The organism is Mesorhizobium sp. M0029, assembly GCF_040323735.1.
GTDB lineage: Bacteria > Pseudomonadota > Alphaproteobacteria > Rhizobiales > Rhizobiaceae > Mesorhizobium.
The window spans coordinates 1-57,464 of record NZ_JAMYVF010000023.1 but is presented as its reverse complement, the minus strand read 5'-3'; the positions used below and the strand labels follow the sequence as shown (position 1 = coordinate 57,464).

The 57,464-nt window shown below is 60.1% G+C and carries 54 protein-coding genes and 5 pseudogenes (1 of these 59 running past the window's edge); 41 read left to right on the top strand and 18 right to left on the bottom strand.

Translation table 11 applies throughout. From position 1 onward, the window contains the following. The 5 genes and pseudogenes from NKJ76_RS27945 to NKJ76_RS27925 form a co-directional block, all read right to left on the bottom strand. A protein-coding gene (locus NKJ76_RS27945; protein WP_023750055.1) for a cytochrome P450 crosses the window boundary here: on the bottom strand, positions 1–790 show its 5' portion. Its footprint begins 554 nt before the window's first position; only the first 790 of its 1,344 coding nucleotides appear in the window; its start codon is at positions 788–790; the stop codon falls past the left edge of the window. Continuing rightward, the gene (locus NKJ76_RS27940; protein WP_023750054.1) at positions 790–1,632 is read right to left on the bottom strand and encodes an SDR family oxidoreductase; all 843 of its coding nucleotides are present in this window, start codon (positions 1,630–1,632) and stop codon (positions 790–792) included. The genes NKJ76_RS27945 and NKJ76_RS27940 overlap by 1 nt, the downstream gene beginning before the upstream one ends. Positions 1,633–1,800: 168 nt before the next feature. Continuing rightward, positions 1,801–1,926 (bottom strand): annotated as a pseudogene (locus tag NKJ76_RS27935) (ferredoxin); the annotation flags it as partial. A 1-nt stretch (position 1,927) separates the two neighbouring features. Beyond that, positions 1,928–3,217 carry a cytochrome P450 gene (locus NKJ76_RS27930; RefSeq protein ID WP_023750053.1) on the bottom strand — a complete coding sequence of 430 codons (1,290 nt, stop codon included), beginning with the start codon at positions 3,215–3,217 and terminating at the stop codon, positions 1,928–1,930. A gap of 91 nt (positions 3,218–3,308) precedes the next feature. Further along, positions 3,309–4,511 carry a cytochrome P450 gene (locus NKJ76_RS27925; protein ID WP_023750052.1) on the bottom strand — a complete coding sequence of 401 codons (1,203 nt, stop codon included), beginning with the start codon at positions 4,509–4,511 and terminating at the stop codon, positions 3,309–3,311. Between the two features lie 195 nt (positions 4,512–4,706). On the opposite strand from NKJ76_RS27925, the gene NKJ76_RS27920 reads away from it, so the two are divergent. The 11 genes from NKJ76_RS27920 to NKJ76_RS27870 all read left to right on the top strand — a co-directional run bounded on the left by NKJ76_RS27920 (position 4,707) and on the right by NKJ76_RS27870 (position 16,072). Continuing rightward, a complete protein-coding gene (locus tag NKJ76_RS27920; protein WP_156936468.1) occupies positions 4,707–4,967 on the top strand; it encodes a hypothetical protein in 261 nt (86 codons plus the stop codon). A 1,164-nt stretch (positions 4,968–6,131) separates the two neighbouring features. Beyond that, a complete protein-coding gene (locus NKJ76_RS27915; RefSeq protein ID WP_023698264.1) occupies positions 6,132–6,665 on the top strand; it encodes a peroxiredoxin in 534 nt (177 codons plus the stop codon). A gap of 69 nt (positions 6,666–6,734) precedes the next feature. Next, complete coding sequence (gene rpoN / locus NKJ76_RS27910; protein WP_352538856.1) at positions 6,735–8,171, top strand: RNA polymerase factor sigma-54; 1,437 nt, start codon at positions 6,735–6,737, stop codon at positions 8,169–8,171. A 57-nt stretch (positions 8,172–8,228) separates the two neighbouring features. Continuing rightward, positions 8,229–9,446, top strand: a complete 1,218-nt coding sequence (locus NKJ76_RS27905) for an MFS transporter (protein WP_352538855.1) — start codon at positions 8,229–8,231, stop codon at positions 9,444–9,446. An 89-nt stretch (positions 9,447–9,535) separates the two neighbouring features. Beyond that, positions 9,536–9,769 carry a hypothetical protein gene (locus tag NKJ76_RS27900; RefSeq protein ID WP_023750049.1) on the top strand — a complete coding sequence of 78 codons (234 nt, stop codon included), beginning with the start codon at positions 9,536–9,538 and terminating at the stop codon, positions 9,767–9,769. Between the two features lie 31 nt (positions 9,770–9,800). After that, the gene (locus NKJ76_RS27895) at positions 9,801–10,187 is read left to right on the top strand and encodes a type II toxin-antitoxin system RelE/ParE family toxin (protein ID WP_023750048.1); all 387 of its coding nucleotides are present in this window, start codon (positions 9,801–9,803) and stop codon (positions 10,185–10,187) included. Then, a complete protein-coding gene (locus NKJ76_RS27890) occupies positions 10,171–10,566 on the top strand; it encodes a helix-turn-helix domain-containing protein (protein ID WP_023750047.1) in 396 nt (131 codons plus the stop codon). Before NKJ76_RS27895 ends, NKJ76_RS27890 begins: the two co-directional genes overlap by 17 nt. Before the next feature lie 66 nt (positions 10,567–10,632). After that, positions 10,633–11,976, top strand: coding sequence for a hypothetical protein (locus NKJ76_RS27885; protein WP_352538854.1), 1,344 nt, complete (start codon positions 10,633–10,635; stop codon positions 11,974–11,976). A gap of 91 nt (positions 11,977–12,067) precedes the next feature. After that, a complete protein-coding gene (locus tag NKJ76_RS27880) occupies positions 12,068–12,787 on the top strand; it encodes an RNA polymerase sigma factor (RefSeq protein ID WP_352538853.1) in 720 nt (239 codons plus the stop codon). Then, positions 12,784–14,310, top strand: a complete 1,527-nt coding sequence (locus tag NKJ76_RS27875) for a ParB N-terminal domain-containing protein (RefSeq protein ID WP_023750044.1) — start codon at positions 12,784–12,786, stop codon at positions 14,308–14,310. The genes NKJ76_RS27880 and NKJ76_RS27875 overlap by 4 nt, the downstream gene beginning before the upstream one ends. Beyond that, positions 14,300–16,072, top strand: coding sequence for a DEAD/DEAH box helicase (locus NKJ76_RS27870; RefSeq protein WP_023750043.1), 1,773 nt, complete (start codon positions 14,300–14,302; stop codon positions 16,070–16,072). The genes NKJ76_RS27875 and NKJ76_RS27870 overlap by 11 nt, the downstream gene beginning before the upstream one ends. A gap of 172 nt (positions 16,073–16,244) precedes the next feature. Here NKJ76_RS27870 and NKJ76_RS27865 read toward each other — a convergent pair. Beyond that, positions 16,245–16,472, bottom strand: a pseudogene (locus NKJ76_RS27865) (transposase); the annotation flags it as partial. Here NKJ76_RS27865 and NKJ76_RS32490 point away from each other — a divergent pair. Continuing rightward, on the top strand, positions 16,383–17,141 hold the full coding sequence (locus NKJ76_RS32490) for a hypothetical protein (RefSeq protein WP_023750042.1): 759 nt from the start codon (positions 16,383–16,385) through the stop codon (positions 17,139–17,141). The pseudogene NKJ76_RS27865 and the gene NKJ76_RS32490 overlap by 90 nt on opposite strands. A 172-nt stretch (positions 17,142–17,313) precedes the next feature. Here the strand turns inward: NKJ76_RS32490 and NKJ76_RS27855 are convergent, their stop codons facing one another. The 8 genes from NKJ76_RS27855 to hemP all read right to left on the bottom strand — a co-directional run bounded on the left by NKJ76_RS27855 (position 17,314) and on the right by hemP (position 24,371). Continuing rightward, on the bottom strand, positions 17,314–17,724 hold the full coding sequence (locus NKJ76_RS27855) for an endonuclease III domain-containing protein (protein ID WP_352538875.1): 411 nt from the start codon (positions 17,722–17,724) through the stop codon (positions 17,314–17,316). 85 nt (positions 17,725–17,809) lie between these two features. After that, positions 17,810–19,255: a DNA cytosine methyltransferase gene (locus tag NKJ76_RS27850; protein WP_198022608.1), complete on the bottom strand. Its 1,446-nt coding sequence runs from the start codon at positions 19,253–19,255 to the stop codon at positions 17,810–17,812. Next, on the bottom strand, positions 19,239–19,436 hold the full coding sequence (locus tag NKJ76_RS27845; protein WP_023750039.1) for a hypothetical protein: 198 nt from the start codon (positions 19,434–19,436) through the stop codon (positions 19,239–19,241). The genes NKJ76_RS27850 and NKJ76_RS27845 overlap by 17 nt, the downstream gene beginning before the upstream one ends. 447 nt (positions 19,437–19,883) lie before the next feature. Beyond that, complete coding sequence (locus tag NKJ76_RS27840; RefSeq protein ID WP_023750038.1) at positions 19,884–20,495, bottom strand: nitrogen fixation protein NifQ; 612 nt, start codon at positions 20,493–20,495, stop codon at positions 19,884–19,886. Between the two features lie 332 nt (positions 20,496–20,827). Continuing rightward, positions 20,828–21,019 carry a ferredoxin gene (locus NKJ76_RS27835; protein WP_081725572.1) on the bottom strand — a complete coding sequence of 64 codons (192 nt, stop codon included), beginning with the start codon at positions 21,017–21,019 and terminating at the stop codon, positions 20,828–20,830. Positions 21,020–21,059: 40 nt separating this feature from the next. Then, positions 21,060–22,277 (bottom strand): cytochrome P450, encoded by a 1,218-nt coding sequence (locus NKJ76_RS27830; RefSeq protein WP_023750037.1) that lies wholly within the window; start codon positions 22,275–22,277, stop codon positions 21,060–21,062. A gap of 831 nt (positions 22,278–23,108) precedes the next feature. Beyond that, positions 23,109–24,200, bottom strand: coding sequence for a hemin-degrading factor (locus NKJ76_RS27825; protein WP_023698281.1), 1,092 nt, complete (start codon positions 24,198–24,200; stop codon positions 23,109–23,111). Positions 24,201–24,230: 30 nt separating this feature from the next. After that, positions 24,231–24,371 (bottom strand): hemin uptake protein HemP, encoded by a 141-nt coding sequence (hemP, locus tag NKJ76_RS27820; protein WP_023750036.1) that lies wholly within the window; start codon positions 24,369–24,371, stop codon positions 24,231–24,233. 506 nt (positions 24,372–24,877) lie between these two features. Here hemP and NKJ76_RS27815 point away from each other — a divergent pair. From NKJ76_RS27815 to NKJ76_RS27735, 17 genes are all read left to right on the top strand, one after another. Continuing rightward, positions 24,878–25,198, top strand: coding sequence for a HesB/IscA family protein (locus NKJ76_RS27815; RefSeq protein WP_023698282.1), 321 nt, complete (start codon positions 24,878–24,880; stop codon positions 25,196–25,198). 55 nt (positions 25,199–25,253) lie between these two features. Next, positions 25,254–25,604 (top strand): hypothetical protein, encoded by a 351-nt coding sequence (locus NKJ76_RS27810; RefSeq protein WP_155921674.1) that lies wholly within the window; start codon positions 25,254–25,256, stop codon positions 25,602–25,604. Positions 25,605–25,640: 36 nt separating this feature from the next. Beyond that, a complete protein-coding gene (nifS, locus tag NKJ76_RS27805) occupies positions 25,641–26,807 on the top strand; it encodes a cysteine desulfurase NifS (protein ID WP_023750035.1) in 1,167 nt (388 codons plus the stop codon). A gap of 25 nt (positions 26,808–26,832) precedes the next feature. Further along, positions 26,833–28,041, top strand: coding sequence for a homocitrate synthase (nifV, locus tag NKJ76_RS27800; RefSeq protein ID WP_023750034.1), 1,209 nt, complete (start codon positions 26,833–26,835; stop codon positions 28,039–28,041). Next, entirely contained in the window at positions 28,038–28,418 is a 381-nt protein-coding gene (nifW, locus tag NKJ76_RS27795) for a nitrogenase stabilizing/protective protein NifW (protein ID WP_023687348.1), read from the top strand. The genes nifV and nifW overlap by 4 nt, the downstream gene beginning before the upstream one ends. Positions 28,419–28,603: 185 nt before the next feature. Then, positions 28,604–29,455 carry an electron transfer flavoprotein subunit beta/FixA family protein gene (locus NKJ76_RS27790; protein ID WP_023672212.1) on the top strand — a complete coding sequence of 284 codons (852 nt, stop codon included), beginning with the start codon at positions 28,604–28,606 and terminating at the stop codon, positions 29,453–29,455. Between the two features lie 17 nt (positions 29,456–29,472). Next, positions 29,473–30,582 (top strand): electron transfer flavoprotein subunit alpha/FixB family protein, encoded by a 1,110-nt coding sequence (locus NKJ76_RS27785; protein ID WP_023685019.1) that lies wholly within the window; start codon positions 29,473–29,475, stop codon positions 30,580–30,582. Positions 30,583–30,592: 10 nt separating this feature from the next. Further along, positions 30,593–31,900, top strand: coding sequence for an FAD-binding protein (locus NKJ76_RS27780; RefSeq protein WP_023687350.1), 1,308 nt, complete (start codon positions 30,593–30,595; stop codon positions 31,898–31,900). Between the two features lie 11 nt (positions 31,901–31,911). Continuing rightward, on the top strand, positions 31,912–32,211 hold the full coding sequence (locus NKJ76_RS27775) for a ferredoxin family protein (RefSeq protein WP_023750031.1): 300 nt from the start codon (positions 31,912–31,914) through the stop codon (positions 32,209–32,211). Positions 32,212–32,262: 51 nt separating this feature from the next. Further along, positions 32,263–32,577, top strand: coding sequence for a hypothetical protein (locus tag NKJ76_RS27770; protein ID WP_023672216.1), 315 nt, complete (start codon positions 32,263–32,265; stop codon positions 32,575–32,577). Positions 32,578–32,950: 373 nt separating this feature from the next. Beyond that, entirely contained in the window at positions 32,951–34,429 is a 1,479-nt protein-coding gene (gene nifB / locus NKJ76_RS27765; protein ID WP_023750030.1) for a nitrogenase cofactor biosynthesis protein NifB, read from the top strand. A gap of 31 nt (positions 34,430–34,460) precedes the next feature. Further along, positions 34,461–34,655, top strand: coding sequence for a 4Fe-4S dicluster domain-containing protein (locus tag NKJ76_RS27760; protein WP_023672218.1), 195 nt, complete (start codon positions 34,461–34,463; stop codon positions 34,653–34,655). 98 nt (positions 34,656–34,753) lie between these two features. Further along, entirely contained in the window at positions 34,754–35,074 is a 321-nt protein-coding gene (locus NKJ76_RS27755) for a nitrogen fixation protein NifZ (protein ID WP_023672219.1), read from the top strand. Next, entirely contained in the window at positions 35,071–35,283 is a 213-nt protein-coding gene (nifT, locus tag NKJ76_RS27750; RefSeq protein ID WP_023672220.1) for a putative nitrogen fixation protein NifT, read from the top strand. The genes NKJ76_RS27755 and nifT overlap by 4 nt, the downstream gene beginning before the upstream one ends. Before the next feature lie 32 nt (positions 35,284–35,315). After that, complete coding sequence (locus tag NKJ76_RS27745; RefSeq protein ID WP_023750029.1) at positions 35,316–36,209, top strand: SIR2 family NAD-dependent protein deacylase; 894 nt, start codon at positions 35,316–35,318, stop codon at positions 36,207–36,209. Between the two features lie 85 nt (positions 36,210–36,294). After that, complete coding sequence (locus NKJ76_RS27740) at positions 36,295–38,163, top strand: ABC transporter ATP-binding protein (protein WP_352538852.1); 1,869 nt, start codon at positions 36,295–36,297, stop codon at positions 38,161–38,163. Continuing rightward, on the top strand, positions 38,163–40,055 hold the full coding sequence (locus NKJ76_RS27735) for an ABC transporter ATP-binding protein (RefSeq protein ID WP_023727113.1): 1,893 nt from the start codon (positions 38,163–38,165) through the stop codon (positions 40,053–40,055). The genes NKJ76_RS27740 and NKJ76_RS27735 overlap by 1 nt, the downstream gene beginning before the upstream one ends. Positions 40,056–40,609: 554 nt before the next feature. Here the strand turns inward: NKJ76_RS27735 and NKJ76_RS27730 are convergent. The 3 genes from NKJ76_RS27730 to nifA form a co-directional block, all read right to left on the bottom strand. Next, complete coding sequence (locus NKJ76_RS27730; protein ID WP_031215332.1) at positions 40,610–41,650, bottom strand: LLM class flavin-dependent oxidoreductase; 1,041 nt, start codon at positions 41,648–41,650, stop codon at positions 40,610–40,612. Between the two features lie 88 nt (positions 41,651–41,738). Further along, a complete protein-coding gene (gene hisC / locus NKJ76_RS27725) occupies positions 41,739–42,878 on the bottom strand; it encodes a histidinol-phosphate transaminase (RefSeq protein ID WP_023750026.1) in 1,140 nt (379 codons plus the stop codon). A 234-nt stretch (positions 42,879–43,112) separates the two neighbouring features. Then, a complete protein-coding gene (gene nifA, locus NKJ76_RS27720; RefSeq protein WP_023672228.1) occupies positions 43,113–44,876 on the bottom strand; it encodes a nif-specific transcriptional activator NifA in 1,764 nt (587 codons plus the stop codon). Between the two features lie 1,150 nt (positions 44,877–46,026). Between nifA and NKJ76_RS27715 the strand changes: the two genes are divergently transcribed. From NKJ76_RS27715 to NKJ76_RS32485, 3 genes and pseudogenes are all read left to right on the top strand, one after another. Next, positions 46,027–47,358, top strand: coding sequence for a dicarboxylate/amino acid:cation symporter (locus tag NKJ76_RS27715; protein ID WP_031215335.1), 1,332 nt, complete (start codon positions 46,027–46,029; stop codon positions 47,356–47,358). A 304-nt stretch (positions 47,359–47,662) separates the two neighbouring features. Continuing rightward, entirely contained in the window at positions 47,663–48,694 is a 1,032-nt protein-coding gene (locus NKJ76_RS27710; RefSeq protein WP_023672231.1) for a LacI family DNA-binding transcriptional regulator, read from the top strand. Between the two features lie 290 nt (positions 48,695–48,984). Next, positions 48,985–49,212 (top strand): annotated as a pseudogene (locus NKJ76_RS32485) (IS1634 family transposase); the annotation flags it as partial. Between the two features lie 80 nt (positions 49,213–49,292). On the opposite strand, the gene NKJ76_RS27705 reads toward NKJ76_RS32485, so the two are convergent. After that, the gene (locus NKJ76_RS27705; protein WP_023685028.1) at positions 49,293–50,318 is read right to left on the bottom strand and encodes a LysR family transcriptional regulator; all 1,026 of its coding nucleotides are present in this window, start codon (positions 50,316–50,318) and stop codon (positions 49,293–49,295) included. A 237-nt stretch (positions 50,319–50,555) separates the two neighbouring features. On the opposite strand from NKJ76_RS27705, the gene NKJ76_RS27700 reads away from it, so the two are divergent. The 9 genes and pseudogenes from NKJ76_RS27700 to NKJ76_RS27660 form a co-directional block, all read left to right on the top strand. Further along, positions 50,556–51,149, top strand: coding sequence for a NodA family N-acyltransferase (locus NKJ76_RS27700; protein WP_023694280.1), 594 nt, complete (start codon positions 50,556–50,558; stop codon positions 51,147–51,149). Next, positions 51,146–51,805: a chitooligosaccharide deacetylase NodB gene (gene nodB / locus NKJ76_RS27695; RefSeq protein WP_023672235.1), complete on the top strand. Its 660-nt coding sequence runs from the start codon at positions 51,146–51,148 to the stop codon at positions 51,803–51,805. Before NKJ76_RS27700 ends, nodB begins: the two co-directional genes overlap by 4 nt. Positions 51,806–51,818: 13 nt before the next feature. Then, positions 51,819–53,177, top strand: coding sequence for a chitooligosaccharide synthase NodC (gene nodC / locus NKJ76_RS27690; protein ID WP_023829773.1), 1,359 nt, complete (start codon positions 51,819–51,821; stop codon positions 53,175–53,177). Between the two features lie 13 nt (positions 53,178–53,190). Further along, on the top strand, positions 53,191–53,820 hold the full coding sequence (nodS, locus tag NKJ76_RS27685) for a nodulation methyltransferase NodS (RefSeq protein WP_023672237.1): 630 nt from the start codon (positions 53,191–53,193) through the stop codon (positions 53,818–53,820). Positions 53,821–53,857: 37 nt separating this feature from the next. After that, positions 53,858–54,091 (top strand): annotated as a pseudogene (locus NKJ76_RS27680) (carbamoyltransferase N-terminal domain-containing protein); the annotation flags it as partial. 54 nt (positions 54,092–54,145) lie between these two features. Further along, positions 54,146–55,057 carry a nodulation factor ABC transporter ATP-binding protein NodI gene (nodI, locus tag NKJ76_RS27675; protein ID WP_023685034.1) on the top strand — a complete coding sequence of 304 codons (912 nt, stop codon included), beginning with the start codon at positions 54,146–54,148 and terminating at the stop codon, positions 55,055–55,057. A gap of 3 nt (positions 55,058–55,060) precedes the next feature. Beyond that, complete coding sequence (locus NKJ76_RS27670; protein WP_023672240.1) at positions 55,061–55,849, top strand: ABC transporter permease; 789 nt, start codon at positions 55,061–55,063, stop codon at positions 55,847–55,849. Between the two features lie 64 nt (positions 55,850–55,913). Beyond that, positions 55,914–56,888 carry a LysR family transcriptional regulator gene (locus NKJ76_RS27665; protein ID WP_023835193.1) on the top strand — a complete coding sequence of 325 codons (975 nt, stop codon included), beginning with the start codon at positions 55,914–55,916 and terminating at the stop codon, positions 56,886–56,888. A gap of 398 nt (positions 56,889–57,286) precedes the next feature. After that, a pseudogene (locus NKJ76_RS27660) lies at positions 57,287–57,464 on the top strand (type I secretion system permease/ATPase); the annotation flags it as partial.

Here is a 57,464-nt window from a genome sequence, read left to right as displayed (position 1 = left end):
CAGTGGTGTCGTGACCGGCAAGCAGCAGCAAGCGAATATTGGCGATCAGGACGTCATCGGAGAGCGGACCGTCGCTGCGGTCGAAGGCGCTCACCATGTCGTTGATCAGCCCGGTGCGCGCGGCATGCGCGCGCGCATCGCGGACGAACTGGCGCAACTGCGCGTCGATCCAGTCGCGAGCGGCACGGCCGCGCCGCAAGGGCAGTCCGGGCAGGTCGACTGGTGGCGCGACGATCAACTGCAGCAATTGCCGGTACTTGCGATGCCATCCCGGCAGATCCTGCGCGGGGATTCCCATGAGGCTGAAGATGAGCTTCAGCATCAGGTCGCCGGTCTCGCGCAGGATAGTTACCTCGCCGCGGGCGCGCCACGCCTGCACCCGCGCCTGGATGACCGGCGCGAACAGGTCGCCGATCCCGGCCTGGGTCAGCCCCTTGGGCAAGAACGCTGCCTTGATGGCATCGCGCGCCTGCCGGTGCGCGCCGCCGTCCAGGGCAACCAACGTTCCGCCAAGCAATTCGGGCGCGATCTCTTCGATCAGCGCCGAGGACACGTCCTTGTGCTTGAGCAGAGAGAATGCGTCCGGATCCACACAGGTCATCAGATGTCCGGCAGGGCCGAAATCCAGCCAGAAGTGGCTGCCCAGCGTCCGTTCTGCGCGTTGCAGCAGGCGCGGCAGGTCGCAGACAATGGCGGGAAGATGCCCGACCAGCGGGAAAGCGCCGGGCATGACCGGGATGTCGGATCGCAGCCGGTGCCGACGGTTGAGTGGGTTGAGCAGTATGTCCATCAGCAGCGCGCCGCCGTCGCCGATTCGGTGTCGCCGACAGGGCGCGCGGCGCAGCTGTTGCCGCCGTCGGCGTATGTCGGCACATGCGCCAGCATGCCGCCATCGATGCACACGACCTGGCCGGTGATGAACGCAGCATCGGCGGAGAGCAGGAACGCCACGAGTGCGGCCACGTCCTCGGGGCGGCCGACGCGCTGCAGGAGCTGGTGCCGGCGCAGATGCCGTTGCATGCACTCGTCCAGCTTGGCGAGGAGACGCTCGGTCATGATAAGACCCGGCGCAACCGCGTTGCAGCGGATCTGCGCATGACCGTACTGGGTGGCGAGCGAAGCCGAGAGCATGTTCATCGCCGCCTTCGACGCGCCGTAGGACGTCTGCGCCGTGTCACCGCTGAGCCCTTGGCACGACGACATGTTGACGATCGCGCCACCGCCGCGGGCGATCATCCGTGGGATGGCCTGCCGGCAGCAGAGCAGCGTTCCGCGCAGATTGGTCGCCATGGTCTGGTCCCAGACTGCCAGGTCCAGGTCGAGGATCGCGCAGTCGCGCTGGGTCAGATGCATGGCGCTCGCATTGTTAACCAGCAGGTCGACCCCCCCGAAGTGCCGCTCCGCCGTCTCGAACAGCGCTGCCACCGCCTGCTCATCGGCGATATCCATGGCTATGGGCAGCGCGTGGCCTGCTTCGGCCGCGATCTGCGCGGTGCAGGCGATGGCCGCCGAGCCATCAATGTCGGCCACCACCACTCTGCCGCCCCCGCGCGCGATGGCGAGAGCGCATGCCTTGCCGATGCCGGCGCCGGCGCCGGTCACCACGGCCACCTTGCCTTCAAACCTTGCCATCGTGTCTCCTGAATTGCATTGGTCTTTCGCAGCATGCCGCTCGGCCTGCGCCGGAGAAGGCGCAGGGTCGGCACTGGCGCGCTCGTCATGGCTAGCGTCGCTTTCGATGACCCGAATGGCGGCGACCGGGCACTGGTTGGCCGCAAGCCGCACGGCGGCGTGCAGCGCCTGCGGGACCGTCGCCACGCACACTTCGGCCACCCCGTCCGGTTCGCGCTGGCGAAAGGCGCCCGGCAGCGTCAGCACGCACTGCCCGGTAGTTCCGCACAGATCCTGATCGACCACGACCCGCATCTCAGCCCTCCTGCCGATGCAGCCGCACCGGCAGCGCGCGGAACGTCCTAAGGAACGCGGAGGGCTCCCGGGTCGGCTGCTCGGCCAATGCCAGCGTGGGGAAGCGCGCCTGGATCCGCGGCAGGCTCTCGGCCAACTGCACCCGGGCCAGTTGCGCACCAAGGCAGAAGTGGATGCCGTGGCCGAAGGTGAGCATGATCTTCCCGTCGATCGACATGCCAGGACTGGTGCCGCAGAACCGCACGGGATCGAAGCTCTCGGGATCGGCGAAGGCGTCCGGGTCGCGATTGCCGGCCGCGATCAGAACGCGCACGTCCGCGTTCTTCGGGATCACCACGCCGCCCAGTTCGATGTCGCGCTGGGCGATACGCGGAATGGAGCTGAACATGGCGGGCGCGTCGTAGCGCAGGGCTTCTTCGACGAATGCCTTTACTCCCATGGCATCACCTTTCAGCCAGTGCCGCTGTTCGGGATACGCCAGCATCGCCAGGACAGCATGGCCGATGGCCGCAGCAGTGGTGGCGAAGCCGCCCAGCAGCATGCCCCAGAGCATGCTGATCAATTCCGCATCCGACAGCGTCTCGGCATCGTCGTCGTGTGCGCCGACCAGCATTGACACGATGTCGTGGCGGGAATCGGTGCGCTTGCGCTGTATGAGGTCGCCGAAGTAGGCCTGCACCCTGGCGCTGGCCTCGTCCCCCGCGGCGAGCTGCGGATCGCTGGCGAGCGGGCTCAGGCCTTCCAGAATGGCGCTGATGCCGGTGACGAGCGCGAGAATGTCGTCCGGGGGCATGCCGAACAGTTCGCCGAAAACCAGCATGGGCAAGGCCAGCGCGAATTCCTGATGCAGGTCCACTGCCTCCCCGCGCTCCAGTGCGGGCGCCATGCCATCCAGGCGCGCTGCGACAATGCGAGCGATGGTCGGCCTCAGCTTGTCGATCTGGCCGATGGTGAAATCGCGCGAGATCAGCCGGCGCAGACGCGTATGCGTTGGAGGTTCCTTCATCGCCAAAGTGGTCGCCAGCAGACTTAGCGACAGGCTGGTCGCCGCACGCGGGAAATAGCGCGCCAGTTCACCTGGCGCCGGCCCCCGAAAAGCATCGCCAGTGGCTTTAAGCGCCCAGTAGATGTCGGCGTGGCGGCTCAACAGAAAGAGACCCGACGCCGCGCGATGTACCGGATCGTGCTCGCGTAGCCACCGCATGAATGGGTACGGGTCCTGAATGCACGCTGGCGACGCCAGTTCGGCGAAGGCGTCCCGGCATGCTGCCGTGGTTTCTTGCACGTCCATCTTGGTCACCTGTTGGTTGGCTGATCTGATCGGCGCGCGGCAGTCGCGCGGGCAATTCGAGGACATCGCGATTCCTCGTGGCGTCCGCGCATCACCAGAGCACCGGGAACTCCACGAACCCGCCAGTGATGATCTCCTTGCGCAACTCCAGTTCTTCGGGCGCCACCGCCAGGCGCAGCGCGGGAAAGCGCTGGAAGATCGAACCGAACACCGCTTTGAGTTCCAGCCTGGCCAGCGCCAAGCCGATGCAGCTGTGCGGCCCGTAGGAGAACGCCAGGTGCGGGTTTTCGTCACGTCCGACATCGAAGATTTCCGGGTCGTCGAAATGGCGCGGATCGAAGGACGTCGCCGGCAAGCCGACCAGCACCTTGCTCTCCGCGGAAACATGCACGCCCGCGATGGTCACGTCGGTCCTGGGATAGCGCATGATGCCGTCCCAGCCCGCGCCCGGCGGGTACATGCGCAGGATTTCCTCCACCGCCTTGTCCACCAGGGATGGATCGCCCACCAGGCGTGCGCGCTGTTGCGGATGGCGGAACATGGCCAGCAGGCCGAATTCGATCTGTGCCACGGTGCTCTCGTGCCCCGCCACCAGCATGCCCGCCGCCAGGCCGATCGCCTCTTCCTCGGTCGCCTTGCCCTGGTCCACCGCCGCGAGCAGATCCGTCAGCACGTTGTCGCCCGGATCCTGGCGCTTGTCCCGCATCTTGCCGCGAATGTAGGTGCGGAGTTCTTCCCAGGCCAAGCGCGACGCGCTTCGCGGGCCGCTTTCATGCTGGTGCGTCATCACCTCGTCGGACAGCCCGGCGAAAAAGGCGTGATCCTCGTAGAGCACGCCCATCAGCGCGCCAATGACCATGGCAGGAAGCGGAAAGGAGAGGTGGCGCCGCAGATCGGCGGGCTGGGCCTGGGCCGCCAGCGTCTCAAACAACTGCGCGGCGATCGCCTCGACCTGCTGCGCGAGCTGCTTCACCCTGCCGTTGCTGAAGGCCGGCGCCACGATCGTGCGTAGCCGCGTATGCTCGCCCCCCTCGTGCGAGACCAGCCATCCTGGCGAACCGAGAATCACCGAATCCGGGGTGAATGCGGCCGGCGGCATTCCCGCGGGCCGGAACGCCGCGTCGGTCAACACCGCCTTGGCCTCGTCATAGCCTGTCACCCACCAGCCTTCGTGCCCGGACGGGAAGCGCACGCGGTGGATCGGACCGTTGGCGCGTAGCGCCAACATCTCGGGGGATGGCTCAATGTGATCGACGCGCCACATCGGCAGCGTCGCCAAGGGTTGTTCGGACATGGTGGCACTTCACTCTATAGCGAGGGCGGAAGGTGACCGGCGGGCGCTGCGGCATCGAAGACCTAAGACGGCATATAGATGACGTCGTCCGAAGGCAGACCGATTATCAAGAACGGCTAACGCGTAACTGTCTAGGCACATCGCGCGGCGATATGCAGAACGTTATCCTGCACCTTCGAGGTCAGGATAAGGTCGGTGTGGTGGGCCTTTGAGCCGCCGCCAGCCAAGATTTCCTGCGCAAGGGTCGACAAGAGCGGCGAGCTGTTGGGTAAGGGCGGTTTCGCCCAGGACCCCATGCCCATAGACGCTATCCGACGCGGATTTGACATTTTGCTTTTCTTTCTTCGTTCCATTCGTGCCATCCACGAAATGAAAGTCGGTCGGCGGCTCCCGGCCCGCAACGAAGCGACTTCAAAACTCGTGCCAATTTGGCCAACCGAAGAAAAAAATCTGTGATGCTTTTAGGGGCTTAGCCTGACACGCCAGAGAAGAGCTAGGCGAAATAGGCCGGTGTCGCGGGCCACAAAGGCGACGGAACAGTGTCCGACAGAACGCCTCGGCGACCTTTAGGTCGGGCTTGCGACATTCTGGTCCAGTTTCGAACATAAGAGGGCGGCGAACAGACACGATTGGGGAATTCGATCCTCACGGGGCCAAGGCGCTTGCCCAAGAGCGCCCGCTCATGGTCGCTGCGACAGGCGCATGTTCGCGATAGCCGTGCCGGCGCACCAATGAACGCTAGCGCCACACGTTACGCAATGACTGGAGTGCCCTCCAGGCTCAGGTAATGCATCGGCTCGGCTTCCGGTTCGTCTTTGCCCAGCCGGGGCTGAAGCGCCGAATATCCGCACCATACAGCATCGTTGTTGCCTGTGTGACGAGGCGGTTATAGCGCGCGCCCGATCTTCTAAGACACGGCCTCCTCTATTCCAAATGGCACGCCGCTTGCTGCTCCTGGTTAGAGCACCATCAAATCACGATGAAAGCGACTTGCACCATGCCCGACACGCGAAGCTCCAGACCGTGGCCTGAGGAGACGGTGCCCCTTGCAGCTGAACATCGGGGCATCGTCTCCTCCGGAAGTCCGTTCTGGATGGCCGCTTTGCGCATGGCTGGTCCGATGCCGGCACGCCAACACGGGCAGCGCGCGCAAATGCGGTTTGCCGGTTCTGTTCAGCATGTGAGTGCCGAAAAGCCTTGTCAAATGGTCACCCAAGCCAAGGCCGGCGGGTCACTGCCACATATCCACAACACGCTGAACCAGTCCAGTGACTCGGAGTCCTGTGACGCGGGTGTGTTGCATGAAGACATTTCAGGCCCCCATATGCTTGCGATATTGGCTCCTTCCGGCCGCTATCCTTTTCGAAACGCACGATCGCTAGTGACCGATCCCGCTTCCGGCGCCATAGCCGTGGAAAGCACCGGCTCGACGGTGTCCAGATCGCTCAGATCGATTGCGTTCGGGTGGCCAAGACACCGCCAAGACGTTCCCATGGTCGGGAGGGAAAAAGGAGGTTGCGAGCCGCGAGGCCCTCATTCCGTGCCGGGCATACGAGCCTTTGCCCGGTATTGCGCCAGCCTCTGCCAGAATTCAGCGCAGTCTTCTTTAGGAGCAACTTGATGACAGTTCAAAAGAAAGTTCCCTTCGTCACCTTTCTCACGCGTGTTCACGATAAGTCGGTCGAGGGGCCAAATCCATATCGCTGGGAAGAAAAGACATCTGACGACTACTTTGCCGGCAAGCGGGTCATCCTGTTCTCGCTGCCTGGCGCCTTCACGCCGACCTGCTCGACCTACCAATTGCCCAAGTTCGAAGAGCTCTATGATGAGTTTGAGAAGGAGGGAATTGACGCGATTTACTGCCTCTCAGTCAACGACGCCTTCGTCATGAATGCGTGGGGGAAGTCCTTGGGCCTGAAGCAGGTCGAGCTCATCCCCGATGGCTCAGGCGAGTTCACACGCAAGATGGGCATGCTGGTTGCCAAGGACAATCTCGGATTCGGGATGCGCTCATGGCGCTACGCCGCCCTGATCAACAATGGTGTGGTGGAGCACTGGTTCGAGGAGGAAGGTTTCTCCGACAATTGCGAGGCCGACCCGTATGGCGTCTCATCCCCGCAAAACGTTCTCGAAACGCTGAAAGCCGCCGCATGACCTAGAAAACGTCTCACTGGCGCCATTGCAAGCCCAAAGAGGCTCCTCGACAGGATTATCGCACTTACCATGCAATCTTCAGCAAGCCTGTTTCAGCGCCAGAAGCAATCCATCGTCGCATCGCCTCAACTCATTGAGTCGATTCGCTTGCTGCAACTGGCGCATACCGAACTGCATCAGTTCGTGGAGCGGGAAATCGAGAAGAACCCGCTGTTGGAATCTGCGTCAAACGATGGCGGGCCTTTTGACGATGCTTCGATTTCGGGAGCGGATCAGCCTCTCGGCCCTGGTGCAAACGCCGTTGAAGGGCTGACCGGGACAGGGTCGCCTGAACGGCTCGGGCAATGGAAATCACTTCGCAACACGACCAACAACCCGCCGGGCAATGGCCCTTCCCTCGACGAGTTTGCCACCCTCGCCGAAACATTGCACGACCATGTCGCTCGTCAGATCGCCCTCACTGCGTTCACACCACAGGAGCGGCTGATCGCTGGCCAGCTTGCCGCCGATCTGGAAGACACTGGCTATCTTCGGGCAAACCTTTTGGAGCTGGCCGAGAGCCTAAATGTCCATGAGGCTGTTGTGGAACGGGTTCTCGGAACCTTGCAGCAATTTGATCCACCGGGAGTTTTTGCGCGAAGTCTCAGAGAATGTCTCGAGATTCAGTTGCGCCAGCGAAACCGGCTCGACCCGGCAATGGCAGCTTTGGTTGCCCATCTTGAAATGCTAGCGCGACGCGATTTTGAGGCACTAAAGCAGCATTGCGGCGTCGATGAAGAAGACCTTCTCGACATGATGCATGAGATTCGGGCGCTCGATCCCAAGCCTGGTAACAGATTCGAATCCGGTGCGTCTGAATCAATTATACCCGACGTCTGGGTCACGCCATCGCCGCAAGGCGGGTGGCAGATCGAACTTGATCCCGCCACGCTGCCGAAGCTGCTGATCAACCAAACCTACTATGCCGAAGTCACGCGTCAAACTGCCCAAAATTCGAAAGATCAAGCATTTCTCGACGAATGCTTGCAAAACGCGAACTGGCTAATCCGCAGCCTCGATCAGCGCGCCAAGACGATTGTTAAGGTTGCGGCTGAAATCGTGCGTCAGCAGGATGCCTTTTTAGAACATGGCGTCGCCCACCTGCGGCCTCTCAATCTTAGAACCGTCGCTGACGCGATCGGCGTGCACGAGTCGACGGTAAGCCGGGTGACCTCGAACAAGTACATGCTTACCCCGCGCGGAGTTTTTGAACTGAAGTATTTTTTCACCGTCGCGATCGCGTCCTGCCAAGGCGGCGATGCGCACTCCGCCGAAGCTGTCCGGCATCGGATCAAAGCGATCATTGCCGCAGAATCTCCCGGCGACGTGCTTTCCGACGAGGACATCGCTGTCCGGCTGAAGGAAACCGGCATTGATGTTGCGCGCCGCACCGTCACAAAGTATCGCGAAGCAATGAACATCCCCTCCTCCGTGCAACGCCGCCGGGAAATGCGCTTTTGTTTTTAGATTTGGGTCAAGGCAGCCAACATCACGTTGCATTGCATCAAAGTGGAGACTTCGTTCATGACCCGATCCGCAGCAGGCGTCATGAACGCTGTTCTGCACGACCCAGAAAAGCCCGTCCCACCGTCTGGTCCCGCATGGGGTGCCGTCATTTCGCTTTCCTTGGGCACCTTCGGGCTGGTCACGGCAGAGTTTCTGCCTGTCAGCCTGCTCACGCCCCTCGCGCATGATCTCGGTATCAGCGAGGGAGCGGCTGGACAGGCGATGACGGCGACAGCTATCGTCGGGGCGATCTCGGCGCCGACGGTGGCCATCATCACAAAGCGCCTGGACCGAAGGACCGTCATGTGGACCATGACGCTGCTGCTGATCCTGTCGGACGTTCTGGCGGCCGGCGCGTGGTCGCTGGCGGTTCTCCTGATTGCACGCGTCGTGCTCGGCATAGCGCTCGGAGGCTTCTGGTCCATGTCGGCAGCACTGGCGATGCGGCTCGTTCCAAGCCACCTCCTGCCGCGCGCTATGTCGATCATCCTCACCGGCGTTTCCGTAGCTACCGTCTGCGCAGCTCCAATCGGCGCTTATGTCGGCGATATCTGGGGATGGCGAAGCGCCTTCATGCTCGCCGCAGCCGGCGGCGTCGCTACACTGCTCGTGCAGCTCATAACCATTCCGAGACTGCCTCCCATTGGAGTGACTAGCGTCCGCAGCCTGCTGGATGTGGCAAAGATTCCAATGGTCAAGGTTGCGCTTTTTGTCATCCTGCTGGTCGCTTCCGGCCACTTCGCCGGAATCACCTATATCCGCGCCTTCCTCGAAAAGATCCCCGCGCTTGACGTCGAGACGATCTCGCTTGTGTTGCTTGCTTTTGGCATCGGCGGATTCTTCGGCAATTTGGCCGGCGGGCTTCTGGCCGAGTACAGTCTCAAGGCAGTCGCGGCCCTTGCACCGCTGCTCATAGGGATAGCGGCTGTTTCGCTACTGACGGCGGGAGCATCGGCCTTCGCCTCGGCGATTGCGGTTGGCGCGTGGGGCTTTGCCTTCGGCGCGGTGCCGGTGGGATTACAGACGTGGATGGTGCGGCGGGCCGTTCCCGAGCAGGCCGAAAGCGCCGGTGTGCTGATGGTCGTAGCATTCCAAGTGGCAATCGCAGCCGGCGCGATTTTCGGCGGGCTATTGGTGGAGAATGCGGGGATCACCAGCGCCATTGCCTACAGTGCTGTTGCCACGTTCGTCGCTGCCCTCATAGTTTTCCTGCTCGGCCCGAAACGCGGAACCTAGACCGCCTGACTGTAGAGATCTCAGCAGCGCAGCGGGACGAGAGGTCCAATCGCATGCACGGCGCGGCGCGATCCTCCCCACCATTACGTATGGACCAGCGCAAGCGCCTCGCCGGAACGCTTGCTGGCGGTCATATCCTTCACGACAAGCCGGGATTCTGGGCAAGCGACAGCTACGCGCCGGCCATGCCCGTCAGAACGGCGGTGACGATGCCGCTCGATAGCCCAGGCAGGTCGCGAATTGCCAGTCGTGTCAACGGCGGCCGGATTATCCTCGACCCCGCGCACCTTGTTTCGGCCGCAGACTATCGTTTGGCAGCTTGATGATGTTGACCAGATAGCCTTGGAGCTATATATGACTTGGGAAGTCGTTTTTGGCGATGAGTTCGATGGGGAGTTCGAGGCGTTGCCCCAGACAGTCCAAGATGAGCTATTGGCCTCGGCTAAGCTGCTCGGTGTGTTCGGGCCCCAGCTGGGGCGACCGCATGCGGATACCTTGAATGCCTCGTCCTTCGCGAACATGAAAGAACTTCGCTTCGACGCTGATGATGGTGTCTGGCGGGTTGCGTTCGCATTCGACCGGAAGCGGAAGGCTATCCTGCTCGTCGCCGGCGATAAGTCAGGCGTGAGTGAGAAGCGCTTCTATAAAAGTCTGATCGCCAAGGCGGACAAGCGCTATCAGGGTATCTCGAGCGTTTGGCGGCGGCGAAGAAGGAGAAGAAGTGATGGGACGCAAGCTTGACGACCTAATCGCTGCGCTCCCCGAGGATCGTCGGGAGCGGGTCGACGCGCGTTTCGAAGAGTTAAGGGGAGAAGTCGAGAGTCTCGGTGAGTTGCGGCGTGCGGCTGGAAAGGCCCAAGCCGAAATCGCTTCGGTCCTCAAGATCAAGCAGCCTTCGGTCTCGAAGATCGAGAAACAAGCCGACATGTACTTGTCTACTCTTAAAAGCTATGTCGAGGCGATCGGGGGGCAACTCGACCTCGTCGTTCGCCTTCCCTCGCGCGCGCCCCTCCGTATAGAGCGGCTCGGCGACGTCGTGGCTCCCAAAGGCGTCTCCGTGCGTAGCGTTAAAAGAGCGGCAGGTGGACGTAATCGCACAAAGGCCGCACGCGCCGGCTGACCTCATTCTGTTTCGGCTAAAGACTACCGATGGGGCGAGATGGTCTCGTCGATGCAGGGAGTAGGTATGAGCAACGTCCTAGTTAAGCCAAAGACCGATCTACCCGCCGTCACACTGCCCGACGTGACCCCTCTCTCCTCGCCCATGCTAGCCCAACTTACCGCCGCGTTGGGAGTCCCCCGCAATGTGCTCGCCGAGGACGACCAGATTGCCCATGCGTGGTCCCAGCTCCCACGCCTGATCAAGAAGATCCCTCCGCACCTGCGCGATGAGCGGATCGTCAAAATGTGTGTCGCCGTCGCCAGCGGTCTGTTCGACGCAGCCATCAACTATGTCTGGAACGCGGCCGTGGTGGAACTGCGAGACAAGGTGCGACGGTTCGGCATCAACGTCGTCCCTCAGATCCTCGACGACAAATCCTTCGACGAGGACACGCTCCTCGACCTCAAGGACGCCGAGCTGCTCGACCTCTGCCGTAAGCTCAACCTGATCGGTGACGACGACTTCTTCTTCCTCGACCAGTGCAGGGCCACACGCAACAGTTTCTCTATCGCACACCCAGCTGCGGGGACGGTCGACGAAGACGAGTTCCTGAGCTTCCTAAGCCGCTGCCAGAAGCATGCGCTCTCGAGCGCCCACAACCCTAAGGGGGTGGATACAAAGTCCCTGCTCGCCGCGCTGAAAGCAACGAAGTTCAAGAAGGATCAACGACATGAATGGGAACGCCGTATCCAGGAAACATTCGAGGCCCAGCGCGAGCTGATCTTCGTCATGTTACACGGCATCTACTGTGACCCAGCGTCGGGAGAGGAAGCCCGCCTGAACGCCATCGCAATCTGCGAATCATTTAGTAACGACCTTAGCCCTCGCACCAGGTCGGCGCTGGTGGATCGACACCAGGACTATAAGGCAAAAGGCGACGAAGCCCGTCAGAAGGCTTCGCTGCAGTTCTTCGAGACACTAGGCCAATTGTCGCTGCTGAGCGAAGCCGAGGTCCACAGTATCTTCACATCAGCGAGTAGGAAGCTCTTAAGTGTGCACAATGGCTGGGATAACTTCCACAACGAGCCGCCCTTCGCCGATCGGCTCCTCAAGCTGTCGCGGAAGAACCGCGTTCCGGAAACAGCGCAGGCCACCTTTGTGGAGGCAGTCGTGACGGCAGCGACTGGCAACTCATACGGCGTCTCGAACGCAGCGACGCCTTCCTACAATGAGATGGTCAAGTCGTTCTCGCCAAACGAGGTCAAGCTGATGCTGGATCTACCGAAGGCCTCAACCCTCGTCGCAAGTCGCATCAACTCGAACAGCGGCTGCGAGAAGCGGTTCCGCGCGCTCGTCGCTCTCGTTGATGCAAAGACGGTTCCCACGGCCTCGAAGAGCCTTTACGCAAAATGGGTTCCTAAGCCTTGATTCGCTGCGTTCCCGCTGACCCTGTTTCGCCCCTAGACTACTGTATGTAGGTGACTGGCAACCCGCTGGTTCGCAAAAGGGGACGGCGAGGTTGAACGAGGAAGAACCCCCGGGATCAGATCCCGTCACCAAGGCATCGGCCTTCTTATCCAAAGCCCAGAAGGCAGCCGGGGCGAAGGACGCACTAGGCATGGTCGAGGCGCTGCATGCGAGTGGCTACCTCGCCGGTCTGAAGCGTATGCTTCAGTCCAAATGGTCCAAACTGCCAGCGGCCGATGTCGACGATAGCGTCGCCGAGGCGGTCGAAGGCGCGTATTCCGCTGTCTCGACAGGACGCAGGGTCGGCAGCATAGGTGCCTGGCTCTGGAAGGCGGCTGACAACATCGCGAACGATCGATGGAACCGCGGCCACCTCGATATGCGTGAGATCGATGACGCGTCGGACTGCGCCGGCGAGGTCGAACTGTCCCCCGACGAGCGACGCGAGGCCGACGATCTTGCTGAATACCGCCGGACCGAAGCAGTGCGATTCGCACGCCAACTGCTCAGCGCGGTCGGTCACGGTCAGGTTCGGGACGTGATGGAACTCGTCATCGAGGCTGTCGAGGCAGGCGAACCCGACCTCTCTGCTGAAGTTGTGGCTGACACACTCGGCATCGGCCGGGACGCCGCGCGCGCGCTCATGTCGCGCGGGCTCGACCGCCTCAAGACCGCCGCTCGAACCCATGGGATCGAACTGCCCGGAGAAATCCCGTCCGACTTGGGCGCCAACGACAACGCCGAGAATATCGAAGAGGAAACCTACCAATGAATGACCTCTCCAATGAGTTCCGCGACCTCATCGCTGCAGCAGAGCGCGTCTCTGCCGACATGGGGAACATCGTCCGCGACGTATTGCAGGCTGGCCTCGATCAGCCTCTCGACCGAGACGAGGCTCGCACCCTGCTTGGTCGCGTGCTCACGGTGATGCGCGAACGCGCCGAGGCGCGCGAGGATCGTGTGGTTACAGCACAGATGACGGCGGATATTGACACGCTCATTGACCGCGTCGAGGCAGTGCGTGTCGCACTCCGCCCTCAGAGCCCAGCCGACCAGCCAAGCGTACAGCTTGTCGGGTATAACGGAGTCCAACCGCGACCCATCCGCCCCACGCCTGTGTTCCACGAACGGAGCGTCCCGGTATGGGAGGGCTTCGTCCGCACGCGTGACATCAATCTTTGGGGTGAGAACCAACGTATCGATATCCACCTGAACCAATTCTTCCAAGTCCATGGTCGGACGCCGGAGGCAGACGAGCTGTTGGCGATCATGCTCGGGAAGATGAGTCTGCCAGGGCTCGCTGAGGACGACCAGTTCGAGATTGAAGTGCTGGCACGCAGCATTGCGGCAAACGGCGTCCGCAAACCGCCCATAATCGACCGGGAAGGCAACCTCCTGGACGGCAACCGTCGGATCACGGCTTGTTACTTCATTTTGAACAGCAACGACTTCGACGCTGTCCAGAAGCGACGCGCCGAGTGGGTCCAGGTATGGCAGCTGACAGAACACGCAACCGAGGACGACCGCGAGGCAGTCATCGTGTCGCTCAATTTCGAGCCAGATCACAAGCAGGACTGGCCTCAGTACGTGAAGGCGCGGAAGGTCTACGAACACTGGCAGGCCCTCCTCGCGTTAGAAGGACGCGCCAATCCAGCGCCGGCACGGCAGAAGGATATCCGCCGGGAGATCGCTCGCAAGTTCGCGATCGCCACGGACGAGGTCAGCCGTTATGTCGGGATGATTGAACTCGCATCGGAGTTCGAGGACTACCATGTCACGGAGGGAAAGAAGGACAAATACACCGTCAAGCATAAGGCAGAGAAGTACTTTCAGTACTTCGATGAGCTCGGGAAAGGTCGCCGTAATGGCGTGCTCGCAGCCTTGAACGACGATGAGAGCTTCAAGAGCCTCGTCTACGACCTGCTGTACGACGACAAGTTTAAGAACTGGAACCAGATCCGCGAACTACGCGCCGTCTCCTTAGATGATGAGGCTATGGCGTGTTTCCGTGAAGCCGGAGAGCGCAACCGGAAGGAGGGGCAACAACTAATCGATACGGGGATCGCGCTCTCGAAAGCAAATCGAGAGGTCGAGCGTACGGTCGGAGCCAACAAGCGCGTAGAGGTCTTCACGAAATGGCTCGAGAACGCGCCGGTCAAGATTTTTCGGCCAGGCCCTCCCGATGCGCTCTCCCAGGAGAACCTTCACCGCCTGTATCGAGCACTAAAGCTTGTTGAGAGCTACGTCGTGCCTTCCGATGCGTCGACCTCGAGCGAAGCCCACCATGCGGCATGAACAGTGGGTTGGTCAGACCGCCGCCGATGTACGTGTCGGCGACGGGCTCGATGGTCTGTACTTAACCGGGAGAGACTCCCGAGACGCGTTAGGCCTGTTAGCCACTGTTAAGGCCGCGCTTGGTGGAGGCAACTCGGTGCGGCGCTCTGCGAACGGAGTATTCGTGCCGCACCAGCTTGCCGGTGAACTCGAGCGGACTGACGATCTTATCCTGCGGTGGACTCCGGAGGCACGCCGCTTCGTTGAGAACAGGCGTCGTGCCTCCGAGGTCTTCGACGTAGCGGTGCGTCACGTCCAACGGCTCAAGGCTGAGGGGTCGGGCGCGGCCCGGGCTGAGGTCGAGGACAGCGCGGGTCTCGCCGTTCTCGACGCGCATCAGGTGCTTAATGTCGCGGCCATGACGATCAAGGAGGGGTTCGGGCTCTGCGTTTTCGACGAGCAGGGCGCGGGCAAGACAGTCACCCTTATCTACGCGTTCGACCTTCTGGCCGCGAGGAATGAGGCTGATCGCGTCTTGATCATTGCGCCCAAGAGCATGGTGCCCGAGTGGCCGAAGGACTTCGGGCGGTTTAGGCCAGACCTCTACCGCATAGCAGTGGTCTCAGGGTCTGCACGCGAGAAGCGTCGTGTGTTGCAGGAGGACCCCGAGGTACTGGTCACTAACTTCGAAACTGCCCTGAGCATGGAGGGAGAACTCTCCGCACTGCTCCGCAGCCGTCCAGGCCGGACGGTTCTCGCAGTCGACGAGTCGTTCTTTATCAAGTCCATGGACGCGCGGCGAACCCGCGCCATCCGGCGACTCAGGGAGTGGTGTGGTCGCGCTTACGTGCTGTGCGGGACGCCCGCGCCGAATGCTCCACAGGACCTTGTCCAGCAGTTCAGTCTGGTCGACTTCGGCCTTGCCTTCGATGGTGTCGAAGTCCCTACTGATCGAGCGGAGGCGGCTCCCGTCGTGCAGTCCGTCATCGACAAGCGTGGCCTCTACACTAGACACCTGAAGGCGGAGGTCTTGCCCGATCTCCCAGCGAAAAGCTTTCAGCGCATCTTCGTCCCGCTCGCTCGGCAGCAGCGACGCCTCTACGAGCATACCCTTAACGAGTTGGTCTCCGATATCGAGCAGACCGACGAGAAGGAGTTCGGGCGTCGATACGCCAACTTCCTCGCCCGCAGATCTGCGCTCCTCCAGCTGTGCTCGAACCCCTCTGCGATCGATCCCTCATACAGCGAGACGCCCGCGAAGCTCGAAGCGCTAGACGCCGTGGTCAGCCGGTTGATGTCTGCGAACGAAAAGGTGCTGGTGTGGTCGTTCTATACGCAGTCGATCACAGCCATTGTCGAGCGCTATAAGGCGCATGGAGCCATGCGCTACGACGGGCAGGTTACCGACATCGACACGCGTAGAGAGACGGTCCGCCGCTTCCAGGAGGACAACGAGTCGATGATCTTGGTGGCCAACCCAGCGGCTGCGGGTGCCGGCCTCACGCTACACCGTGCAAGATTTGCAGTGTACGAATCGCTGTCCAACCAAGCCGCGCACTACCTGCAGAGTCTCGACCGCATCCATCGGCGCGGCCAGCAGCGGGACGTTGAGTATCTCATCTTGCTCTGCGACAAGACCCTCGAGATCCAGGAGTATGAGCGGCTCGTGACCAAGGAACTGGCCGCACAGTCGCTCCTCGGAGACGTGGTCACCCCTCCGCCCACCCGGGATACTTTCTTGGAAGAGGCTCGAGCTGCCGCTGACCTCCTGATGAAGGATTGATGATGCGTGTGCCAAGCCACCAGCACGACGCGCTGCGACTGACGGACACGCAGCCTTGAAGAAGTTTCTGCATTCGGCTGGCTCGGTGGCAGATATCGCCGAGAGCTTGGCAGAGTGCGTCGAAGGTTCTGGCCGCTTTCTTTCGCAGCCGCGCCTTGAGTTTTGAGTAGGCCATCTCGATCGGATTGAGATCGGGTGAGTATGGCGGCAGGAACAGGAGCCAAGCGCCCCTTTGGCGAACCAGTTGTGCCGCGCGCTCGTTCTTGTGGAAGCCGACATTGTCGAGAATGAGGATATCGCCGGGTGACAGTTGGGGAGCAAGCTGTGTTTCGAAGTAGTGTTCGAAGAGGCGCCATTCATCGGCGCGTTGACGATCCACGGCGCGACAAGACCGTGGCATCGTAGCCCGGCGATGAAGGTCTGCGTCTGCCATTTGCCGAAGGGCGCATGGGTCCTGAAGCGCTCGCCTTTCGGCGCCCAGCCGGTGCGTTTGGTCAGTTTGGTGTTGGTCGACGTCTCATCGATGAAGATCAGCCGCGCCAAAGCCTTGTTGAAGAAGCGCTTTCGCCGCCCGGTCCACAGCTCACGCGCCTGGCGCACGTCGGCCCGCTGCTGCTCGCTGGCCAGTAGAGTTTTTTTTATGACTGAGCCCAAGGCGATGGAGCAGGCGCCCGACATTGGAGCGGTGCACGCTCACACCACGCACCTCCAATTCGACGCAAAGCTCATCCAGCGTCAGTTCGCTGGTCTCGGCCAATCGCAAACGCACAAACTCGGCATGCGGCTCAAGCTTGCCACTGCCCACATGGCCCTGCCGGCGCGCTTCAAGCGAACTGGTCTGCCGCCGCAAGTTGATCAGATTGTTCACAAAGCGAGGCGAAACGCGGAAATGGCGCGCTGCCTCGCGGTGACCATGCCCCTCATCGACATACGCAACAACACGCTGACGCAACTCAAGCGGTTGAGGCTTGCCCATCGCGGTCTCCCTTCAACCGCAATGAATCACGAACTGAAATCTATGGGAATCCTGAATCCATTAAATCGCGACAGGCTCCTAAATCTAGACTAAGCAACCGTGCCTTTCCCGCGCTTCGCATACACCTGTACGTCCGCCCGGGCAGAAGGGTTGTCGCGGCTCTCCGCATGGGATGGCTTGGTGCGACCAGCAACTTGTCAACCAGCATTGCTTTGGCCGGACATAGTGCCCAAAGGGGACACTCTGGGCACTTGGGACGCATGGGTCAGCACAGCTCTCGACCGTGCTGGAGTACATTTACGTGGTAGTCGTACCGACAGTCCGGCGGCACCGCTGCTTCCAGATTCGCGACGAAAAGCCGGCTCGGCGCATCTCCAACAAGCATCAGTCGGCCGGACACGCGAGCAACGTGCGTATCGACCGGGAGCAGCTCGCGACTGAGGCTGTACATGAGCACGCACTTCGCGGTTTCAGTCCGACGCCGGCCTGCGTCTCTGTCCGTCATCCGTCGGAGCGGTTCGAGTGTGACCTCACCAAAGTCTCGGGCGAGTTGGTTGACGATAGCCACCATACGTGGCGCTTTCTGGTTGGCGAGACCGGCATCTCCGATGAGCGCTTTTAGGACAGTCAGATCCATTTTCAGCAGTTGCGACCAGTTAGGCACAGCTGCCCTCAACCGGTTATAGACACGCTCATAGCTCGGTCCTGTCGTAATCTGGGACAAGAGGATAAAAAAGAGCTCGTCGAGAGCGTCGTCTTTGTTATTCAGCCGCGGCTAGCGGTATCTCGCCTTCAGCAGGCCAGTCTCCCGCCGCGCTTTCTCCGTCACAGTTCGTCGGCTCCTCGTACCGCTCAGGTACCTCCGCAATTGGGGGCAGGCGCATAAGCGCGCGGAGTTCATCTTCGATCTCAGGCGCCGCGTATGCAAGCGCATCTCGCCGCAGCCGGCCTGGTTCTTTGTACCAGCCAGTGATCGTCTCTGTCTCGGTATCGTTGCGCATACGCGGTGGGTTCACGATTGTCCGAGGACGCTTCATGAGCTTTGTCAACAGGTCGAGGTTGAAACACTCGACGTGCCCAAACCGTCCGGCAATCGAAGGCATAGACATGATGTTGCGGAGTGCACGGCCGGCTGCCTCGCCGAGGCCGAGTGGGACAGCGTTACCGACTTGCTCATATTTTTTGCGAACTGGGCCGGCGAATATCCAGTCGTCGGGGAACTCCTGGACACGAGCATACTCACGTACACTCAGCGGACGCAGCTCGTTCGGGTGACAGAGGCTCGTCGCTTTACTATCGGGACGGGTCGTTAGAGCCGGGCTCGGTCGATCCCAGGCAAGGCGGCGGAAGAAGCCAGACCGACCGCCCCATGAGTCGAACGCGCGACCGAGCGCCTCTTTGCGCACCTCATGTGGCAGGTCGCGCCAGTTACCGCCCTCAGGCACCTGTTTCAGGAACTTCTCCCTGGCCGGGGAGAACGTGTAGAATTCTGGAAGCGGATCCGTGAGGCCGCCTACGGCATCCCGTAGAGTGCGCCATCGGGATTTGCCTTCCGCACCGTCCCGCATATGCGTCGGCACCGGCATCTTGAGGGCTTCACCGTCGCGGCTCCCCAGCAACAGGAGACGTTGCCGCGTCTGGGGAGTCCCGTAGTCCGCGGAGTTCAGGATGTCGAAGACAGTGTAGTATTTCAAATCTCGCAGGTGCTCCACGACGACCTGGAATGCCGAACCGAGCTCTTCGTCAGGTGCAAGGGGCGGGTGTCCCGGACCACGCTCGCTCAGCGGCCGGTGCCGGGCGGCTGCCGACAGAAGCCCGCGAACGTTCTCCATGACGAAGAACCGCGGCTGGCTCTCGCGCACCACCCGGACGAAATGCTCGAAGAGCTCCCCGCGAGGATCAGCGAGCGAGCCGCGGGCTCCGGCCGTGCTAAAAACCTGACACGAAGGGCCGCCAGCAACCACAACAGCGTCACCCGGCCTTAGGCCGGCTACCTCTAGGATCTCCTCTGTCGACACGCCCTCGATCGGACGGTCGATCAGCGGCAGATCCGGCCGGTTCTTCCGGATCGTTGCTACCGCATAGGGGTTGCACTCCAGAGCCACAGCCACACGGAAGCCAGCCCTCTCCAGGCCAAGGTCCAACCCCATAGCCCCTGAGAAAAGCGAGATGACCGGAAGATCCGGCGCGTCAATTGCGTCGGCCACTCTGCACCTCCAAGCCAAGTTGTAATTGCCCGCGGTTCACGTCCTCGAAGAGTCGGGTGAGGGCGAGTTCGATCACGTAGCGTTTCGTCAGCCGCGGGTGTCGACGGTCGGTGAGATCTAACAAACCCTCATAGATCTTAGGCTCGACCGTGACGGTGAGCCGCGGCTCGTCCTTTGTCATATCGCGTATACCCCGAAGTGCTTCGGCACAAGAATACACCAAGACTCACCAAAGGTCACCAAATATCTGACCCCGGTATGGGGGTCACCAAATATCTGGCCCCGGTACGGCGATTGCGCCGGACAAGGCTCCAGTGATCAGGCCTCATTGTGTGATCGAGGCGAAACTGTGCACCAGCGCGAACACTGACGTCGGTGAACCGCAGCCGCCCAGGCGCAGCAACCGCGAGGCAGGCGGGCAGCAACGGCCCGGGGAACCCAGTTGCTCGGCAGCGATGGTGCGGGTCGCATCCCTGCACCGCCATCATGACGGCGCCCGCCGAAACGAGTATGGCGAGTAATCGGACAGAAGGCACAGCATTCAATCCCCGAAGGTGTCCGCCGACATGGACAAGAGATACATGGCGCGGCGCGAGCGCTGACGCTGTATGACTGACGCAAGCGGCTCTCAATCCTGGGCGTTGTCCTTGGTCCGTGTGAGGCGGCTTTCGCCTTCTTCCGGGCCGAAGCAGCTTTCGAAATCATTGCAGTCCCGGCAACTGGGGGCGCTGCACAGCGAAAAGCCTTCGGCCTCGCAGAGCTTGCGGTAAAGGTATTTTTTCCATTTCATGTTTTGGGTGTTGCCGGCCGCCAGCGTCGGAAAATGCGAGGCGAGCAGGCGGCCGAGGTCGCTTCGACTAAAAAGGCCAAGGTCTTGCCAGAGGTGGTCATTGCGCATGGCACGCCGGGCGATCATCTTGGCGAAGCGGGCGCTTGCCTTGTCGTCGGGCCGGGCATGCGCCAGCAGCAGTCCGCGCAGAAGTTCTTCTTCCAGATCCGGCTCGGGCTCGCTCCCCTCTTCCAAGGCAAACGCGTTGATAGGAAAAGCAGGGAAACAGCGGGACAGGACATCGCGCAACTCGGCGCGCGAGAGTCCGGTTGCCTCCGTCGCCGTCGCCTCGCCGGCCTCGATCTCCTCGAGCGCACGTGAAAGCACACAGGCAAGCACATGCTGGTCGAACCTTCTCTCCAGCTGCGGCCATTGGCCGGTGCTGAGCCGGGCATAATGTTGGGCAAATATGGTGCGTTCTCCTGGTTTCGCCCTATCAAATCATGCAGAGACCCGGCCTGCCGCAACATGGGTCGGGCAGTTCTTCGGTACGGCACTCCGGGTCGCCTCGCGTCGAGTAGTTCGGCAATTCTCGTCTGGTCCATCGGCTCTGGCGCAAATTCTGTGATTCGAAGAGGTTCGCGAACCCCGGCCCTGCCGTTTGCGCCTCACGGGGAACACTGGCGCCGGAATTTGCCCCGCAGAGTTGGACGTGAACCGTGCGGGACAGAGGTCGCGTGCTGAGTGCGGCCACATGGTTCAAGCCGCAAGACTCACGGTTGAATGCCGTCTCATCCAGAGCGTCAGCGAGTGAGTTCCAGCGCACGTTCAGGACAGGATCGCGCGCCTCGTGATGCAGGCAGTTCCTCCCCTTCCGCAACTTCAATGTCACCAGGCAGGATGTAACCGTCATTATCGAGTTTAAAGATGTCCGGCGCTTGCGCCGCGCATCGCGCGTGGCCCTGGCATTTGGCCTTTTGGACGATGATGCGCATGGCGCTGCCTCCATTGTCTGTGCCCGGGCTCGGGGCGGGCCTAAGACCAGTCCAGGATCAAATTTTCGATCCCGAACACATGGCCGCCAGAGGTTATGGGTGCCGTACCCCTCTTGATCCTGAAAGCCGGGATGCGCGCCAGCCACTCCTCCAGGCCAATGACAATCTCCCGCCGGGCAAGGTGTGAGCCAAGGCAACGGTGGGGACCATAGCCAAACGCTGCGTGGCGGTTGTCCTCCCGCTCCAAATCAATCGTGTTGGGGCATTCGAATTCCGCCGGGTCGCGATTGGCAATCATCGTGGCGCAGGAAACATAGTCCCCCTTCCGGATCGGCGCGCCTTCGAAGTCGATATCTTTCGTGGCCACGCGGATCAACTGAATGGGCGGATAGGCCCGCAGCAATTCTTCGGTTGCGAGCGGGATGCGGTCCGGTTCGCTCCGCAGCAATTGCTGATCTTTGCTGTTGCGTGCGAGGTACGCCAAGTCAAAGCCTATAGCTGCTGCGACCGTGTCGAGCCCAGCGACGAAGACAAGCACGCCGATGCCGCGGACTTGGGTGTCCGTCAGCCGGCGGCCCTCGACCTGTGCCTGCACGATAAAGGTCATGAAATCGTCAACCGCCTCGTCGCGGCGCATGGCTGCAAGTTCGTCGATGAATGCCACGATCGTCCGGGCAGCCACAGGTCGTTCCCTATCGTCGCCGTGGAGCAGATCTTTCCCCCAGCCGACGAATGTATCGAGTCGGTCATCAGGCAACCCCAGAAAGCGAAGAAAGGTGCTCACCGCGAAAGGAAAGGCAAAATCCTTCATCACGTCGCAGCTTGTGCCCGACGCGACGATCCTTTCGATCAGCTCGACCGACCGTTCGCGGACAGCCGGTTCCAAAGCCAACACCCGCTTTGGCGAAAGCAGCGGATTGAGCAGTGAGCGAAAGACGCCATGGGCCGGTGGATCGAGCTCAAGCGGGATCGTCGGCCAGTTTTCACCCAGTATGGAGGAGAAGATGCTGCGATGGCTGGAAAAAGTCTCTGCGTCCTGCAGCACCTTCCGCTGGTCCGCGGCACGGGTGATGACCCAGGTACCCCGGCCATCTTGCGTATTGTAGCGGGAGTAAAAGATCGGAGGCCCGTCATGTACGCGAGCGACAGCTGCGTGTGGATCCCCGTTGGGTGTTGGTGGCATCCCTGGCGATGTAAACAGGCTGAAATCCCTCACCATTTCGGGCGGGACATGATCTGGAACGGGGTTTGTCGCCATTTTGTTTCTCTACATTGGCGTTCATGGCTCGATTGAGATTGCACCCGCTGTTCATAAAGTCGATTTCCAGCATGGGCACGTCTCTTGTCGGGCGCCTTCTAGATTCTGTCGCCTGATACAGCCCACCTGCACCCGCGGATGAGATGGGTTGCGAAGTCGATCAGAGGGGCATCACCGCCGCGCTCCGGTCATGAAGCAAAGCGGCCGCTTATCCCCGTTAGGGTTGAGAGACTGGTCAATCACCTCTGCCCTGCTGATCAAATTGTCGAAGCAAGTCGCGTGCCGGATAGGGGTAGCCATGGCGCTGCACCAAGCAATGCCAGCCTGCGCTGGGTCTGCCGCTGATGATCACCTGTCCATCATTCTTGTGACAACGTCCGACAACCGACATCCGTGGTCGGTTTTGTCGAGCCCGCGACATCGGGCTGTTCGGCTTCGCTGTTGCTGCACAGCCTGCCGGTCGACGAGCGAGTAGATCGCCCGCACGGCCCGGATTGAGCAACGACGCGATCCAGCGCAAGGATCGGGTGCGGTCCGAGAAGACCCGACGGCGCTTGCGCGAGTATCAAAAAGGTCAAGCCGCGCTTCGGTTCGGCGCTGATGGCGTATGCGTTTTATCGCAGGCGCTGCAAGGCTTTTTCGGTCAGACGGCGATGCACTCGTGCGCACCGATCCGGCCGGCCACCAGCTTGACTGTATAGATGCGGTCCATTCCGGCGTGCATCACCTGACCATGCGCATGCGCTACGACGGCAGTCCTTTCCGCTCATGGACCTAAATTTGCTCGCGAGCCGCTGTCGGAACGTGGTGCTGAGTCCTATCGCGGTCGGTTCAATCCGAGGACCTGTCGGCAGTCAACACACCCCTGGAGGTCGGACCGGGAACGCGTGGCAGACTCTCGGCCAGAAACCGCCAGTCGCTGCCCTCGCGTTCGCCTTCCTTGCGCGTGCCGAAGAACTGGATGATCATCTTGCCGTCCGCGCCATAAGCTTCAATGGACGTGACGTGACCATCCCTCGTCGGCTTGCGCACGGCCCAGACCTCGCGGATGAGATGGGTCCTAAGATGCAGATGGAAGGTCTCTTCGAGCACATTGATCCGCGGCCCGATCTGCTTGACCGACCTGATCGGGCCGGAATGGATCTGAATGCAACCACGATTGCCGACAAAGCACATGATCGGCATCTCGTCTTCGGCCGCCTGTTGGAACAGGGCGCCGATGGCATCATTGTCGAGTAGCCAGGCGTCATCCTCGTCGGCCATACGCATCGCCTGGCAGCGGCTGAGCTTCAGTGTCTTCAACATATGGTAGAACTGATGCACGTCGCTTAGCCGGCCCCAGTGCTCGCGTAGGTCGTCGACCGTGGTGGCGTGGTCTGGACTCACTGCATTATCGCGCGCCCCGCTCGCCTCGAGCGATATGATCGGCTCCTGGTCGGAAGATACAAGCTCTGCCGTCAGATCCTGATACGCCTGCAGGTTCGAGGCGGGCGTGAGATGAGCTTTGTGCATCGCCTCGCCGGTGGCATCAAAGAATTGCAGGCTGCGGCGGATCTCGGCTCCCTCGCGCTTCTCGACGGCGAAGCCATACGCCCACGCTTTCGGGAAGATGCGCAGGTCGATCTCGTCGCCGAGCAGTATGGCATGCTGGTTGCCGGTGACCACTTTGCCGTAGACGCCAATCTTTTGGTGCACGGCACTTTCGTTGCTGGTGACCGCCATCACCTCGCCGACCGCTTCGAGGCCGGTCAGCAGATCATCGACTCGCGGCTCGATGCGCACCGCGCCGTGACCACAATGCGCCGCGACCAACTCGGCTTCCGAAATGCCCAATCGAGCGGCGAGATCATGCTCCCGGATCTTCGGATTGTCTTTGCACGCCCGCCGGATTTCGTCGGGCGACGGTTTCTCGCGTTGGTCCATGCTTACCCCTGTTTCTACGACGTGTGAGGATCATCTGCCCTGCCCGGGAATCTTCAGCCGATAAGGCGCGCCGAAATGCTCGATCCTGATCTGCTGCTGGCCCATGAACAAGGTGTCGCTGGACAGCGTGCACGGCGTCGCACCCGTGCGAAAACCAGCGAGCAGCCACATGCCGATGGCATGCCATCGAGCCGGTCGGCGGCTACTGGGCGGTGGTGAGCCAGTGTGGATGTTGTCGCAATCGGCCAAGCGGGCATTCGGATGCCATGGGCGGCGCTGCTTTGCCAAACAACGCGTATCTGACCACGGTCCTGACATGTTGGTCCCCTGCTTCGCCCCATCCATCGCGATTGCACCTATCGCATGATTGTGGATCGGCATGCTCTTGCCGTCTGGCCAAACGGAGCTTCAAAAACCGTGCCAATTGCGCCGAGCAAGCTCAGAAGAAGTTCTGTATTTGGTGATGTGAGTTCAACCAAGAACTCAGGCCCAACATCCCTCGTGGCTGACCCGACAAACCCGACAGCACGTGTCGATTGGCCGACACCTTCTCAGCAATGCACTCACAAGAAGCACCAGTGTGAGAGATGCCGCGCTGTGTTGAAACGTTTTTTGGCTTTGGCACGGTGCATGCGACGTGATGGGCAAGCAGGTCCCGGACTGAGGAGAATGGAGCCATGATTACGCTCACCGACAACGCTGTTGCCGCCTTCAAGACTGCTCTTTCCCGCGCCAGCGAGCCGGCGGACGGCTTTCGCATTATGGTCGAGGCCGGCGGCTGCGCCGGCTTCAAATACTTAATGGGCCTGGAGAGCGTGTCGCGCGAGGGCGACGCGATCACTGACACAGATGGGGTCAAGCTGTTCGTGGACGCGGGCTCCCAACCCCATGTAGCCGGCATGACCGTCGACTTCCTCACCGGGCTCCAATCTTCCGGTTTTGTCTTCGATAACCCCAATGCGCGCGAAAAGTGCGGCTGCGGCAAGTCCTTCAGTTAAACGCCCGAAGCGCCTGTGCGGCCGACAGAGTGATTTTGCGGCAGAGGAGACTTATATGGCCGGCACAACAGATGTCCCCGTCCTAAAAAACAAGACAAGGTCAAAGCCGATCTCGGGACCGCCATTCGCTCCCAGTAGGATTCAAAGAACGTCGCCTCCCGAAGCAGCTCGGTTCCTGGTGGCACCCGAGCTGCTTGCGGACAAATCGCGCCGCTGCGCCAAATTCGGCTCATCGGTAGCGTTATCGCGTTCGGGCGTCCTTACCTGCGGGCTGACCTACGGCCACTGCGAACATGTCCATATCGACGGAGATCCGGTTTACGTCAAACACTCCGGGCGCCTGCGCGCGCTGCCAGTTCAAATGATCATCAACGGCATGCGCCAGAGGCTCAACGAGTCGGTCTAGCGCTCGCGTCATTCTGTTTAACTGAGGATCGCACCTATGAAGCCTGTCTACCTCGACAACAACGCAACCACACGGGTCGATCCTGAGGTCGTGCAAGCGATGTTGCCGTTCTTTAGGGATCAATTCGGCAACCCTTCGTCGGCACACGCTCTTGGCGCCTCAGTCAGTGCGGCGGTGAGAAAGGCGCGGAGGCAGTTGCAAGCTCTGATCGGCGCGGAGTTCGAGGATGAGATCACTTTCACCTCGGGTGGGACAGAAAGCGACAATGCAGCGCTTCTTTCAGCGCTCGAGGCGGCGCCCAACCGAACCGAGATCGTGACGTCCGCGGTCGAGCATCCCGCCGTGCTGACGCTCTGCGCGCATCTTGAGAAGACCCGCCGCCTCAAGGTGCACAGGATCCCGGTGGATTGCCGTGGTCGGCTCGATCTCGACGCCTATATGGCCGCCCTCACCCCACAGGTTGCAATCGTGTCAATAATGTGGGCGAACAACGAGACTGGTGTGATCTTCCCCGTGACAAGGCTTTCCGAGTTGGCCAAGGAAGTGGGCGCCCTATTCCATACTGATGCTGTGCAGGCGGTCGGCAAGCTTCCGATGGACCTGAAGTCGACCGCAATCGACATGCTGTCGCTCTCCGGCCACAAGCTGCACGGGCCGAAAGGGATCGGTGCGCTTTTCGTAAAACGTGGCGTCGATTTCCATTCGCTGATCAAGGGGGGTCACCAAGAGCACAACCGGCGTGCTGGCACCGAGAATACGCCCGGCATAGTCGGGCTCGGCACGGCGGCCGAACTCGCCTTGAAATTCATGGACGACGAGACCACACGGGTAAAGTCGCTCCGCGATCGCCTGGAGGGCGGGATCCTCCAGCGCATCCCAAGCACCTGTGTCACTGGTGATCCCTTGCAACGGTTGCCCAACACCGCAAACATCTCCTTCGAACATGTCGAAAGTGATGGAATTCCACTTCTCCTCAGCCGCATTGGCATCGCGTGTTCCTCTGGCTCGGCCTGCACCTCCGGCTCTCTGGAACCAAGCCATGTCCTAAGCGCGATGAAAACGCCACACGCGGCAGTCCGCTTCTCCTTGGCGCGGGACAACAGCGAAGAGGACATCGACCGGGTGCTCGAGGTCATGCCGGGAATCGTGGGGAAGCTGCGCAGCTTTTCCGGTTCTGGGCCGGGTAGTCCGGTCTATGCGTGAGACGCAGAAGAACAGGCTGCCTGTCATGACCGGTCATGTCTCCCTCAACGATACGACCTTGCGCGATGGCGAGCAGGCGCCGGGCGTCGCCTTCACCACGACGGAAAAGCTGGAGATCGCTGAGTCTCTTGCGGCGGCTGGCGTGACAGAGATCGAGATCGGCACGCCGGTCATGGGCGTCGACGAGATGGAAACAATTCGCGCCGTGGTATCGCGGCGTCTTCCGGTTCGGCTCATGGCCTGGTGCCGGATGACGTCGTTGGATCTCGATGCAGCGATCGAGAGCGGCGTCCAAGCGGTCAATTTGTCGCTGCCTGCGTCGGACATCCAACTTGCCGCCAAGCTCGGCCTCGACAAGGCGGGAGCGCTCCAGGTCATCGATCATATGGTCAGGCGCGCCGCCGATGCCGGCTTCTTCGTCGCGGTGGGCTGCGAGGATGCCTCGCGGGCCAATCGGGATCATCTCGCCCGCGTCATCGAGACGGCCGCACGCGCCGGCGCAAGCCGCGTGAGGCTGGCCGACACAGTCGGTGTTCTCGACCCGTTTTCGACCTTCGAACTTGTCGCCCAGCTCGTGGTGCAGTCTCCAATCGACCTTGAATTTCATGCGCACAACGATCTCGGACTTGCTGGCGCCAACACGCTGGCGGCGATCCGCGCAGGCGCGCGCCATGCCTCCGTCACCGTCCTGGGGCTCGGCGAGCGTGCGGGCAATGCCGCGCTGGAGGAGGTGGCCGCCGCAATGGCAGTCTTCGACGGCGCAGACACCGGCATTGAGCTGACCGCATTGCCCGGCCTCGCCGCCCAGGTGGCTTGGGCCGCCCGCCGGCAGACCGCAGCCACTAAGCCGGTCGTCGGCGCCGATGTATTCACCCACGAATCCGGCATTCACGTCGCAGGGCTGCTGAAGGACTCGCGTACTTATCAGGGGCTCGATCCGACTCTCGTGGGCCGCTGCCGGCGGATCGTCATCGGCAAGCATTCCGGCGCCACTGCGATTGCCCATGTGCTGAGCGAAAGCGGTCGCGATCTCGACCCGGATCTGGCAGCCGCGATGGTGGCCCGCGTCCGACGCGAGGCGGCCGAGACCAAATCGACCGTCACTGCAACTCGACTGGTCGAGCTCTACGATGGAATGTGCAGCGAGGCATCCCTCATCGAGCTGTGCGGGTCCAAGTCAGCCGTGCGCGAGCGCACAGAGGCCACAGTTTTGCGACCAGGAAGAATGCAATGAATTGTTCCGCTGACAGCCGCCCCATGGATGTCACCGACATCCTCGCACGACTGAAGCGCTTGTCGGCTGCAGAGGAATTCTTCTCAGTCCTAGGCGTCGCCTATGACCCGAAGGTACTGAATGTCTCGCGGCTCCATATCATGAAGCGTGTGGGCCAATACCTCGCCGAAGAAGATTTCTCCGGTCTGCCCGACCAGGTGATTGCCGCGAGGGTGCGCGCGACGCTCGAACGCGCTTACGAGGACTTTGCGATTTCCTCGCCGCTCACGCATCGGATTTTCAAGGTGCTCAAGGACCACGATCCGAACAAACCTGCCGCGCCGGGTCACACCTTTGTTCCGTTCGACTCGGTACTGAAGCGGTTCGGACGGGAATGATCGGCGACAAGGGTGCGACGCGACAATGTCGAGCAGCCGCCAAATGCGGTCATCACCACAGCGCCGTCAGAAGCAACCAGCCGAAGTTGTAGGAAAGGGGGAGCGCAAGAGACTTGGCACGAATAATGCGGACAAAGGAGATAACCGCAATGCCGGACCCGGACAGGAGCCTAGAGAAACCGCCAATGCACATCGTAATCTGCATCAAGCAGGTGCCGGACTCGGCACAGATAAGGGTCCATCCGGTCACGAACACGATCATGCGCCAGGGTGTTCCGACCATCATCAACCCTTACGACCTGTTCGCCCTCGAAGAAGCGCTCAGACTGCGCGACGCACATGGCGGCGAAGTCACTGTGCTCACCATGGGTCCGCCCATGGCAGAGGACGCGCTGCGCAAGGCGCTCGGTTACGGCGCCGACCGAGCGGTGCTCTTGACCGACCGCTATTTTGCCGGCTCCGACACGCTGGCAACCTCGTTCGCCCTTTCCCAGGCAATCGCGAAGATTGGCGAGACGTTCGGCACGCCAGACCTCGTCTTCACCGGCAAGCAGACGATCGATGGCGACACCGCCCAGGTCGGGCCCGGCATCGCCAAGCGCCTCGGACTCCTGCAACTGACCTATGTCGCGAAGATCCCTTCTGTCGACCTTGCTGCACGCGAGATCAAGGTCGAGCGCCGTTCCGAAGGCGGCACACAGATGCTGAAGAGCAGGCTCCCTTGCCTCATCACCATGCTGGAAGGCACAAACGAGATCCGCCGGGGCTCGATCCAGGACGCCTTGTGCGCCGCGCGCAGCCAGGTCTTGAAATGGAGCGCGGCCGACGCCGGCATTGAGGATCTCACCAAATGCGGCCTGCGCGGTTCACCGACGGTCGTCAAACGTGTTTTCGCCCCTCCTGCTCGAGCTGAAAAGGCGGCACAAATCGACACCGCCGAGAAGGCCTTGCGCGATGTCGCTGACGAACTCATCACCGCAATCTTCACCCGCCAGCCGGCGCTGGAACATGAGCTCGCCTTTAACGGCGGCGCGTGACGGCAAGGAGCAAAACGATGTCGACCGCGAACGGAGAAACCCCTCGCCCTGCCGCCGGCCGCGCCGGCATAAAGAAGGAATTGCCCGCCCATTTCAAGGACTATCGGCACGTTTGGGTTTTCATCGAGCTCGAACGTGGCGAGGTCCATCCGGTATCATTCGAACTGCTCGGCGAAGGCCGCAACTTAGCAGACAAGCTTCAGGTCCAGCTTGCAGGCGTCGTGCTTGGACCGCCGGGAGAGGCCGTCGGGAACGCCGTTGCCGAAGCATTCGCGTATGGCGCTGACCTTGTCTACATCGCCGAGGCGCCCCTGCTCGCCGACTATCGGAATGAACCTTTCACCAAGGCGCTGACGGATCTGGTCGATACCCACAAACCCGAAATCCTTCTTCTCGGTGCCACCACACTGGGCAGGGATCTTGCCGGCTCCGTGGCGACGACCTTGCAGACGGGGCTCACGGCCGACTGCACCGAACTCGATGTGGATACCGACAGTTCGCTCGCCGCCACGCGTCCGACTTTCGGCGGTTCCTTGTTGTGCACGATCTATACGCTCAATTTCCGCCCGCAGATGGCGACCGTGCGGCCGAGGGTCATGCCCATGCCGCAGCGGACGGATAAACCGGTCGGGCGTGTCATCCGGCACAAGCTTTCGCTTGCCGAGGACGAGATCGCTACCAAAGTCCTCGGCTTCCTGCCGGACAATCAGTCGGCGAAGGCAAACCTTGCCTATGCCGACGTCGTGGTTGCGGGAGGCCTTGGTCTTGGCGCGGCGGAGAACCTGCAGCTTGTGAAGAACCTCGCACGAGCAATCGGCGCCGAGCACGGCTGTTCGCGTCCGTTGGTCCAGAAGAGCTGGATGCCAGCTGATCGGCAGATCGGCCAAACTGGCAAGACGATCCGGCCGAAGCTTTACATAGCGGCCGGGATTTCCGGCGCCGTCCAGCATCGGGTTGGCGTGGAGGGGGCGGATCTCATCGTGGCCATCAACACCGACCCGAACGCGCCGATTTTCGATTTCGCTCACCTCGGAATCGTCACCGACGCGATCCGCTTCCTGCCCGCACTGACGGAAGCCTTCACCCGGCGGCTGTCGCCCCACAGTCGCGATAAGCTTTCGAGCTAAGGGGATGGACATGATCGAGGAAAACTTCGACGCCATTGTTGTTGGGGCAGGCATGTCCGGAAACGCAGCTGCTTACACCATGGCCAGCCATGGCCTGAAGGTGCTGCAGTTGGAGCGGGGTGAATACCCGGGCTCCAAGAATGTCCAGGGTGCCATCATGTACGCGAACATGCTGGAGAAGATCATCCCGGATTTCCGGGATGATGCGCCTCTCGAGCGGCATTTGGTTGAACAGCGGCTTTGGGTGATGGACGACACATCCCATACCGGGATTCACTATAGGTCGGACGACTTCAATGAGGCGAAGCCCAACCGATACACGATCATCCGTGCCCAGTTCGATAAATGGTTTTCGCGTAAGGTGCGCGCGGCCGGCGCGACCGTTCTGTGCGAGACGACCGTGACGGAACTCATCCGTGATGCCAAGGACAGGGTGATCGGCGTCCGCACAGACCGGGCGGGCGGGGCCATCTACGCGGACGTGGTCGTTCTCGCAGAAGGTGTCTGCGGACTGCTTGGCACTCGAGCAGGCCTGCGCGAGATGCCAAAGCCGCAAACCGTGGCCCTCGCCGTCAAGGAAATGCATTTCTTGCCCGAAGAGGTCATTGAGCAGCGGTTCGGCGTAAAGGGCGATGAGGGCTGCGTGATCGAGGCGGTGGGCACGACCTCCCGCAGCATGGCCGGGCTCGGCTTCCTCTATACCAACAAGGAGTCCATCTCACTGGGCATTGGCTGCCTCGTCTCCGATTTTGCCGCGATGGTCGAGAGCCCCTACGTTCTCCTTGATGCCTTGAAGAGCCATCCTTCGATCCGGCCGCTGATCGCCGGCTCGGAAGTGAAAGAATATTCCGCACACCTCATTCCCGAAGGCGGCTACAAGGCTATTCCGCAGCTCTTTGGCGATGGTTGGGTCGTGGTCGGCGATGCCGCGCAACTGAACAACGCGATTCACCGCGAGGGTTCGAACCTCGCCATGACCTCCGGCCGCATTGCGGCTGAGGCAATCGTCGAGGTCAAGAGCCGCAACGGTCCGATGAACAAACGGAATCTCGCCCTTTACAAAGCCATGCTGGACAAGTCCTTCGTGGTCAAGGACCTGAGGAAATACAAAGACATGCCGGCCTTGCTCCACACCAATTCCAGCAATTATTTCACGACTTATCCGCGGTTGATGTCGCAAGCTGCGCAGAACTTCATGCGTGTCGACGGCACGCCGAAGATCGAGAAGGAAAAGGCGACCACGGCGGCCTTCATCAAGGCGCGCTCGCGCTGGGGGCTGGTCAGCGACGCGGTCCGCCTTGCATTGGCGTGGCGCTGAGGGGAGACGAAATGACCAGCGCAGCGACGAAGTCACGTGTCGAGGACAAGCTTTACCAGAACCGCTACTTGGTGGATTCCGGCCGCCCGCACATCAAAGTGCGACCGCACCAGAAGCCGAGCGCGAATTTGCTCGCGCTGACCCACGTCTGCCCGGCGAAATGTTATGAGTTGAACGACAAGGGTCAAGTGGAGATCACTGCCGACGGCTGCATGGAGTGCGGCACCTGCCGGATTTTGTGCGGGACGAGTGGTGAGATCGAGTGGAACTATCCACGCGGCGGTTTCGGAATCCTCTTTAAATTCGGATGACCGGCGCACGCATGCCCTAAGCAGATACCGCGCTCAGGGACTCTACGATATGTGAAGGTGCTGACCGCGCCAAGCGAGCTGGAGATTACGCTCGCCATACGCTGGGCAATTGTCGTGAACGTCCTGCCCACGTTTCTGCAGACGGGTGATGGAGAAGTCGTCGTCTGGACGCTGAAGGAGAGCCGGAGATTGCCGCCACTGCCGGCAACACCCACGCACCTCAATCAGGCACTCGCCGCCTCATACCACAGGCTGTACCAGATCGAGCGGATTGCGGCTGCCGGCCAGTCGCATCGGCGCCTCCGCAGCAAGGTATCTCCCCTTACGGCCGGCGTCCGAACCATGCCGCTTGTCGCCCGCATCTGACGGAACGCTAGTGGCTGATCGACGCGATTGACAAGGCCGGTTGGGTTTTGCCAGGGCGGCTCGTATCCCTGGCCTCACGCCCTGGATAATCGGCTACGCCCTGCGCCGGCATGGTATCAAGGTTAAGAAATTCGGGACGTCGTGATGACGTCAAGCGTAAGCAGCCCGGAGTGGTCTCGCTCACACTCTGCGCGCCCGAGGCTGCTAGCCTCGCGACCCTATTTGCCTGTCCACTGTCGTAAGCCCGACAGGTGTGTCGGAGCAATCCGAAGGAATGTGACACGGGAAGCCTATTCATGAACCGAAACAGCTCTTTGGGCTGGCATAGCTCTTGCGCTTTGAACTGCGACATCACGCAGCAACGGAGCCGTTCATGTCTGCACCGGCAATTTCGCTTGAGAGCCTCAGCACGACATTCGGTGACCAGTTGCTTGGCACCATGAAACTCGGGGGCTGCGCGTCTTCGTCCTGCGGCTCGTCGACAAAGCCCGACGACACGGATCCGGCTGTCTGGGAGAAGATCAAGGATCACCCCTGCTTTTCAGAAGAGGCGCATCATTATTTCGCCCGCATGCACGTCGCGGTCGCGCCGGGCTGCAACATCCAGTGCAACTACTGCAATCGCAAATATGACTGCGCCAACGAAAGCCGGCCTGGGGTGGCCTCTGAAAAGCTGACGCCCGACCAGGCGCTACGCAAGGTGATCGCGGTCGCCAACGAGGTGCCGCAGCTTTCCGTGCTCGGCATCGCCGGACCGGGCGACGCCTGCTACGACTGGAAGAAGACCAAGGCGACCTTCGCCCGGGTCGCCAGGGAAATCCCAGACATCAAGTTTTGCATATCCACGAATGGGCTGGCGCTGCCCGACCATGTCGATGAGCTTGCTGACATGAATGTCGATCACGTGACGATCACGATCAACATGGTCGACCCTGAGGTCGGTGCAAAGATCTATCCATGGATCTTTCACGATCATCGCCGCTACGTCGGCATTGAAGCCACCCGGATCCTGCACCAGCGGCAGATGTTGGGCCTGGAGATGCTGACCGCGCGGGGCATCCTCACCAAAATCAACTCGGTGGTGATCCCGGGCGTGAACGATGAGCATCTGATCGAGGTGAATAGATGGGTTAAGGAGCGAGGCGCGTTCCTGCACAACCTTATGCCGCTGATTTCGGACCCGGCCCACGGCACGCACTACGGTCTGAGCGGGCAGCGCGGCCCAAACGCCATGGAGATGAAGGCTCTTCAGGATCGTGTCGAAAACGGCGCCCAGTTGATGCGCCACTGCCGGCAGTGCCGGGCAGATGCCGTGGGCCTGCTCGGAGAAGATCGTGGCCAGGAATTCACAGTCGACCGGATTCCCGGCGAGGTCACCTACGATGCCAGCAAACGCAAGGCCTATCGGGAGCTGGTCGCGGAGGAGCGCCGTGATCACGTCGAGGCTAGGAGAGAAGCGATCGGATTGGTCAAGGCAGCGAGCCCCGGCAAGTCCCTTCTCTTCGCGGTGGCGACCAAGGGCGGCGGCCGCGTCAATGAGCATTTCGGCCATGCGAAGGAATTCCAGGTTTATCAAGCCTCGCTGAAAGGGATCAGCTTCGTCGGGCATCGGAAGGTGGACAAGTATTGCCTTGGCGGCTGGGGCGCAGAAGCCGCCCTCGATGGCGTCATCGCAGCGCTTCAAGGCATAGATATCGTGCTGTGCGCCAAGATTGGAAATTGCCCGCAGGATCAGCTCGCGGAGGCTGGAATCAGAGCCACCGACGCCTGTGCCCATGACTATATCGAGACAGCAATCAGCGCGATTTACATCGCCGCATCTGGGACCCCCACACTCGCGGCGACGGCCTGAGCTGTCTCATTCATTCGGACCAGGAGTTAAAATGGCTTTCAAGATCATCGCATCCCAATGCACCCAATGCGGCGCCTGCGAATTCGAATGTCCTTCCGGCGCGATCAAGTTCAAAGGCGAGAGCTACGTGATCGAGTCACAGAAGTGCACCGAATGCGAGGGGGTCTTCGATGCGCAGCAATGTGCCTCGGTATGTCCGGTGCCGAAGACCTGCGTTCCTGCGTAACGGACATTGGACTGCCGACATGGTTGGGGGCTGCCTACGCAGGACGCCTGGAGCGCCTTGTTCGCAATCTCAGCCGCAAGAGAAATCAGGGAACGGACATGTCGCTCGGACGCGAAGAGGAGATCGAAATCCGCAGGCCTCCACGATTCATGCCGGGAGAGCGGGTACGTGCCACTCGCCACATAAAGAATGACGGCACCTATCCTGGCAGGGAGATCGGCGAAAATCTCGTGCGGAAGGGGGACGAGGGATATGTGCGCGACATTGGCACCTTTCTCCAGCAGTTCTTCATCTATGCGGTCGAGTGGATCGACCGTGGCACCGTAGTCGGTATGCGAGCGCGTGAACTGATGAGCCTCGACGAGGCCGAGGCGCCCTGCAGTGCTGAAAGCAATACCAATGAAGGGACGGCCAGATGAAAGTCATGATCCGCAGGACCGATGCTGGTTTGTCAGCGTATGTCCCCAAAAAGGACCTCGAAGAGCCGATCATCAAACTCGAGAAGGAAGAGTTGTGGGGCGGAACGGTCACGCTCAGGAACGGGTGGCGGCTCCTCCTACCCGATCTCCCACATGATACGCGTCTGCCGATCACCGTCGAGGCAAGGAAGATTTCCGAAGAGGGCTGATGCTGCCCCTAGGTGCGTCGCGAGGAAACGAGATGAACACGATCCTGACATCGGGCCACCTCGTCATTGTGCGGGACAGTTTTGCTGAAAAGCTGCTTGACCTGGCGAAGGAAGCGCTCGCCGCCGATGAGGTGATCCCCTATCTCGGTCCGGGTCTTCTTGAGTTGAACAGTGTGGAACCGCCTGTGCCGCATACCCCGGAGGTTGTTGCCGCGGCACTCAATGCACGGGCTCCAGCCCCTTCCAGGATCCGCACCAATATGTGGTCGGTTGCACAGTTCATCGAACAGCGCCGGCATCGCCGGACGCTTCAAGCTTGGATGACCGACATATTCGCAGCGCCGGTGGGGCCGACCCCCTTCCACGCCTGGCTCGCAAGGCTGCCACTCTCCCTCATCATCGACAGCTGGTATGACAGCGCGATGCGCACGGCTCTGGTAGAGACCGGTCGAACGGACGTCCTTGAGATACAAGGCGTCACGCGCGCGAATGAAATCGGCAACATTTGGACGAAAACCTACGATTTGTCCGGGAGGGAGCTCGACCCCCGATTGGGGGCCAAGACGGTTCTCTATTCACCTCACGGGAGTATTACGCCCGCGCAAAACTTTCTCGTCGCAGATTCCGACTACGTCGAAGTCCTGTCCGAAATTGATATCCAGACACCGATCCCAGACGCTGTGAAGGAACGGCGCATCACCCGTGGATTTTTCTTCGTTGGCTGCCGCTTCAACGATCAGATGCTGCGCACCTACGCCAGACAGATCATGAAGCGCTCCCGCGGTCCCTATTGCACCGTAATGGACGCGGAAACCCTGACCAGAAACGAAGCGCGTTTTCTTGCGGCAAGCGGAATCACGGTGATCGACATGCCACTAAGTCAAGCGGCGGCTCGGCTGGTGGGAACGGGCACGGCTGCAGGTTGAGGACGGGATTAACAATGGCGGATGCCTTTGATGATGTCTGCTTCGGCTTTCCTCGAAGGCGCAAAATGCAGTCGGGAATACACCCGTGAACAGTGAAGCTGTCAGCGGCGCAACGAACGCACTGAATTCGTTGGCCCATGTTGAAGCGGCGCGCTGGGGCCGGGATTTGAGTACGCTGTTGCGCATCACGCGTATGAATCTGCGCCATCCGTGGCAGGTCGCCCTCGCTATGGGCTCGACGATCATGGCGGCAATCCTCCAGTTGCTCATTCCCCAGCTTCTCGGCCGGGCTGTCGACCAGACCCAGACAGCTATCGGGGGCGGTGTCGCGGGGGCTGCGGCAGGACAAGCGCTCTGGGCCCCGGCTCTCCTGCTGCTCGCCGTCAGCGCGCTACGCGGCGTTTTCACGATGGCGCAGAACTATTTTGCCGAAGCCGTCGGGCATCATGTCGCGTACGAATTGCGGCTCGCCTACTACGACAAGATCCAGCGTCTCAGCTTTTCCTTTCACGACCGGGTCCATTCAGGCGATCTGATAACCGCCGGAATGCTCGATCTCGAAGGCGTGCGGATGTATTTTTCCACCGGGCTCATGCGGGTGCTCCTGCTGACGATGCTGATCGGGATTGGCGCTTACATGATGATCTCGACCGATCCGATGCTCGGCTTGGCCGCGCTCAGCTTCGTGCCTTTTGTCGCTTGGCGCTCATCGACCACACAGCTTAGGCTGCGCGCCACCTGGCTCGACCTCTATGAGCGCCTTTCGGTACTAAGCCGCGTGATGAAGGAAAATCTCGCAGGTATCCGTGTGGTCCGCGCTTTTGCGGCTCAATCCTATGAGATGCTGAAGTTCGACGGCGCTTCCAAGAACGCGCTCGACCTCGCCAACGATCTCGTTGACATCTACGTACCCAACACGTCGGCGATGACCTTGTCCTACTTTTTCGCAATGGGATTGGTGCTTGGGATCGGTGGCAACAAGCTCGTCGCTGGCGAGATCAGCGTCGGAACCATGGCGACCTTCCTGACCTTCATGACCATGCTGCAAATGCCAGTCCGCCAGATCGGTCTCATGGTCAATGCGTTTGCCCGCGCTTCTAGCTGCGGTTCGCGGCTTTTCGGTCTCCTCGATCACGAGATCACCATCAGGGATGCTCTCGAGGCCAGACCGCTTGAGATAAGTGACGGCACTCTGCGCTTCCACAATGTCTCATTTGCCTACCCCAACGCCGAAAACCGCGCCATTCTGAAGAACCTCAGCTTTGAGGCCCGGAGAGGCGAGACGATCGCTATCGTCGGTCCGCCGGGTTCCGGCAAATCGACGATGGCTCATCTGGTCCCCCGCTTTTACGACGTGACCGGTGGCGCCATCACGTTGGACGGCCAGGACATACGCAATGTCACCCTCGAGAGCCTTCGCAAGGCGGTCGCGGTTGTACAGCAGGATGCGTTCCTATTCACAACAACGATCGAGAACAACATCGCTTATGGCGATCCCTGGGCGAAGAGACAGCGAATTGAACGCGCTGGAGAATTCGCCCAGCTCCACGACTACATCCTCGGGCTCCCGGCAGGGTATGAGACGGTCGTGGGCGAACGCGGCGTTTCTCTCTCTGGCGGCCAGCGCCAGCGTCTCACGATTGCTCGCACCATGATGCTGCGCCCCTCCGTCATCATTTTCGACGACTCGATGGCCGCGATCGATGCCGGCACCGAGCTGCGCATTCGCGCGGCGATGCGGCGCTTCGCAAAGGATCGGGTGACGATCATCATCGCGCACCGGCTGAGTGCGCTTAAGCATGCCGATCAAATCCTTTTTGTCGATAAAGGCGAAATCGTAGAACGCGGCACGCATGAAGAGCTTCTGGCGAAGCGGGGACGCTACAGGGCCCTTTACGATCTCCAGACGTGCCCGGGTGATAGCATTATTAGCCAGGATGGGGGCGCCCGCTGATGGACCAGGGCCGCGGCGAACTCGAAGCCGAACCTGACGACGGGAGACGCCCTCCGCGCGCGGTCGTCGGCTCGCACCGGATCGAGGAGGAGATGTTCGGCCGGGCTTTCGACAAGAGCATCCTCCGTCGCATCTGGGGCTTCGTCCATCCCTACCGGGCAAAGGTAGTTGTCACGATTGTCGCGATGCTGATCTTCACCGGGACGCAGCTTCTCATCCCCTTGATCATCCGCTACGCGATCGACCTCGGCATGAACCCGGCAAGGCCCGATCGCTCAGCCCAGCTTGCGGCCGTCGGCGCGTTCCTTTCGGCGATTTTGGTCAATTTCGCCGCCGGCTACATGCAGGAAGCCTTGGATGGGAAAATGGCCGAAACTGTCCTGTTCGACATCCGCCGCGCCATGTTTGGCCATCTGCAAAAGGTTTCGCTCTCTTTCATGGACAAGACCGAGGTCGGACGCCTGATGTCGCGCCTGCAAGGCGACGTTAACTCCATACAGGAGTTCCTGGAAACCTCGGTATATTCCCTAGGCGATGTTGCGCTTCTCTTCGGCATCGTTTTCGTAATGCTGTGGCTCGACTTTCGCCTCGGCCTCCTGACGCTATCGGTTCTGCCGATCCTGGTGATCGTCCGCATTGTCTGGTTGCCGCGTGCCCGCGACGCCTTCATGGCTGCACACGAAACCAATTCCGTCGTCAATGGCGCGCTGGCCGAAGCCATTCACGGCGTGCGGACCATACAGTCAATGGACCGCCAGCAGGTGAATTTCAGTCTTTTTGACGATCGGGCCCATGCCAACCTCAGGACCCACCTGATCGCTGCCAGATATGCACTGGTCATGGTGCCCATCGTCGATGGCATCACCGGCCTCGCCTTGGCCGCCGTTATTGTGGTCGGCGGCTCGATGGTCATGAATAGCCGTATAGATGTGGGCGTGTTGGTAGCCTACCTATTTTACATCCAGCGCTTCTTTGACCCGATCCGCTCACTCACCCTGCAATATTCGGTCATGCAGCGCGCCATGGCCTCAGGCAAGCGCCTGACGGATGTGCTCGACGTCAAGATCGATGTTAAGGACAAACCCAATGCCGAGGTGCTTTCGCCCGAAATGGACGGCTCGGTCGAGTTTAGGGACGTCACCTTCGGCTACGATCCGAACCGTTCGGTTCTGAAAAATGTCTCGTTCAAGGTCAATCCGGGCGAGACGGTCGCACTAGTCGGACCGAGCGGTTCTGGCAAATCGAGTGCGATGGCCCTGGTCCACCGCTTCTATGATGTTCAGCAGGGTCAGGTGCTGGTCGGCGGACATGATGTACGCGACCTCACCCAGGAATCGCTCGGCCGCCAGGTCGCCATGGTGCTGCAGGAGCCATTCCTGTTCACCGGGACGGTCTTCGAGAACATTCGATACCAGAAGACGGAAGCCACGCGCGACAAGGTGATCGAGGCGGCCAAGGCTGTCGGCGCGCATGACTTCGTCATGAGCCTCGCCGACGGGTATGAGACCCAACTTGGCGAACGCGGCGACAACTTATCTCTCGGCCAGCGCCAGCTTATCAGTTTCGCCCGCGCCCTCGTCGCTGACGCCAAGATCCTCGTGCTCGACGAAGCTACCGCCAATATCGACAGCTACACGGAATTGCAGATTCAGAAGGCTCTGATCAAGCTGCTTGAAGGGCGGACTGGCCTCGTCATCGCCCACCGTCTCGCCACGGTCCGGGGGGCCGACCGCATCATCGTGCTTCAGAATGGCCAAGTTATTGCGACTGGCAACCACGATGAGTTAATAGCCATGGGCGGCCTGTATTCCAAACTCTACTATCTCAACTACGCCTCCTTCGACGACCTTCCCGAACACGATACCACCGTCCAAGCTGGCTCTCAGACCTGACATCTTGGCGGCCTTGTGGTAGTGGCGTTGACTTTCGGGCGTGTCGGCAGACCACTCAGGCCACCGCATCCGGCCAGCAGCCAGCACTCAAGAACGAGCACTCCTCGCAATTCGTGAAGACCGGCTGCGAACGATTTCCTCCAGCATCGTATCCGACCGCGGTGCACCACCATCATCGGGCGAGCTCGCTGGAGGTGTTGGCTGGGCGTCGCAAAGCCGCTCGCGAGCGCGCCCTCAATAGCGCCGTAGCGAGCGACGGCTTTGCCACCGACGGGCCGCTGATGAAGCTGGATTAGTGGGCGCCGCACCGACGCCGCCCCGGGCGAGAAGAACCTCCTGCGGCTGGCTATGGGCAACGACTAGCGCCAGCGCGACGAGCAGACGCGTGCCGGCATCGTGACGCGCTCGGCTACCCTCTCCTTAGGATCGTGCATGTTCACACGATGGCCCAGACGCCAGCCAACGCACAAGCTGGTATTCTGTGCCGCCTGCTCGTCGTCAGTTTGGCCTCCTCCCGATTGCCCGCCCCACCACGTGCAAGCTCGAGCACATGGTCAGCCAAGTCGAGCCATGATTTCGGACTGAATGGTCCTCGCGGTGTAAAGGGAAGCATCTAGCGGCAGATTTCCAAATGCCATTTGACAAAGCAGGTAGTTGGCACCTGCCTCTTCCAACTGATCTAGCAGAGCTTTTCGCACAGACTCTGCTGATCCTACCACGCACAATTCACTCTCGACTGCCGCATCGAAGGTTAGCGGCAAGTTTGGTGGAGTGGGGATAGCGTTAAGCTCGTAAAGGAATTGGAAGCTCTTGAGCCAGCGTGCGTAAGCAGGTGCCGCGAGCGAATAGGCATGTGTGTCACAACGCCCAATCACGACCATGCGGAGCAATCCGACAAATCTCCCTTGATCCCCCCCGCCTGCGTTGTCCTCTCGATAGGCGCGGAACGCATCAGTAGTTTTGCGAACAGAAGAGGAAGGTCCTACACACGCGATATTTGTTCCATTCGCAGCGGCCCAAGCTGTGGACTCGGGTCGATTGGCAGCGACCCATGTGGGCGGATGTGGACGCTGATGAGGTCTTAGCGTCAAAGGAACGTCATTGAGATCAAAATGGCGGCCTTGATAGCATAGCGTGCCGACCTCCCTCGAATCCACAAGTATTTGCATAAGAATTTCGCTGGCTTCGGCATAACGGCCCGGCACCGCGTCCGCACCAATCCCGAAGTAGCCCAATTCGGTCGGGAGAGCACCGCGCCCTATGCCCAGTTCGAGCCTGCCACCGCTCAACTGGTCCAGCATACAGATCTCTTCGAACGCACGCAGCGGATGATAAAGCGCAAGCAGCATCACCAAGGGTCCGAGACGCAAGCGCCGGGTGCGCTGGGCGACGCTCGATAAGAACAGATTCGGCGATGGACCTCTCCCATGGGGAGTACAGTGGTGTTCTGCGAGATGATAGGCATAGAACCCTAGCTGATCGCACGCCTCTGCTAATATCAGGCGATCTTCGTACTGCCGGCCTATATCGCGGCCATCCTCATCCAAATGATCGAAGATGCCGAAAGCCAGGTTTGAAGGAAAGACGTTTGTCACTCTTTAAGTCCCCGATTTTAAAAGCAGGCTGTTTTCTTGCTGGGATCACCAGCAATTCGGAAGAGATGTGTGTGATCGCCGATTAGCGTCAGCGTAACGAAGAAGCAGAGCCTGACGCTTCCCTGCCTCTGGAGCTTGGCACCGTTAAGCTTCCAGCAATGTCGCCAGCGGCAGCAAGAAATTCATCCATCTGCTCTTTTGTGCCGATGCTGACGCGGATACAGTGTTCCAAGCCTTTGTCCGGAAAAAACGCGACAAGTATCTTTTGCCTCTCCAATGCTGCTTGCCACCATGAGCCGTCCTGTCCCGCGGGCACACGGGCCAGCAAGAAATTTGCGCGGGAGGGTGTTACGGAAAATCCGAGTTGCGATAGTGCAACTGTCACTCGCTCTCGTTCATCCTTGATGTGCTTGTGGTTGTCTGCGTAGGCGCCGCGATGCTCAAGCACGCTGATACCAACGGCATGCCCGATCACGTTCATGTTGAAGACGTTCTGGATGTTTCGCAGCCTTCCAATAATTTCAGGGTGACCGAAACCGAAACCGACGCGAATGCCGGCGGCGGCATAGCTTTTCGAGAATGACCTCAAGACCAGAAGGTTCGAATACCGGTTGATGAGGCGCAGTCCGTGATCGGGTGCAAAGTCGACGTAGGCCTCATCGAGGACAATCAAGCGGTCCGATTGTGCTACGAGGCGTTCGATATCGCTTATCGGGAGGAATGTTCCGGTCGGATTGTTTGGATTGGCCAACATAATAAACTTGGCGTCTTTTGCCGGACCAGAAAGCAATTGCTCCATTGGCAGGGAATGAGCTTGACATCCGATTTCGAGGAACTCAGCGCCCTGGAGCATGGCAAGTTTGCGGTTGAACGAAAACCCTGGCGACATCATCGCAACCTTGTCGCCGGGTGCGAGGAAAGCTCTGTAGATCAGTCCGAGCAGTTCAGACGACCCGTTGCCAGCGATGACCTGATCCCTGGAAACGCCATAGGCGCTGGACGCTGCTTCCCTCAGTCTGAAGTTATCGTCATCCGGATATAGATACTGGCGCTTGAGGGCCGCCACTGCACTTTGCATTATGATTGGCGGCAACGGAAACGGGTTCTCATTTGTATTCAGCTTGATAAAATTTGCGTCCGGCGCTGGTCCGTTGGACGGCAGAGCATCCAACTGTCGTGTCACTTGCGAAAGAGCCGAAAGCACAGTTTGCAGTTTTGCGTCGGACATATTTAACTCCGTTTCAGTCACACAGGGGCATCCGCATGAGCTCGCAACGAGAGCAACATGGCGGACGGGATTGGACGATGGCAGGGTTGCCTTTCACACAATGGTCGCAGCGCCGGCTGACATGGGAATTCAGCCACCTGTCCTCGGTCGAATCGAGTTGACGCGCACGCGGATCTGCATCGCTGCGCGGCGCCAAGGCGCTAAGCTGCTCAGCTCATGCCCAGGGTCATGCTTTCAAAGACGCTTGATCTCGACGCCGTATTTCCTCAGCACGTAGCCAATCTGGCGCGGGGTCAGCCCAAGCAAGCGCGCTGCCTTTGCCTGCACCCAGCCACATCTTTCCATGGCAGCAATGACGCGCTCTATATCGGGCGTCCTCGCGCCAATTGGGTGGGTTGCGCCGGCAAGTGGGTTAGTCGCGGCCGAACTGGCGGCCTCGTCCGGGGGCGTGGCCAAATTCGCTGACTCCGGCAGGATCGGCGGTGGTTGCAGCGCGGCCTTGCCCGATCTGCACTTCCACAGCGCCTCGGCAAAGCATTGGCCTTGGGAGCAGGCAAAGTCGTTTCTCCCGATTGACAGTCCCTCGGCCAGGATCGCTGTCCGGTGCACGCAATTTTCAAGCTCGCGAATGTTGCCGGGAAACTCACATTTCATCAGCACTTCAATCGCACGCGGATCGAAGGTGAGCGTACAGCCGTTCTCGTCGTTGAACTTCTTGAGAAACTCAGCTGCGAGGAGCGGAATATCGCTGCGCCTTTGGCGCAATGCTGGTACCAGCAAGGGAACCACGTTGATGCGGTAGTATAGGTCGGCGCGGAACTCATTCCTTGCAACCGCCTCTTCCAGGTTCCTGTTCGTGGCGGCAATCACGCGAACATCGACCTTGATGGTCTGATTGCTGCCGACGCGCTCAAACTCCTGCTCCTGCAGCACGCGCAGTAGCTTTGCCTGGAACGAGGCCGAGATCTCGCCGATCTCATCCAGAAACAACGTCCCCTTGTCAGCGAGCTCAAAACGCCCCTTGCGGGAATTGAATGCGCTTGTGAAGGCACCCTTCTCATGACCGAACAATTCGGATTCCAGGACTGTCTCTGGGAGCGCTGCACAATTGAGTTTAACGAAGGGCCGCTTGGCGCGCGGCGACAACTCGTGAATTGCCTTGGCAGCCAGCTCCTTCCCGGTACCGGACTCACCTCGCAACAGAACTGTGGTTTTTGCCTTCGCTACGACCGCGATCTTCTCCAGCAGGGCGCTTATAGCCGGACTGTCACCAATCATCCCCTCGACGTGGACCTTTTTGCGCCGGGGTGCAGGGTGCTTAACATCAGAAAATTTCGTTTGCAGCCGATGTTCCAGCTCCGGCGTTCGCTCGCGGTCGACCGCGGAGAAGCGATGCAACTTGACTGTCTGTCCCACCATGTTGGCAATCATGGTAAGCAGCCGGACATCATCGTCGAGCCGATAGCTTGACCTGCTTTCCAAAACCCGGTCCAAAGTCAGCGCGCCTATGGCGTTCCCATCAACACGAATGGGAACGCCGATGAACGACACGGTGTCGGAGGCCCCAAGCACCTCGATATCAGCGGCAGTGAAGGTCGGATGCATCACTATGTCGTCGGCGACAAGCGGCGTGTCGGTCGTCACAATCTGGTCGATGGCGTTGCGCGGCAGGCGCGAGCGGGAGGGCTCATTGCCGTTCGTGCCGCAGCCGCTGGCCACTGTGATGTCCAGTCCGCCCTCGGCATCGCAGAGAGCGATGATGCCGTGCCGCATCTGCACAAACGAGTGCAGGAGATCGACTACCTTGGCCAACTTGAGTTCGAGCCGGGCGGCATCGGCGAGTACTTTCGATATTTCGAAGATGCCGGTTAGCGCGCGCTCGTGCAATGCCACACTCGCAGGATTCGTGTCGGACTTTGGACAACCCTTTATCGCATTCGGCAGCGATATGCCGCAGTCGCGGGCATTCTGTTCTGACTTGCTAATGTTGTGGTGCATGTGATCCTCGATCTCGCGCCATCAAATCTAGGCTGGCGGCATGTGCGCCGCGACATCGTGGGCACGCGCGAAAATGCTCCGACGTGAACTCGTGCCGCCGCCGTGTGGTCGAGTGCAAAGCGGGTCTAGCCCTGACGCATCGCTTGGCTACTCCCTCCACGAGGCTTGGCCATGTTATTGGCTTGCCCCGGGCAAACACACGTTGTTTTCAAAAGACTGGAGCGAGGCGGCATAGTCAATCGAGCTTTCTTTCATCTGTGAAAGGAAACCTCGCGGCCTATGATAGGATTCATCAGTTCTATCTTGCGTTGAAGCAGAAATACGGGCCGGCCATGCGTTGCCCGAGCGGCTGACCGCGCGGAGTGTAAATGCGGGGCCGTGCCATTCACCAGCGCCCGCGAAGGAGGGTCGGGAGCGATAATAACCGCCAACGGCACTGGTCGGTTGCGGCAACCGCCATCTTTCTCGAGTTGATCAGGCGGCGGCGATGTCGGGTGTGAAGGCGCGAAGCTGGCGTTGAGTACGACTTCCTAGGCGGTGCTCGCAACTTTATGAATCGCATCGTCGTGGTCAGCATCATCACTGGGGGCCGAAATCGGCACACTCAATGAGCGTATCGAAAAGTCTGAACAGATTACGATGCGACCGCTTGGAAACGGCTGCCCCTGCTGCGGGCGTTGATTTGCAAAATGGGTCGTCCAAAAGGCCGTCCGAATTTATTCTGTGATTGCAGTGGCTGCATGGTCGTAGGCTGTCTAGAAACGAGCGCTTCCGAACAGGGGTAAGTTAGCCTGTCATCTGGACGGCCTTGAACAGGCGACCTATTGGTACGCGCTGGCGCCAACGATGGGGCCCGGTCCAAAGCCGGCTAACGAGGAACCCACCACGCTCTGTGCAGCAAAACCGCTAGCCAGAGGGATCGACCGGCAGCACTCTGCCAGAGACCATCAAGGGCGTTCGGACCGCGGCCTTGCCCGCTGGTCTGACACCGCTCCTCCATCATTGGCGAGCCCACATCAGTTCAGGTGATGCGGATTCATCTGGCATGGGTATTGCGGCGGCGTTGGTGCAGCGTTCGACCGGAGCGCCGCGATAGGGAGAAGCCCGGGAGAAGTCACGCCACCTCGATCCGGTCAGGGAGAGAGAAACAGTGTCAGCTGCACAAGTCCGCGGCGCGAGTCCCGCGCCCCCCCGCAAACCCTTCTACACCAAGCTCTACGCCCAGGTGCTTGCCGCCATCGCGCTCGGCGTCGCAATTGGCTATTTTTATCCGGAGACCGGCGAGAGCCTGAAGCCGCTGGGTGATGCCTTCATCAAGCTGGTCAAGATGATCATCGCGCCTGTCATCTTCCTGACAATTGCGACCGGCATTGCCGGCATGAACGATCTTCATAAGGTCGGCCGGGTCGCCGGCAAGGCAATGGTTTATTTCCTCACCTTCTCAACGCTCGCGCTGATCGTCGGCCTCATCGTCGCCAATGTCGTCCAGCCTGGCGACGGCCTGAACATCGATCCGGCCTCGCTCGATGTCCAGGCCGTGAATACCTATGCCGCAAAAGCCAAAGCGCAGTCGGTCACCGGCTTCCTGATGAACATTATCCCGCCAACGATCGTCGGTGCCTTCGCGGAAGGCGACATCCTGCAGGTGCTGTTCTTCTCGGTTCTGTTCGGCATGGCGCTTGCGATGGCCGGAGAGACGGGCAAGCCTGTCGTTTCCTTCCTCCAGGCGCTCATTGTGCCTGTCTTCAAGCTCGTCGGAATTCTGATGAAGGCCGCGCCGATCGGCGCTTTTGGCGCGATGGCCTTCACCATCGGCAGATATGGCATCGGTTCGGTAGTCAACCTCGCGATGCTGGTCGCGACGTTCTATTTCACCGCCTTCCTCTTCGTGTTCGGGGTTCTCGGCGCAGTCTGCCGTTACAACGGCTTTTCGATTTGTTCTCTCATTCGTTACATCAAGGAAGAGCTGCTGCTTGTCCTCGCAACGTCCTCCTCGGAGGCGGCGCTCCCGTCGCTGATGGAGAAAATGGAGAAGGCGGGCGCCAGGCGTTCGGTTGTGGGTCTCGTCATCCCGGCCGGATATTCGTTCAATCTGGACGGCACGAATATCTACATGACGCTAGCGGCTCTCTTCATCGCACAGGCGACGAACACGGATCTGTCCATCGGCGATCAGGTGCTGCTGCTGCTCGTAGCAATGCTTTCCTCCAAGGGCGCTGCAGGTGTGACAGGTGCGGGCTTCATCACCCTGGCGGCTACGCTCGCGGTAGTTCCGAGTGTTCCCGTTGCTGGGATGGCACTGATACTCGGCATCGACCGATTCATGTCCGAATGCCGGGCGCTGACGAATTGCGTCGGCAACGCAGTGGCATCCCTCGTCGTCGCACGCTGGGAAGGAGAGTTGGACCGAGCACAGATGAAAGCTGCCTTCAGCGGTCATCAGCTTACCGAGGCATCAAACCGGCTACCCTCCTGCAAGTAAGGTGGGCGGCCCACGACCTGTGAAGTCGCTTAGCTGGTCACATAACTGAACGACCGACCCGCAGCCTCTAAACGGCTCCTCACGGACCATGTATCAGAAGCGCTAAATGTGTGAGTGCAAATCGTCACCGCCCTTTAAGCGAATGAGCCTTTCAGTATACCCGGCCGGTTTACGTCTGCAATGATGTTCGTCCAACACGCTGTGCCCATTCGTATGGGGACGTCTTCACTTTGCCACCCGAAACCGAAACGCGTTAGGCGGACAGAGAGCCGGCCCGCGTCAAAAACCAATCAGAATAGGACCTATGACCAAGCGCCCCACAATTGCCGATCTCGCCCGCGAAGCCCGAGTCAGCGTAGCAACGATCGATCGGGTTCTGAACGCCCGCCATCCGGTGCGCGAGGAGACCGCGCGGCGGGTCCACGACGCCGCCCAGGCGATCGGCTATCATGCTGCCGGGCTAATCAAGCAGCGGTTGCGGCGAGACCTACCGCACTACCGTCTGGGCTTCATCTTGAGAAAACCGGCCCAGCATTTCTACCAAGATTTTGCGCGCGAGGTCGAAGCATCGGTCAATTTGGCCCAGTCCTTCCACGGCATTCCGCTCGTCGAATTCGCCCCGTCACATATGCCGAGCGACCTGATCGCGCCGCTCAAGGAGTTGGGCGCACGCTGCCATGCAATCGCGATGGTGGCACCGGACCACCCGAAAATCACAGCAGCGGTTGAGGACCTCAAGGCCAAGGGCATTCCGGTTTTCTCGCTGCTTTCCGACTTCGCCGCCGGCGTGCGACAGGGGTATATCGGCCTCAACAACCGCAAGGTGGGGCGCACGGCCGCTTGGATGGTGTCCAAGGTCGCAAAACGGCCCGGCAAAGTGGCGGTGTTTGTCGGCAGCCATCGTTTCCAGGGGCACGAGCTCCGTGACGTCGGCTTTCGCTCCTATTGCCGTGAGAACGCGCCCACGTTCGAGGTGCTGGATCCGGTCATGAACCTCGAGAAACGGCAGATCACCTACGAGGCAACGCTTGATCTCATGCAGCGGGAGCCCGAGCTCGTCGGCTTCTATGTCGCCGGCGGCGGCATGGAGGGCGCCATCTCCGCGCTCCGAGAAGAGGGCAAAAGTCGGGATCTCGTCGCGATCGTGAATGAAATCACACCTGAGTCTCGGGCAGCGCTTGCAGATAACATCGTCACGATGGCGGTCGCCACGCCAATGCGCCGGCTTTGCCAGGAGCTGATAACGCTGATGACACGGGCTATCGAGACCGGCACCGCCGAAACACCCGGACAGACATTTCTGCCGTTCGACATCCATCTGCCGGAAAATATATGAAGGCGGAAGCGCGAGGTAGATTGCCTAGATCCGCAGCGTCAACCTCCACCGGCTTCCTTGCCAACATGCCCCACGTTCTCGTGCAGGGGGTGTGGTCAATGATCCCGCACGGCAGGAGCCGAGCGAGGCCAGCACAGTCCATTTGGCGTCGACCTCGTCGACCGCCATCTCCTCGCCTGGCTGCACGTGAAAAGCCGCGGCACAGCCGGCAAGGTAGGAATTTAACCGGGCTAACCATCTTCTGGGACTTCGCACGCAAATCGAGGCGGCAGTCAATTCAGTAGCAGCCCGGGCGTGTGTTCTGCTCGTTCCGGCCCCTCGCACTTAGCAAGGAACTGCGCCGCTCTGCCGGGCCAAAGGCCCGACGCCCGAAGGGCAACCGCTCCTACGCGATCGCGTCCGCCTCCAGAAGCCGCCATCGAAAAGAATGCTCGCGTCGTCACCACCTACGGCCAAAGCGGGCAATCAAGGCAGCTGGCATCACTCTGCCACACATCCTCGACGAGCAACTCGCCTGAGATCAGCCCCAGAACGTAGGTAACACGCGCCGCGCCGGCGCTTGTCGAACATGCTGATCAGCCTGTCTTACAGGCGGTGATTAGGTGGGGCTCAACATCTTCCGGGACTTCGCACGCGATTTCGAGGTGGCAGTCGGTACCAAGAAACGAAAGGTCGGATCGGCGTGCCCGAGACGCTCAATGATTTCAGGCAAAGGCGCCAGGCGAGATGCCTCCTGCAACATCATTTCCCGCATCCACATGCTTGCCGGATCACTATTGTGAAGCTCAGGCCATTGGACGGCTTCCGTGAATGCAGGAGGAGGAAGTGGCGGCGGAAGTTGGACAATCCGCAGGGGTGTTGTTTTTGCGAAATGCTGCGCCAGCCGTAAGGGCATGGTTCCGATGCGGTTGGTGCCTGACAGGACGGGCGGGATCAGGCTAAAGCCCTGTACGACAACTTCGATACGTCTCTCGAAACCGTGCTCGAGCAAATACCATTCCTCCATGGTGGGCTGCCGGGTGTGCCTGAATTTGAGCACAACATGTCCCATGCACAAGTATCGCTCGAATGTAAGTGGCTCCGACAGCTGCTTGTTCGTGCCGCAGCCTACGCCTACGAGCTTATCTTCGAACAGGGCTGCGCGAGGATGTTTCGACATGAACACTTCCGGCATGATTAGAAAATCAACGTCGCCGCGCCGGAGAAGCTCCTCGGGGTCGTCGCAAATAGGCAGACATTCAAAGCGAACGGCGGGAGCTTCCCGCGCAGCGCGCTCTACTATCGTCCTAAAAAATACGAGCGTGATGTAATCGGAAAGCATGATTCGGAAGAGGCGATCCGATTGGGCCGGGTTGAAGGCGTCGGGGGAAATAATCGATAGCTGGATGTGCAGCAATGCATCCCGGACTGCTGGAGCGAGCCCGTCGGCGCGCGGTGTCAAAATGAGCTCGCGGCCGTTCATCGTAAATAGCTCATCGTTGAAATAGGCGCGTAACCGAGCAACGGCGGCGCTCATGGCCGGCTGGCTCAGGTTGATACTGCGAGCCGCGGCAGTGACTTTACGCTCCCTCATCAGAGCGTCCAGCACAACGAGGAGATTTAGATCCAGCCCTTTAAAACGCATGTCATGTTCTATCCAACGTGTGGATGCGTATCATTCAAACAATCAATTTTACGAATTTACGAGCCATGCATTAGAGGAACGTAAATGAGCGACGTCAAGCTCAAATCGACGACACGGGCCGGAACTTCGAGAGAGTGTCTGGCTCACCTTCGCCAACGACAACGGCTGAGTGCAGCCAACAACGCCGCTTTGGTCGAGTAATGCGGCCGCAAAAACCAATATGAAGAGAGGTCCTGAATGCGCCATCAGGTGCAGTGGAAGTTGTGCTGGGAAAACGAGTTGCAGCTCTCCGATCACGTTAAGCTCGCCGAGTTCTTTCGTGATACGTACGGGCCGACTGGGGCGTCCAACGCAGAACCGTTCGAAGGTAGTCGAAGCTGGGCCGGAGCCAGGCCTGAACTCCGCGTAATCGCCTATGATTCAAGCGGTGTAGCGGCTCACATGGGCATACTGCGCCGTTTCATCAAGGTCGACGCGGTCGACCTGTTGGTGGCTGAACTGGGCCTGTACGGGGTACGTCCGGACCTTGAGGGTCTGGGAATCGCCCATTCAATCCATGTCATGCTTCCAATACTGCAGGAGCTTGGCGTTCCATTCGCTTTCGGAACGGTCAGGGACGCGCTGCGGAATCATGTTGAGAGGTTCGGACGGCGATACAGCCCTATGGCCGTTTTGTCGGGAATTCGCGTGCGCTCCACCCGACCAGAGGCCCGCCTCGACCTGCCGCCCACACGCATCGATGACGCACTCACAATTGTTCTGCCAGTTGGACGGCCGATCAGCGAATGGCCCACGGGCACGATGATAGATCGGAACGGACCAGAGCTATGAGCCGGTCCGATTGCTTGTACGAAGTGCGCCGTGAGTGCTCTGACGGCACCGGCCGTCGAAGCGTTTATCTGACGTTTGACGACGGTCCCAATCCACTTTTCACACCGGAGATTCTCGACGTGCTGGCAGAGCAGCGAGTGCCGGCGACTTTCTTCGTCATCGGCGCCTACGCCTTAGAGCACCCATATCTAATCCAACGGATGATCGCAGAAGGGCACGAGGTAGGCAACCACACGATGTCTCATCCGGATCTGTACCAATGCGGTTTCGGCGAAGTGCAACGTGAGGTCTTTGAAGCGAACGACGCCATCATGAGAGCGTGCCCGCAGGCCTCGGTCCGCTTTGTTCGCGCGCCCTACGGCGCCTGGAGCGAAGAAGTCTGCACAGCATCACAGATCGCCGGGCTGGCGGCCCTTCATTGGTCCGTCGACCCTCGAGATTGGTCTCGCCCTGGAGTCGAGGCGATTATCGATAAAGTGCTCGCCTCCGTCCGGCCGGGCGCAATTGTACTCTTGCACGACGGATGCCCTCCCGGCGAGTTGAGCCAGGGCGCTCACGCCGGCATGCGCGACCAGACGGTCACGGCGCTGTCCCGGCTGATTCCAGCACTGCGTGAGCGCGGATTTGTAATCCGCTCACTTCCTCAACATCACTGAACAACGAGATCCCATGACTCTTCTTGGTACAACCAGCACTGTGGCCATTTCGCTTTATGCACTGCTCTCGACTGCCTATAAGAGCATGCAAGGGCTTTATGCTATGCCGACAAAGGATTCGTCGGGGTTGGAGGTTCTCGTCGGCTCCGACAAACTGCCCAGCGTCGATGTCATCGTCCCCTGCTTCAACGAGGATCCGCGCACGCTTTCAGAGTGCCTGGCTTCCATTGCAGACCAAGAATACGCCGGAAGACTTCGGGTCTATTTGGTTGATGACGGTTCTGGAAATCGCGAAGCCTTAGGAACTGTCCACGAAGACTACGCGCGCGACCCCAGGTTCGACATCATTTTGCTTCCCGAGAATGTTGGAAAGCGCAAGGCGCAGATCGCCGCGATACGACGCTCATCAGGGGATCTGGTGCTTAACGTTGATTCAGACACGGTACTCGCGCCCGACGTCATTTCCAAGCTTGTACCGAAGATGCGAGATTCAGCGGTCGGCGCAGTCATGGGTCAATTGACGGCCAGTAACCGAACCGAGAGCTGGCTGACCAGGCTGATAGACATGGAGTACTGGCTGGCTTGCAACGAGGAGCGCGCGGCACAGGCTCGCTTCGGTGCCGTTATGTGCTGTTGCGGCCCATGTGCCATGTACCGCCGGTCTGCGCTCCTTTTGTTACTGGACCAGTACGAGTCGCAATTTTTTCGGGGCAAGCCAAGCGACTTCGGTGAGGATCGCCATCTCACTATCCTGATGCTGAAAGCAGGCTTTCGAACCGAATACGTTCCGAGCGCCATCGCGGCCACAGTCGTTCCGAACAGACTCGGACCGTATCTGCGCCAACAACTCCGTTGGGCACGAAGCACATTCCGGGACACGCTGCTTGGGCTGCGCTTGCTGCCTAGCCTAAATAGCTATCTCACGTTGGACGTGGTCGGACAGAATCTCGGCGCGCTACTCCTCGCCCTATCGGTATTAACGGGCCTCGCACATTTCGCACTGACAGGCACTGTGCCTTGGTGGACAGGACTGATGATTGTGTCCATGACCATGCTCCGATGCAGCGTGGTAGCATTTCGTGCTCGACAATTTCGATTTCTTGGCTTTTCGCTGCACACGTTCATCAACGTCTTTCTCTTGCTTCCGTTGAAGGCCTACGCGCTGTGTACCTTGAGCAATAGCGATTGGCTGTCGCGAAGCTCTGCTGTCGCTACATCGAACACTGGGGGAAAACAGGCCCCCACCCAAGCTCCGATCACTGGTTCCAGCAGGGCAGAACTCTCGCCCCATTCGGCTCCGCTTCGCAGGCTCAATCTTGCGCGGGATTCTTCGGAATTAGTCCTGTCGGACAACATTTGCGGCGACGACTGACCGCAAATACCTAATGGACGAGAGGTGCACGAGTTTGACCCAGAACGTGAATCATCAGTTGCTTGATCGGGAATTGGCCGCTGACGATCCGTGGCGCCTCGACGGCAATCCATTCGAGCGGAAGCGCCACACGCAAATGCTCCAGCTGGCGCTTGCCCAAGGCTCCATTACAAATGCCCTCGAAGTCGGGTGCGCTGCCGGCGCATTCACGGAAAAACTAGTCCCCTACTGCCAAGGGCTCACCGTCATCGATGTCGTGGCGCAAGCGATTGCTCGAGCACGTCAACGGATAAAGGAGCCGTCGCGCATCAACTGGATAGTCTGCGATGTTCAACAGTTTTCGACCGACGAGTTGTTTGACGTGATCGTTGTGGCGGAGGTCCTCTACTACCTCGGAGACATAGCCGAGATGCGCGCGGCCATCAAAAACCTGGTGCGGGTGCTTGCGCCAGGCGGGCATCTGATCTTCGGATCGGCAAGGGATGCTAATTGCCGTCGCTGGGGTCACGCCGCTGGTGCTGAGCCGGTCATGGCCATGCTGAACGAAACGTTGATCGAGGTAGAGCGGCTTGAGTGTCGGGGCGAGTCCGTCAACGAAGACTGCTTGCTCGTCCGTTTCCGGAACCCGATTTCCGCTTCCTGATGAATCTCGAATCTATCGCCGTTAACGTGGAGACACTATGCGCATCTGTGGTACCAAGCTGACCCATGATGGGGCGATCGCCCTGGTCGAGGATGGACGGCTCGTCTTCTGCGATGACCAGGAAAAGCGGCACAACGATCCGCGTTACCAATCCATCGATAATCTCGACGCAATTGTCGCCGCTTTAGCTGAGCAGCGGCTAGATCCTTGTGATGTCGATCAGTTCGTTATCGACGGCGGGGATGGCGAAGACGAGTCACAGTTTCAGGTCGGCAGGGAACCAAGCAACCGCCAGTTTTGTCGTCCCTCTCGGTAAAATGAACCCATGTCCATGATAGCGATCGACCTTACTGACGTAAGCAAAACTTATGACAAGCTCGTTGTCGACAGGCTGTCGTTCCGCGTTGCGGCGGGGGAATGCTTCGGGCTCTTGGGACCGAACGGCGCGGGCAAAAGCACGATTGCGCGTATGGTCCTCGGCATGACATCGCCTGATGCGGGGAAGATTACTGTGCTCGGCGCTCCAGTGCCGGCGCGCGCGCGTTTGGCACGTATGCGCATCGGCGTGGTCCCGCAGTTCGACAATCTTGATGCCGCGTTCACTGTACGCGAGAACCTGCTGGTGTTCGGGCGCTACTTCCGGATGAGCAGACGCCAGATCGATGCGGTCATACCATCGCTGCTTGAGTTCGCCCGCCTCGAGAACAAAGCGGATGCGCGCGTCGCCGAACTGTCCGGCGGCATGAAGCGGCGCCTGACGCTCGCGCGTGCGCTCATCAATGACCCGCACTTGCTGGTGATGGACGAGCCGACCACCGGCCTCGATCCGCAGGCCCGCCACCTGATCTGGGATCGGCTGCGATCGCTGCTGGCGCGGGGCAAGACTATTCTTTTGACTACCCATTTCATGGAAGAGGCCGAGCGGCTGTGCGATCGGCTGTGCGTTATGGAGGAGGGGCGCAAGATCGCCGAAGGTCGCCCGTCCGAACTCATTGACGAGCAGATCGGCTGTGACGTGGTCGAGGTCTACGGCGGCAATCCGCATGAACTGGGTGCGCTGATCCGGCCGTACGCACAGCGCATCGAGGTGAGCGGTGAGACGCTTTTTTGCTATGCACCCGATCCGGAGCAGGTGCTGGCGCAGCTACGCGGGCGCACGGGTCTACGCCTTCTGCAGCGTCCCCCCAATCTCGAGGATGTGTTTTTGCGGTTAACCGGGCGCGAGATGGAGGACTGAACAATGGGCGAACGTTATGCGGCGGGCATGCCCGCCAATGCGTGGAATTGGGTCGCGGTTTGGCGCCGCAACTATCTTGGATGGAAGAAAATCGGGCTTGCATCGGTTCTCGGCAACCTCGCCGATCCGATGATCTATCTGTTCGGTCTCGGCTTTGGCATCGGAACAATGATAGGTCCTGTTGAGGGCTCTTCGTACATTGCGTTTCTCGCGGCTGGCATGGTTGCCACAAGCGTGATGGCATCGGCGACCGCTGAAACGGTCTACGGGAGTTTCGGCCGCATGGGCGACCAGCGCACCTGGGAAGGAATGCTATGCACTCAGCTGACGCTCGGCGATATCTTACTCGGCGAATTGGCGTGGGCAGCCACGAAGGCCCTCATGGCGGGCACAGCAATCACTATTGTTGCCACCACGCTCGGCTACGCATCGTGGCCATCCATCCTCTGCTTGCTGCCAGTCATCGCTCTCAATGGCCTCGCCTTCGCGAGTCTAGCGATGGTCGTCACGGCGCTTGCGCCCAGTTATGAATATTTCATATTTTATAATACGCTTGTTATTACACCCATGCTGTTCCTTTGCGGCGCGATGTTTCCGATCAACCAATTGCCCGGCGCTTTTCAGTATGCTGCCTCCTTATTACCGCTCGCACATGCAATCGACCTCATTCGTCCAGCGATGCTTGGCCGTCCGATTGACAAAATGGGCCTGCATATCGGCGCGCTTTGCATATACACAGTTTTGCCCTTCTTCTTTTCGATTGCTCTTTTTCGTCGAAGGCTGATGCGTTGACGCTACTCACCATTCGAATTGAATGTTTGGTCGCAACCCATTCACACGCCGCCTAGATCAAGACATGCGTTTTAAGGGACTCGATCTGAATCTCCTCGTTGTGTTGGACGCTCTGGTCAGGGAACGTAAAGTCACCGCGGCGGCCCGCAGTATTAACCTGAGCCAGCCGGCAATGAGCGCCGCCGTTGCTCGGTTACGCGCCTATTTCAGCGATGAGCTATTTACGATGAGCGGCCGCGAGCTCATTTTGACACCTCGCGCTGAGGGGCTCGCCCCAGCAGTCAGGGAGGCATTGCTCCACATCCAGCTATCGATTATTTCCTGGGACGCCTTCAACCCAGCCCAATCGGATCGTCGCTTCCGGATTATCCTTTCCGATTACATCACGCTCGTATTTTTTAAGAAGATCGTAGAACGTGCTGCGCGGGAAGCTCCCGCCGTCCGCTTTGAATGTCTCCCTATTTCCGACGACCCCGAGGAGCTTCTCCGGCGCGGCGACGTTGATTTTCTGATCATGCCGGAAGTATTCATGTCGAAACATCCTCGCGCAACCCTGTTCGAAGATATGCTCGTGTGCGTAGGCTGCGGCACGAACAAGCAGCTGTCAGAGCCACTTACATTGGAGCGATACTTATCGATGGGGCAGGTTGTGTTCAAATTCGGGGACACCCGGCAGCTCTCCATGGAGGAATGGTATTTGCTCGAGCACGGTTTCGAGAGACGTATCGAAGTTGTCGTACACGGCTTTAGCCTGATCCCGCCCGTTGTATCAGGCACCAGCCGCATCGGGACCATGCCCTTACGGCTGGCGCAGCATTTCGCAAAAACAACACCCCTGCGGATTGTCAAACTTCCGCCGCCACTTCCTCCCGCATTCACGGAGGCCGTTCAATGGCCTGCGCTCCACAATAGTGATCCGGCAAGCCTGTGGATGCGGGAAATGATGTTGCAGGAGGGATCTCGTATGATTCCTCTGCCTAAGAGCACCGGACGTCTCAGTTGTCCCCAAATTGAGAAACTGCCCCCCCCTCGACTATGAGAGGAGGCATGGATGGCGATCCCCCGCCGCCTGCGACCCCGCAACTGCTCAGCAGAAGGGCGAAGCGAACGAGAGTGAATCCATTTCGTAAATGTGTGCCTATCCAAGCAATCGATTTCTGCAATTGTCCGATGACGAATATGAACGCGCCTGAAGGTGTGGAGGCGGAAGCCTGTTCGGGCCCTTGCGGCCGACCACGATGAATCCCTTCCAAACCTTCAGCCGGACGGTGTTGTTGACCCGCTCCATTAAATGCCAGGACCAAACATATTCGGCGGGAGCACTGATCCTGAACCAGCGAGCGGATGCAGTCGGTTGCCGGTCGGGGAGCAATATAGGGAGCTGGGTCGCCAGCCTCCGGAGACTTACGTGACAACCATTCCTTAAAGGATTCAGCTTTGAGACCCTTCCCTCTGACTTCCGCGATTTGGGGCATTGTGTTGATCAGCGGCGTGGTCAACGTGCTTGCGCTCATCTCGCCGCTGTTCATGCTTCAGGTCTATGACCGCGTTCTGGCAAGTGGCAGCGTATCCACGCTGGTGGGGCTCGTCGTGCTCGCTGCGGGGCTTTATGCGT

Coding starts and splice junctions, on each gene's coding strand:
- NKJ76_RS27940 (WP_023750054.1), bottom strand. CDS start 1,632: ATGGCAAGGTTTGAAGGCAAGGTGGCCGTGGTGACCGGCGCCGGCGCC.
- NKJ76_RS27930 (WP_023750053.1), bottom strand. CDS start 3,217: ATGGACGTGCAAGAAACCACGGCAGCATGCCGGGACGCCTTCGCCGAA.
- NKJ76_RS27925 (WP_023750052.1), bottom strand. CDS start 4,511: ATGTCCGAACAACCCTTGGCGACGCTGCCGATGTGGCGCGTCGATCAC.
- NKJ76_RS27915 (WP_023698264.1), top strand. CDS start 6,132: ATGACAGTTCAAAAGAAAGTTCCCTTCGTCACCTTTCTCACGCGTGTT.
- rpoN (WP_352538856.1), top strand. CDS start 6,735: ATGCAATCTTCAGCAAGCCTGTTTCAGCGCCAGAAGCAATCCATCGTC.
- NKJ76_RS27905 (WP_352538855.1), top strand. CDS start 8,229: ATGACCCGATCCGCAGCAGGCGTCATGAACGCTGTTCTGCACGACCCA.
- NKJ76_RS27900 (WP_023750049.1), top strand. CDS start 9,536: ATGGACCAGCGCAAGCGCCTCGCCGGAACGCTTGCTGGCGGTCATATC.
- NKJ76_RS27895 (WP_023750048.1), top strand. CDS start 9,801: ATGACTTGGGAAGTCGTTTTTGGCGATGAGTTCGATGGGGAGTTCGAG.
- NKJ76_RS27890 (WP_023750047.1), top strand. CDS start 10,171: ATGGGACGCAAGCTTGACGACCTAATCGCTGCGCTCCCCGAGGATCGT.
- NKJ76_RS27885 (WP_352538854.1), top strand. CDS start 10,633: ATGAGCAACGTCCTAGTTAAGCCAAAGACCGATCTACCCGCCGTCACA.
- NKJ76_RS27875 (WP_023750044.1), top strand. CDS start 12,784: ATGAATGACCTCTCCAATGAGTTCCGCGACCTCATCGCTGCAGCAGAG.
- NKJ76_RS27870 (WP_023750043.1), top strand. CDS start 14,300: ATGCGGCATGAACAGTGGGTTGGTCAGACCGCCGCCGATGTACGTGTC.
- NKJ76_RS27845 (WP_023750039.1), bottom strand. CDS start 19,436: ATGACAAAGGACGAGCCGCGGCTCACCGTCACGGTCGAGCCTAAGATC.
- NKJ76_RS27835 (WP_081725572.1), bottom strand. CDS start 21,019: ATGCGCATCATCGTCCAAAAGGCCAAATGCCAGGGCCACGCGCGATGC.
- NKJ76_RS27830 (WP_023750037.1), bottom strand. CDS start 22,277: ATGGCGACAAACCCCGTTCCAGATCATGTCCCGCCCGAAATGGTGAGG.
- NKJ76_RS27825 (WP_023698281.1), bottom strand. CDS start 24,200: ATGGACCAACGCGAGAAACCGTCGCCCGACGAAATCCGGCGGGCGTGC.
- hemP (WP_023750036.1), bottom strand. CDS start 24,371: ATGTGGCTGCTCGCTGGTTTTCGCACGGGTGCGACGCCGTGCACGCTG.
- NKJ76_RS27815 (WP_023698282.1), top strand. CDS start 24,878: ATGATTACGCTCACCGACAACGCTGTTGCCGCCTTCAAGACTGCTCTT.
- NKJ76_RS27810 (WP_155921674.1), top strand. CDS start 25,254: ATGGCCGGCACAACAGATGTCCCCGTCCTAAAAAACAAGACAAGGTCA.
- nifS (WP_023750035.1), top strand. CDS start 25,641: ATGAAGCCTGTCTACCTCGACAACAACGCAACCACACGGGTCGATCCT.
- nifV (WP_023750034.1), top strand. CDS start 26,833: ATGACCGGTCATGTCTCCCTCAACGATACGACCTTGCGCGATGGCGAG.
- nifW (WP_023687348.1), top strand. CDS start 28,038: ATGAATTGTTCCGCTGACAGCCGCCCCATGGATGTCACCGACATCCTC.
- NKJ76_RS27790 (WP_023672212.1), top strand. CDS start 28,604: ATGCACATCGTAATCTGCATCAAGCAGGTGCCGGACTCGGCACAGATA.
- NKJ76_RS27785 (WP_023685019.1), top strand. CDS start 29,473: ATGTCGACCGCGAACGGAGAAACCCCTCGCCCTGCCGCCGGCCGCGCC.
- NKJ76_RS27780 (WP_023687350.1), top strand. CDS start 30,593: ATGATCGAGGAAAACTTCGACGCCATTGTTGTTGGGGCAGGCATGTCC.
- NKJ76_RS27775 (WP_023750031.1), top strand. CDS start 31,912: ATGACCAGCGCAGCGACGAAGTCACGTGTCGAGGACAAGCTTTACCAG.
- nifB (WP_023750030.1), top strand. CDS start 32,951: ATGTCTGCACCGGCAATTTCGCTTGAGAGCCTCAGCACGACATTCGGT.
- NKJ76_RS27760 (WP_023672218.1), top strand. CDS start 34,461: ATGGCTTTCAAGATCATCGCATCCCAATGCACCCAATGCGGCGCCTGC.
- NKJ76_RS27755 (WP_023672219.1), top strand. CDS start 34,754: ATGTCGCTCGGACGCGAAGAGGAGATCGAAATCCGCAGGCCTCCACGA.
- nifT (WP_023672220.1), top strand. CDS start 35,071: ATGAAAGTCATGATCCGCAGGACCGATGCTGGTTTGTCAGCGTATGTC.
- NKJ76_RS27745 (WP_023750029.1), top strand. CDS start 35,316: ATGAACACGATCCTGACATCGGGCCACCTCGTCATTGTGCGGGACAGT.
- NKJ76_RS27735 (WP_023727113.1), top strand. CDS start 38,163: ATGGACCAGGGCCGCGGCGAACTCGAAGCCGAACCTGACGACGGGAGA.
- hisC (WP_023750026.1), bottom strand. CDS start 42,878: ATGTCCGACGCAAAACTGCAAACTGTGCTTTCGGCTCTTTCGCAAGTG.
- nifA (WP_023672228.1), bottom strand. CDS start 44,876: ATGCACCACAACATTAGCAAGTCAGAACAGAATGCCCGCGACTGCGGC.
- NKJ76_RS27710 (WP_023672231.1), top strand. CDS start 47,663: ATGACCAAGCGCCCCACAATTGCCGATCTCGCCCGCGAAGCCCGAGTC.
- NKJ76_RS27705 (WP_023685028.1), bottom strand. CDS start 50,318: ATGCGTTTTAAAGGGCTGGATCTAAATCTCCTCGTTGTGCTGGACGCT.
- NKJ76_RS27700 (WP_023694280.1), top strand. CDS start 50,556: ATGCGCCATCAGGTGCAGTGGAAGTTGTGCTGGGAAAACGAGTTGCAG.
- nodB (WP_023672235.1), top strand. CDS start 51,146: ATGAGCCGGTCCGATTGCTTGTACGAAGTGCGCCGTGAGTGCTCTGAC.
- nodC (WP_023829773.1), top strand. CDS start 51,819: ATGACTCTTCTTGGTACAACCAGCACTGTGGCCATTTCGCTTTATGCA.
- nodS (WP_023672237.1), top strand. CDS start 53,191: ATGGACGAGAGGTGCACGAGTTTGACCCAGAACGTGAATCATCAGTTG.
- nodI (WP_023685034.1), top strand. CDS start 54,146: ATGTCCATGATAGCGATCGACCTTACTGACGTAAGCAAAACTTATGAC.
- NKJ76_RS27670 (WP_023672240.1), top strand. CDS start 55,061: ATGGGCGAACGTTATGCGGCGGGCATGCCCGCCAATGCGTGGAATTGG.
- NKJ76_RS27665 (WP_023835193.1), top strand. CDS start 55,914: ATGCGTTTTAAGGGACTCGATCTGAATCTCCTCGTTGTGTTGGACGCT.